The organism is Jannaschia donghaensis (assembly GCF_001403795.1).
Taxonomy (GTDB): Bacteria; Pseudomonadota; Alphaproteobacteria; order Rhodobacterales; family Rhodobacteraceae; genus Jannaschia; species Jannaschia donghaensis.
Genome location: NZ_CXSU01000011.1, coordinates 271,258 through 327,713, shown reverse-complemented (window position 1 = coordinate 327,713; position 56,456 = coordinate 271,258). Strand labels below are relative to the sequence as shown.

The window sequence follows — 56,456 nt, the reverse complement described above, 5'->3', positions numbered from 1 at the left end:
GCGCATCCGCAATCGCACCGGGGCGACACACCCCGACTGACACGAAACCCGCCGCCCGCGCCTCCGCGTCCAATCTGTCGCGCAGGCTCAAAAATCCAGGTCGGCGTAATGCTTGGCCGGGCGGAACCCCGGCACCACATCCGCCAGAATCGACCGGAACGCAGGCCGCGATTTGATCTTGGCGTACCAGTCGCGCACGGCCGCGTTGCGGTTCCAATCGACGTCAGACGAATAATCCAGGCACGACAGATGCGCGGCAGCCGCGAAATCCGCGACCGTCAGATCCGTCCCCGCCAGCCAGCGGTTCCGGTCCAGCAGCCAGCCCATGTAATCCAGGTGGAACTTGATCGCCTTGACCCCGTTCTTCACGTTCGCCCCGTCCGGATAGCCCGCGCGCGTCAGCTTTTTGTTGACCCGCTCATAGACCAGCTTGGACGTCACCTCCTGATGGAACTTGTCGTCGAACCACGCCACCAGACGCCGCACTTCGGCGCGGGCAGCCGGATCGCGGGGCATCATCGGGTTGTCCGGGTTGGTTTCTTCCAGGTATTCGCAAATCGCCCCCGAATCCGACAGGGTCAGCCCGTCGATCCGCAGGACCGGCACCTTGCCGGCGGCGTTGCGGCGCAGAAACTCGGACGACGCCTCCCAATAGCGTTCGTCGATCAGCTCCACCTCCAGCTTCTTTTCGGCCAGCACGAGGCGGACCTTCCGGCAGAACGGCGACAGGGCGAAGTGATAGAGCTGGATCATGCTTCGGGAATGCCCGCTCCGCAGATGCTTTTCAACTCTCGAAGCACGCCGAACGGCCGTCGGATCGGATCGTGGCGGCCCCATCGCGCACACGGGCGGCTTTCCGCTGCAACGCCTGGGTCAGACTGGCCGCATTGCGGTCCTTGGGGTTGGGCAACACCGACGCCAGCGCCGCCGCCTGCCGATCCGACAGATCCGCCGCATCGACACCGAAATACGTGCGCGCCGCGGCCTGCACGCCAAACACGCCTTGGCCGAACTCGGCCACGTTCAGATAGACTTCGATGATCCGCCGTTTGGGCCACAGCGTCTCCATCAAGGGGGTGAGCCCCGCTTCCAGTGCCTTGCGGAACCAGCTGCGCCCCTGCCACAGAAACGCGTTCTTCACGACTTGTTGGCTGATGGTCGACGCGCCGCGGGTCGCCCCCGCTTCGATCGCTTCGCGGATGGCGGCGACGTCGAACCCCCAGTGGTTGCAGAAATTCGCATCCTCCGCCGCGACGGCCGACCGCGCCATCACCGGCGCGATGTCGTCGATATCGACCCACACCCGTTCCACCCCGCCCAGACGCCCCGATTCAGACCAGATATACGGCGTCGTCGGCGGATCGATCCAGCGATACGCCAGAACCCAGACCACCAAAGCCACAGCAGACCACAGAGCGGCCCGCACGGCCCACCGCAGGACGCGGCGAACCGGCCCGGTCGCGGGTTTCGCAGGGGCACGCTTGCGCGCGGGGGTCTTCTTTTTCGCAGGTGCTTTCGCCATGGCCCCTCCAACCGGGCCGGCGGGACAAGGTCAAGAAAAACCCCGCCCGCCGGGGGGCGGACGGGGCAAAGCGTCACCGATCGGGGACTATTCCGCCGGAATCGCGTCCGCATCTTCGGACAAGGGCGCGGGAATGTGGATCAGCATTTCCTTGGGACAGATCTGAAGGAAGCTGGCCTTCTCCCGCTCCCAATCCGACAGGATCTTCTGCGCCTTCTTGGACTTCGTCTCGTCCGCGTGCCGCTCGATCAGGCTGCGCAGCTGGGTTTCCCAATGGGGATGCGCAACCGGGCAGGTGACCAGCGTCTCCATGTTCATCAACTGGGCCGCCGCCCCGTCGGGATCATACAGATACGCCATCCCGCCGGTCATGCCCGCCCCGAAGTTCGCACCGATCGACCCCAGGATCACGGCGACCCCGCCGGTCATGTATTCGCAGCCGTTCGATCCGCAGCCCTCGATCACCACGGACGCGCCCGAGTTGCGCACCGCGAACCGCTCCCCGGCGCGGCCGGCGGCGAACAGGAACCCGTCGGTCGCGCCGTACAAGACGGTGTTGCCGATGATCGTATTCTCGTCCGCCTTCAGCGGGCTGGCCATGGCCGGGCGCACGACGATCGTGCCACCAGACAGACCCTTGCCGACATAATCGTTGGCATCGCCCGACACTTCCAGCTTCAGGCCCGGCGACAGGAACGCGCCAAGGCTTTGCCCCGCCGATCCCTGCAACTTGACCGTCAGGTGATCGGGTTGCAGCGAATTGCGCATCCCGAACTTGCTGACCACATGGCTGGAAATCCGCGTGCCGACGGTGCGGTGAGTGTTCTGCACCGCATATTGCAGCTGCATCTTCTCTCCATCGTTCAGGAACCGCTGGGCATCCTGCACGATCTGCGCGTCCAGCGTGTCGGGCACCGCATTGCGCGGCTTGTTCCGATCATAGGTAATCCGATCTGCCCCATCCACAGTGATCAGCAGCGGGTTGAGATCCAGATCGTCCAGATGCGCCGACCCGCGGGACACCTGCGTCAACAGATCCGCGCGCCCGATGATATCGTCCAGAGACTTGGCCCCGATCTCCGCCAGAATCTCCCGCACTTCCTGGGCATAGAAGGTGATCAAGTTGACCACCTTGTCGGCCGTGCCGGTGAACTTGGCGCGCAATTCGGGGTTCTGCGTGCAGACCCCGACGGGGCAGGTGTTCGACTGGCACTGGCGCACCATGATGCACCCCATGGAGATGAGCGCGGCCGTCCCGATGCCGTATTCTTCGGCTCCCATCATCGCCGCCATGACGATGTCGCGCCCGGTGCGCAGCCCGCCATCCGTGCGCAGCGTCACCCGCTCGCGCAGCTTATTCATGGCCAGGACCTGATGCGCCTCGGTCAGGCCCATCTCCCACGGCAGACCGGCGTATTTGATCGACGTCGCAGGGCTGGCCCCGGTGCCACCGTTGTGCCCCGAAATCAGGATCACGTCGGCCTTGGCCTTGGCGACACCGGCGGCGATGGTCCCGACGCCGCTCGACGCCACCAGCTTCACCGTCACCTTGCAGCGCGGATTGATCTGCTTGAGGTCGTAGATCAACTGCGCCAGATCCTCGATGGAGTAGATATCGTGGTGCGGCGGCGGCGAAATCAGCGTTACGCCCTTGGTCGAATGACGCAGCCGCGCGATCAGATCGGTGACCTTCATGCCGGGCAGCTGACCGCCCTCGCCGGGCTTGGCCCCCTGCGCGACCTTGATCTCAAGCTCTTCGCAGTGGTTCAGGTATTCCGCCGTCACGCCAAAGCGCCCGGACGCGACCTGCTTGATCTTGGCCGACGGGTTGTCGCCATTGGGCTCGGGCACGAAGTGGGCCGGGTCTTCCCCGCCCTCACCCGAATCCGACTTGGCCCCAATCCGGTTCATCGCGACGTTCAGCAGCTTGTGCGCCTCGGGCGACAGCGCCCCCAGCGACATGCCCGGCGTCACGAACCGCTTGCGGATCGACGTGATGCTCTCGACCTCCTCGATGGGGATCGACTTGCCCATCGGCTTGATCGCCAGCAGATCGCGCAGATGGATCGGCGGGTTCGACTGCATCGCATGGCTGAACTGCTTCCACAGCTCGAACGACCCCCGGTCGCAGGCGGCCTGCAACATGTGCATCGTCTGCGCTTCCCAGGCATGCTTCTCGCCCGACCGCCGCGCCTTGTAGAACCCGCCGATCGGCAGGACATTCGACGCCCCGTGATAGGCCGCGCCATGCACCGCCTCCAGCTTCTTCTGGATGCCGTTGGTCCCGATGCCGGAAATCCGGCTCAGCATGCCGGGGAAATATTCCGCGCACATCGCCCGTGACAGGCCCACAGCCTCGAAGTTCAGACCGCCGCGATAGGACGAGATGACCGAAATCCCCATCTTCGCCATGATCTTCAGCAGGCCCGCGTCGATCGCCTTGCGATAGCGGTTCACCGCCTCGTCCAGATCGCAATCCAGCAGGCCCTTCCCGATCCGGTCGGCCAGCGAATCCTGCGCCAGATAGGCGTTCACCGTGGTCGCGCCGCAGCCGATCAGCACGGCGAAGTAATGCGGATCGATACACTCGGCCGAACGTACGTTGATCGAACAGAAGGTCCGCAGCCCCTTACGCGTCAGCCACGAATGCACCGCGCTGGTCGCCAAGATCATCGGCATCGGCACCTTGTCGGCGTCCTGCATCCGGTCGGTCAGGACGATGTGCCCCGCGCCCGAACGCACCGCATCCTCGGCCTCGGCCCGAATCCGCTCCAACCCCTCGCGCAGCGCACCATGAGGCGTACCGGCTGGGAAGGTGCAATCGATGGTCACGACCGATTCCGCGAAATGGTCGAACATCGCCTGGAACTGCGCGTTCCCGACGAACGGGGACGGCAGCTCCAGGATCTCGGTCTGGGACGAATCCTCGTCCAGCACGTTCTTCAGGTTCCCGAACCGCGTCTTCAGGCTCATCACCCGAAACTCACGCAAACTGTCGATCGGCGGGTTGGTCACCTGGCTGAACGCCTGGCGGAAGAAGTGGCTCAGCGGGCGGTACTTCTCGGACAGCACCGCCGACGGCGTGTCGTCGCCCATCGACGCCAGCGCTTCCTTCCCGTCCTCGGCCATCGGGGCCAGGATCTGCTCCAATTCCTCGATGGAATATCCGGCCGCGACCTGACGTTCGCGCAACTCCGCACCCGAATGGACCGCCACTTCGGGCACGCCCTTGGTGATGTCGCCCAGATCGGTGATCTTCTGGACCCAATCGCCGAACGGCAGCGCGCGGGCCAGCTTGTCCTTGATCTCGGTATCGTGGAACAGGACGCCCTTCTCCATGTCGACCGCGATCATCTGGCCGGGGCCCAACGCGCCCTTCTCGACGACCGTGCTCTCATCCACGGCAACCATTCCCGCCTCTGACCCCGCGATCAGCAGGCCATCGCCGGTCAGGGTATAGCGCATGGGCCGCAATCCGTTCCGGTCCAGCCCCGCACAGACCCAGCGCCCGTCGGTCATCGCCAACGCGGCCGGCCCGTCCCACGGCTCCATCACCGCGTTGCAATAGGCGTACATATCGCGCCAGGCATCCGGCAGCTCCACCGCCGATTGCGACCACGATTCGGGCACCAGCATCGTCTTCGCCATCGGCGCCGACCGGCCCGCGCGCACCATCACCTCGAACACGGAATCCAGCGCGGCGGAATCGCTCGCCCCCTGCGGCACGATCGGCTTGATGTCCTCGGCCATGTCGCCGAACGCTGAAGACGCCATGCGGATCTCGTGGCTTTTCATCCAGTTGACGTTGCCCTTGAGGGTGTTGATCTCTCCGTTGTGCGCCAGCATCCGGAACGGCTGCGCCAGCCACCATTGCGGGAAGGTGTTGGTCGAATACCGCTGGTGATAGATCGCGAAGGCGCTCTCGAACCGCTCGTCCTGCAGGTCGGGATAGAATTCCGACACATCCTGCGCCAGCATCATCCCCTTGTAGATCACGCCCCGGCACGACAGCGACGCCAGGTACAGCCCGTTGATCTGCGCCGCGATGGCCGCCTTCTCGATCCGGCGACGGATGACGTACAGCTCCCGCTCGAACGTATCCTCGTCGACGCCTTTGACGTTGGAAATCAGGATCTGCTCGATTTCGGGGCGGGTCGCATTGGCCTTCTCGCCCAGGCAGGTGATGTCGACGGGCACGTGCCGCCAGCCATAGATGTAATACCCCATCCGCAGGACCTCGGTCTCCACGATGGTCCGGCAGCTTTCCTGCGCGCTGAAGTTGTCGCGCGGCAGGAACACCTGGCCCACGGCGATGCGCTTGCCCTCGTGCGGCTCGTGGCCGGTGCGACGGATCTGGTCGCGGAAGAACTCGACCGGGATCTGCACGTGGATGCCCGCGCCGTCACCGGTCTTCCCGTCGGCATCGACCGCGCCGCGGTGCCAGATGGCCCCCAGCGCCGAGATTGCCGCGTCGACCACCTTGCGCGACCGCTTGCCCGAAATATCGACGATCAGGCCTACACCGCAGGACGCATGCTCGCTGTCCTCGTGGTACAGGCTCGTGCCGTCGAGGTCTTGGCGGCGGGACAGCTCGGTGCGTTCCCAGTCGCTGAAATAATGGGTCATCGGGTTTCTCCTTCAACGGGGATTGCGGGGCCGCGCGGCGCATCGGCCGCTTCGGCATAGCGTTGGTACAGGGTTTCGACGCGGGCCTTTCGGCCCCGGATGATCGCACCGATCACATCGTAAAGCAGGCCGGCGTCCTTCAACCGTCCCGCGACATTGTGCCGGGCCGCCGGCAGGGTCCAGCGGTGCACGCGCTGCAGATCGGGCGCGAAATCCAGCTGATCCAGATCCTCCCGACAGGCCTTCCCGGCGGTCAGGTAATACTGCGTGCGCGTCGCGCCGAAGGTTTCGCCGACGTTGCGCGCGGGCATCCAGCCATAGCGCTTCATGACATCGGGCCAGCGTCCGTCGTCGGTCAGGTCCCGGTCCAGCGTCAGCTGCGGCGAAAACGCGATGGCGCGGCGCACCCGCATTTCCTGCGGCAGCAAAAGCGCGCCGTAGCCGCCCATCGAATTGCCCAAACTCACGACCTCTTCGATGCCTTCCGACCGGCGCAGATACCGGATCAGGCGCACCGCCTTCGACCAAAGCCCTGGCGCGGAATACCAGCTGCCGCGCCGGTCGGTCACGAACAGGACGTTGTTTTCGCCCCGGCGCGCGGCCGAACCTGCGAATTCGTCCAGCGGCGCGCCACCGAACCCGGCTCCGCGCCCCGTGAACACTACGACCATGCGCCGCGCACTACCCGGCAGCCAGCGCAGCGTCAGGTCGCGATCTTCCAGAACGGTGTCGATGGTCAGAGCCATTGCGATATCGTTAACCCGTCAGAAACGTCAGCAGCGCTGACCCGTCAATTTGAATGAGTATTCCCTGGATCACCCGTAGATCACCCGTTGGTCATACGTGGAATTCCGGCCTATTCGGCGGCGATCACGGGGGCATCGGCGACCGTCATCTTCTCCAGAATGGCCTCTGCCGCCTCCCGCCCGTCGCGGATGGCCCAGACCACCAGCGACGCGCCCCGCACGATGTCGCCCACGGCATAGACACCTTCCAGCGGCGTCTCATGCGTGCGGAAATCGGCCTTGATCGTGCCCCAGCGCGTGACTTGCAGATCGGGCTTGTCCCACAGCGTCGGAAGCTCTTCGGGCTCGAACCCAAGGGCCTTCACCACCAGGTCGGCCTTCTCGACATAATCCGCGCCTTCGATCAGTTCGGGCGCCTGGCGCCCCGTGGCATCCGGCTCGCCCAGGCGCATCTTCTGCACATTGACGCCGGACACGGCCACGCCGCCCTCCATCGCCTCCTGCAGGCCTGCCTCAAACCCAGCGGGCGCGGTCAGCCAGACAAATTCCACGCCCTCTTCTTCGGCATTCTGCACCTCGCGCTGCGATCCGGGCATGTTGGCCTTGTCGCGGCGATACAGGCACTTCACGCTGATGGCGCCCTGCCGGATCGCGGTGCGCACGCAGTCCATGGCTGTGTCGCCACCGCCGATGACGACGACGCGCTTGCCTTCGGCGTTCAGCGATCCGTCGTCGAACGCCGGCACATCGTCGCCAAAGCTCTTGCGATTGCTGACGGTCAGATAGTCGATGGCGTTCACGACACCCCGCGCATCGGCGTTCTTGCCACCTAGATCGCGGGTCTTGTACACGCCGGTCGCAACGATGACGGCGTTATGCTTCTGCCGAATCTCGTCGAAAGTGATGTCGCGCCCGACCTCGCAATTCAGCACGAACTCCACACCGCCCTCGGCCAATTGATCGTTGCGCCGCATGACCACGTCCTTCTCCAGCTTGAAGCCGGGAATCCCATAGGTCAGCAGGCCGCCCGCACGGTCGTAGCGATCATAGACCGTGACCTGAACGCCCGCCCGGCGCAGCATGTCCGCCGCCGCCAGACCGCCGGGACCGGCCCCGATGATGCCGACGCTTTCCGTACGCTCCCGGCGCGGCTTGATCGTCGGCACCCAGCCGTTCTCGAACGCGGTGTCGGTGATGTATTTCTCGACCGCGCCGATGGTGACGGTGCCGTGGCCCGACTGCTCGATGACGCAATTGCCTTCGCACAACCGGTCCTGCGGGCAGATCCGGCCGCAGATCTCGGGGAACGTATTGGTGGCCTGGCTGACCTCATAGGCCTCCTGCAGGCGCCCTTCGGCGACCAGGCGCAGCCAGTCGGGGATGTTGTTGTGCAGCGGGCAATGGGTCTGGCAATACGGCACACCGCATTGAGAGCAGCGGCCCGCTTGCTCGGCCGCGCGTTCGGCGGCAAATTCACGGTAGATCTCGCCGAAGTCTTCCGTGCGCACATCGGCCGTCCGCTTTTCGGGCGTCTTACGCTCGACGGTGACGAACTGAAGCATCTTGTTGCCGGACATTGAATTCCTCCTGCGTGATCGAAGTTACCGATTACGCGATCTTCGTGAGAATGGAAAGTCAGCATTGCTGACCTAAATGTACCTTTTTCAACCTGACCTCGCCCCGATCATGCGGCAAATCGCCAAATAAAGGTCCGATTCGGTTCTTTCTGCCGCCTTCCCCCGCCGCACCCCCTGCTCCATGCTGCGCGAAAGACCGCGAATCAGGCAATCCGCATGGCCCTCTGGCATCTCATCCTCCTGGCGCTGGTGCAGGGCGTGACGGAATTTCTTCCCGTCTCCTCCTCGGCCCATCTCATCCTCGTCCCGCGGTTGACCGGCATCGCAGATCAGGGCGTCGCCCTCGACGTCGCGCTTCATATCGGCACGCTGGGCGCGGTCGTGCTCTACTTCCGCGCCGACGTCGCCCGCGCCCTGTCGGGAACGGCGGGGCTGTTCCGCAAGCGCTGGGGTCCGGATGAAAGACTGGCCGCCGGCCTGGCCATCGCGACCGTCCCGGTCGTCCTCGCCGGATTGGTCCTGAAGGTCACCGGCACCGCCGATTTGCTGCGTTCGGTGGAGGTGATCGGCTGGGCCACGGTCCTGTTCGGGGCCCTGCTCTGGTGGTTCGACAAACGGGGAACGCAGACCCGCGACCTGGGCGACTGGACGCCCGGTCAGGCCCTGAAATTCGGGCTCTGGCAGGCCATTGCCCTGATCCCCGGCACATCCCGGTCGGGCATCTGCATCACAGGCGCGCGCGCCATGGGGTACGGGCGCGAAGACGCGGCGCGGATCGCGATGCTCATGTCGATCCCGACGATCCTGGCCTCCGGCGCGCTTCTGTCACTCGATGTGTTCGGCCAGACCGACGGGCAATTGTTACGCGATGCCGGCATCGCCGCGCTGATGGCGTTCGTCGCGGCACTTGCGGCGCTTGCGCTGATGATGCGGCTGCTGCGGTCGGTCAGCTTCACGCCCTATGTCGTCTATCGCATGATGCTGGGCGCGTTCCTGCTGGGCTGGGTCTATCTCTAGCCGGGAATGACCCGCGCCGGCACGCTGATCGGCGCCACGTCCAGCGCCAGCAGATCGGTCGCCCGCGCGGCCACCAGAATCGCCCAGGCCCCAAAGACGTTGGCGACGACCGCCGCGCCCAGAATGCCGGAATACCCGAACAGCGTCACGCCCAGCCAGGCCAGGGGCACATAAATCGCCAACACCCGCGCCACCGACAGCGTCATCGAATGGCTGGCCTTCGAAATCGCGTTGAGTGCCGCGTTCCCCGTCACCAGCATCCCGAACCCGAACAGCGACCAGCCCACGACGCGCAAATAGGATGCGGCCGCCTGTGTGCTGTCTTCGCTGGCCCCGAACGCGCTGGCGATGGGGTCCGCGAAAAGCGTCAGCATCACCGCGATGAACAGGCCATAGCCGACCGAGAACATCAGGCACAGGCGCAACGCCTCGCGCGCGCGGTCCCGTTTGTCCGCACCCCAGTTCTGGCCCACGACGGGGCCGATCCCGGCCGAAAGGGCCAGCATGGGAACGGACACCAGCGATTCCACCCGCGTGGCGGCCCCGAACCCCCCCACGGCCGCCGATCCGACCGTTGCGACGGCAGCCGTGACAAGCGCCATACCCGCCGGATTGATCGCGTTCGACGTGGCCGCCGGACCGCCGATGGACGCGATGGTCCGGGCGTTGCGCCACAGGTCCGCCATGGGGTTCGAACAGGGCTGCAACAGGCCCGACCGCAGGGCCAGCGCTGCGGCCAGAATGCTGGCCGACACCATCGCCACCAGCGTGCCCATCGCGGCCCCGGCGATCCCCATTTCCGGCACCGGGCCCCACCCCAGGATGAACAGCGGCGTCGTCGCAACGTTCACCACCGCCGAAAAGACCATGATCCCGGCCGAGGCGATACCGCTGCCGTGAGCGCGAAACACCGAGTTGATCAGCATCATCGAAACGAGGAACGGGAATGACAGGCACCAAAGCGGGGTATAGCGCAGCGCCGCCTCCAGCACGTCCGGATCGGCACCCAAAACGCTGAAAAGCGGCCCGTCGAGCAGAAAGAAGAGCAACGCCGCGATCGCGGCGAGGATCATCCCGATGCCCAGCGAATGCAGACCCCGTCGCGTCACGTCGTCATCGGATTCCTTGCGTCCCAAAGCCTGACTGATGATCGCACCCGCCCCGGCCGACAGCCCGATCGACAAGGAGGAGATCGCGGTCGTTACCGGATAGACGAAGCCCACGGCGGCCAACGCCTCGGGCGATACCTTGGCCAGGAAATAGGCGTCCACCAACCCGGTGGAAATGACCGCCAGGATACCCAGCATCATCGGACCCGACAGAATGGCAATGCCCTTCCAGACAGGCCCTTCGGTAAGATCGCGCGTGTTCTTGGCCATGGTCGTCCCCTTGCACCGATGCCGGGACGTAGGACGATCGCGCGGCCCGTCAGGTCTTCATGTTCTTGGCGCTGTCCTTGATGTCGGAATACTGCCCCGACGGACGGAACCGCCACAGATATTCGGGCAGCACCGTCTCCATCGTGGAGGGCACGATGCCCAGCACGTCAAAACCGGGGTATTGACCGGTGACCACGTTGTCGCGCGCAAGGTTGCGCACCTGATCGCGGGTCAATGTGCCGTTGTGCACGATGCCGAACGACAGCTTTTGCACCCAGTCCAGCACGAAGGCCATGGTGCGCGCCACGAAGAACGGCACTGTCACGATTAACGCGCGACGGCGGATGACCCGCAGCATCGTCTGCATCAACTCACGGAAGGTATCGACGTCCGGTCCGCCCAATTCGTGGATGCCGGGCTGCGCCTGGCCGATCACGGCCTTTTCGGCGGCAGCGGCGACATCGTCGACATAGACCGGCTGAAACTTGGTGTTCGGTCCCACCACCGGCAGGACCGGGGCCAGACGCGCCATGCCGGCGAAGCGGTTGAAGAACTGGTCCTCCGGCCCGAAAACCAGCGAGGGTCGCAGGATCACCGCGTTGGGCTGATGCTCCATCACGCCCGCCTCGCCCTCGGCCTTGGTGCGGGCATAATCGCTGCGGCTTTCGGCATCGGCACCGATGGCACTGATCTGGACCATGTTCGCGATACCTTCGGCGGCGGCAAGACGGGCGATGCGCGTGGCCCCCTCGGCTTGCAGCGTGTCGAAGGTGTTCTTGCCCGATTGTGCCAGCACACCGACGCAGTTGACCACGGCATCGGCCCCCGACAGGGCGGCGGCCACGCTGGCGTCGTCGCGGATATTGGCGAACACAGGCTCTACCTGCCCGACGGCCCCGTACATGCGCACGAACACCGCCTCATTCGGGCGGCGGCAGGCCACGCGGACGCGCCAACCCTGCTTGGCCATGCGGCGCGCGATATAGCGGCCGACGAAACCGGAACCGCCGAAAATGGTGACGAGCTTCTGCATGGAAGGCACTCCTGCTTTTCAGGGCTGCGATACCGCCCGTGACCCGCGCGGGCAAGACTTGTGATTTTATGAAGCGGGGCGATTGACACCGTTCCGAGCCGGAGATACCCACCGCGCACCGTGGATGCCCAGGTGGCGGAATTGGTAGACGCGCTGGCTTCAGGTGCCAGTTCTCGCAAGGGAGTGGAGGTTCGAGTCCTCTCCTGGGCACCACGGTCTACCAACAAGAAACGCCCGGCGCGCCTGTCTCAGGGCCGCCGGGCGTTCTTGTTACAAAGGCTCGATTCCGGGGACACCGCATGACCATCGCCATGGATAAGATCACGTTGCACAAGGGCGATCTGCCCGACGGGCTGGACCTGGGGCCGACGGTCGCCATCGACTGCGAGACGATGGGCCTGAACCCGCACCGCGACCGTCTGTGTCTGGTCCAGCTGTCGTCGGGCGACGGCACCGCGCATCTGGTGCAGATCGCCAAGGGTCAGACGGACGCGCCGAACCTGTGTCGGATGGTGAACGACGCTGCGGTCCTGAAACTGTTCCATTACGGGCGCTTCGACATCGCGGCGATGTATCACACGTTCGGCGCGCTGGCGCAGCCGGTCTGGTGCTCCAAGATCGCGTCTCGCCTGATCCGCACCTATACCGACCGGCATGGTTTGAAAGCGCTGCTGCACGAATTGCTGCAGGAGGATATCTCCAAGATGCAGCAGACCTCCGATTGGGGGGCCGCCGAGCTGACGCCCGCGCAGCAGCAGTACGCCGCCTCCGACGTGTTCTACCTGCACCGCCTGAAAGAGGTCATGGACGGACTGCTGGCGCGCGAGGACCGGACCGAGATCGCGCAGGCCTGTTTCGACTTCCTGCCGACCCGCGCCAAACTGGACCTGATCGGCTATCCGGAAACCGACATCTTCGCCCATTCCTAAACACAGGCGAGACGCTTAGGTGTTTGCCATGGCGACACGCGGTCCGATCAATCCCCTGCGCACCCGGATCGTCCGGTTGGCGACGCTGGTTTTGCCGGTGCTTGCGCTGATGCTTCTGTCGACGCTGTTCCTGGTGGCGCGCAAGGTGAACCCGGACGACGCCATCCCCTATGCCGAAGTCGACGTGTCGATGCGCGCCCGCGATCAGCAGCTAACGATGCCGCGCTTCGCCGGCGTCTCGCAGGGGCGTACGTCGTTCGATCTGTCGGCGCGCATGGCGCGGCCCGATGCGACCGATCCCCGGCGCATGTCGGCCGAGGCGCTGCGCCTCGTGCTCGACGACATGGACGGTGGGCGCGCGACCATCGTGTCGGATGCGGGCGACGTCGACACGGCCGATCGGGCGATCGTCCTGACGGGCGACGTCCGCATCGAAACCTCCACGGGGTACGAATTGCGGACTGAACGCCTTGAAGGGTCGCTTGCTGTGCTGTCGATCACGTCGCCGGGCGAAGTGACCGGCGACGGGCCGCTGGGCACCCTGCGCGCCGGATCCATGGCGTTGACGGAGGACGGCGACGGCGCGGCGCGGCTGCTGTTCACGAATGGCGTCGACCTGCTATACACCCCTCCAAGCTGATCTGGATGTGACGATGTTTCTGCGTGCCCTTGCCCTCGTTTTTCTTGCCGTCCCGGCAGTCGCGCAGACGTCCGACGTCGGCTTCGGCCAAGGCGATTTCGACAGCTCCGCCCCGGTGGAGGTCGCCGCCGACAATCTGGAGATCGATCAGGCCACCGGCCGTGCCGTCCTGACCGGCAACGTCGTGATCGCCCAGGGGGAGCTTCGGCTGTCAGCCGGACGCGTCACCGTCGAATATGCCACCTCGGACGGGGCGCGGTCGATCGAACGGCTGAACGCCAGCGGCGACGTCCTGATCGTGGCGGGCGATGACGCCGCCGAGGGGCAGGAGGCCGTCTATACGCTCGGGTCGTCCGACATCTTGCTGACCGGCGATGTCGTCGTCACGCAAGACGGCAATACGCTGGCGGGGGATCGGTTGGTGGTAAACCTCGACTCCGGGGCCGGCACCGTCACGGGCCGCGTGCGGACCACGCTGCAACCGTGAGCACGCTGTCCGTCACCGAAGGCGAAGGGGGGCTGCGCATCCGCAATCTGCGCAAATCCTATAAGAAGCGGCCCGTCATCCGCGATGTGTCGATGGATTTGGCCCGCGGAGAGGTCGTCGCCCTTCTGGGGCCGAACGGATCGGGCAAGACCACCACCTTCTACTGCATCGCAGGCCTGGTCACGCCCGACGGCGGGTCGGTCAGCCTGGACGGGACGGATGTGACCTGGCTGCCGATGTACCGCCGCGCCAAGGCCGGGATCGGCTATCTGCCGCAAGAGATGTCGATCTTCCGGGGCATGACGGTGGAGCAGAACATCCTCGCCATTCTGGAAGTGGCCGAACCCAAGCGCCACCGCCGGCGGGAACGGTTGGAGGAACTGCTGGGCGATTTCAACATCGAGCATCTGCGCCGCGCTTCGGCCCTGGCGCTTTCCGGCGGAGAGCGGCGGCGCGTGGAGATCGCGCGCTGCCTGGCGGCAAATCCCCGCTACCTGCTGCTGGACGAACCCTTTGCCGGTGTCGATCCGATCGCCGTGGGCGACATCCGCGGCCTTGTCGTGGAACTGAAATCGCGCGGGATCGGCGTGCTCATCACCGACCACAACGTCCGCGAAACGCTGGAGATCGTCGACCGCGCATACATCCTGCACGACGGCGGCGTCCTGATGTCGGGCAGCCCGGACGAAGTGGTCGCCAACGACAATGTCCGGCGCGTCTATCTGGGCGAGGGGTTTTCGCGCTAACATCGCGTTCGGCGCGCGCCCTTGGGGCAAAAGCCATGTGTTTTCAAGATTGACAGACGTCGCGCCAAAGCGCCCACTCGGATGACGGAGCCCTGCCTTGCGACCCCGCCCGACCTGTCGGACCGGGCCGCGGCCCCAGACTCCGAAACGCAGAGATGGAGGAATCATGCGCTACCAGATCACGGGAAAACAGATCGACATCGGCGAAGCCCTGCAGACACACGTGAAGACGGAACTCGGTGCCGTCATCGACAAGTACGCCCAGCGGCCGACGGACGCGAACATCGTATTTTCCAAATCCGCGCATGAATTCACCTGCGAATCCACGGTTCACCTGTCGACCGGTCTGACGGCGCAGGCCAAGGCGAAAGCCACTGAAATCTATGCCGCTTTCGACGCCTGCGGCGAAAAAATGGACAAGCAGCTGCGCCGTTACAAGCGCCGATTGAAGAACCACCACCAGGAGCGGAGCCAGCCGGTTGAACTTTCCGGAGGCTCCTCTTATATCCTCGCCGCAGAAGCGACCGAAGACGAACCCGACAGCTTGGCTCCCGTCATCGTGGCCGAGATGGAAACCAAGATCCCATCCCTGTCCGTGGGCGAAGCGGTCATGCAGATGGAGTTGGCCAGCGCCCCCGTGCTGGTCTTCAAGAACGAAAAGGGCGGCGGCGTGAACGTGGTCTACAGACGCGAAGACGGAAACGTCGGCTGGATAGACCCCGCCATCAGTACCTGAAGCCGCAACGACGGCATCAACGAGGACGAGCAATGCAGTTGAGCGAAATCCTGGCCCCCGGGGCCGTTAAGGTATTGCCGAAGGCGTCCAGCAAGAAGCGGCTGTTCTGCGACCTCGCGGACGTCGCGCAGAAGCTGCATGGCCTCGACTACGATGCCGCTTTCGCCGCCCTGCAGGAGCGGGAGGCGTTGGGCACAACGGGGGTGGGCGGCGGCGTCGCCCTGCCCCATTCCCGTCTGCCCGGTCTGGACAAGGTGCATGGCGTGTTCATGCGCCTGGAAACGCCGCTGGATTTCGATTCGAGCGATCGCAAGCCCGTCGATCTCGTGTTCGGCTTGTTCGCGCCCGAAGGTGCCGGCGTCGCGCATCTCAAGGCGCTGGCGCTGGTGTCCCGAACGCTGCGCGATGCGTCTGTCTGCGCCAAGCTGCGCGCCAATGGCGACCCCGCGATCCTTTACACCATTCTGACCGAAGCGCCGTCGTCCGTCGCCGCCTGACGTCAGCTGTTTCTCCACTTCCTGAACCCGAAAGCGAGGTAGTCGCGGCGGTATGCCTGCATGCAGGCGTCGTCGATTTCTTCGCTCAGAATCGCATCCAAAGCGGCGCGCCCCGGCAATCGCAGGGTCGGCGCGTCCTTGCCCGCCAATGCGGCAAGCCGGTCCAGCTCCGCCTGCGCCTCCCCTTCCCTAATCAGGCGCTGGGGCAGGACGGCCTGCGCCATGCCAGCCAACACCGCCGATTGCGTCGCCCATTCGGGGGCGACAGGCAGGGATGACTGGCCATTGAGGTTGGCCCTGAGGAAATTCAGGAACCCCAGAAATGCCAGGCCAGCATCGCCTTCCAGATCGACGGCGTGCTGGTTCGCCAGAATGCGGCGCAAAGTGTTCGCCTGGGCCCCCGTGCCGGTCATCATCACCTGAAAGGCATCGTGCGCCCGCGCCAATGGGTGTCGCACAATCGCGAAGCTGATGAAGCCCTTCGCCTTGCGCATCCAGGGCCGCAGCTCCTTTTGCGTCATCCCGTCCGACGGGGCGGCATCATCCAGTTCGGTCAGCCAATCACGCAGCGCGCCGTCCAGCCCGCCGGGGATCGGAAGCGCCAGAAGGGGGCTGGCGGCGGCGGCCAGAAATGTCGGCACGGCGGGGCCGCGCAGGGGTTCTGAATTGACCGACCGGGACACCACGAACGGGTCGAGCGTGGCCAGATGCGCCCGCATATCCTCGGGGTTCTCCAGCTTCTCCTCGACCTCGCCGGGGTTCTGGCGCTTGAGTTTGTCAGGAACCTCGGTCAACCGATCCTCGGACCCAAGGAACGCCGCCAGACCGTTGAGCACATCGAGGTCGGCGATATCGTCGTAGGCGATCCAGAACGCCGATTGGCCCGACATCTGCATCTGCCGCTGCACCCGGTCGCGAAATATCCGCTGACGCTCCAGCAGCGCGTCGAAATCCGCGCCCACGAACGTCGCCTTCGCCGCCTTCGCCATCTTGGGATTGGTCAGCCGCCATTGCCCCGTCAGCGACGCGATCGCCAGCGAGACATAGCTGTCGAGGGGATTGCGGGTCAGGATCACCTTGCCGATGCGCGGATCGTCCAGCACCGCATCCAGAACGCGCGGGTCGTGATCGTGAAAGAACCGAAAGCCGCTCAGACCCGGCTGCGCGACGATCGCGCGCAACAACGGCATCGGATCCGCCTCCCGCATGGACATGTCGATACCGAACAATTCGGTCCGGTTGTGCGCGCCCAGAAAGACGGGGTTGAACACTTCCCCGTGGCTGCTGACGTCCGCCAGGGTGTTGAGCGATTCCTCCAGATGGTTGGAGCCTGTCCGCATTTCGGCGAAGACGACGAAGGCATCGAACCTATCGGCCATCGAAGTCCCCCATCACCTGCGGTTTCATGCCGGCATTGCGCAGTTTCTGCAGGAATGCCGGAAATCCGCTCAGGTCGCGCATGGGGGGCAGTTCGGTCAAACGCTGCGGACTGGGGCCGGTGATTTCCTGCATGAAATTCTGGATTTTCTCCACCGGCTGCGCGATGAAATCGGCCAGGTTCCAAAGATGCAGTCGGGCCGCCGTCCCCGGCAGCCGCAGTTCGCGCAGAAATGCCAGCTCCGCGCGCTGCAACCGCGCGGCCTCGGCCTTTACCTCTTCGAATTCGGCGTTCGATGTATGCAGCGGAACGGCCCAGGCCCCAGTAACGATGACCAGCGTCGCGTTGGGATCGCGCGCCATGAAAGGACCGATTTCCGGGCGGTCGTTCGGCCCGAAGAAAAAGCTCTGACGCTCCCCACGGGTCGACCACATCAGGTTGGTGAGGAATTGTTCAGGTCGATAATCGCGCAGGCTGGCACTGTCGGAGATGCAGCCGTTCATCACCGTTTCCCCGCCCGCGAACTGCGCCCGGTCGGGATGGTAGAGGTGACCGTGAACCCGGCCACCCAACCGTCTGGCAAGCCAGGGTTGAAAATCCTCGAACAGATCCTCCAGGCCACTGAACACGTTGTAACGTGCGCAGGTCAGACCGTTTTCCAAGCCCGGCGCCGGGAACCGCGCTTGGGAGTATAGGCCGCGCCGGCCCTGCCCCCGTCGTTCATTCGCCTTGGAGAAGACGCGGTCGATCTTGCCCGGATTGGGCTCCGAACGCCGCGCTTGGGGGCGCGTGTCGTCGAGAAACGTCTGATAAAGACGGTCGGCCCGCGGCCAGATCTTGCGCGCGACGAAGCAATCCGACCGTTCCAGCAAGGGCTGATGATCGTCGTAGAAGATGTGCGGTTTGCCTTGGATATCGAACTTGGACAGGGTCAGGGACCGACTCTCGATCGTGGTCGAAAAGCGCCGCGCGAGGGACTGGAAATAGCTTTCGTCCGGGATCCACACGCGGGAGAAATACGCGTCGATCTGAACCCGGTCAGGGGCCTGCAGGATCGACTCGAGCGTGCGCCGGGTCAGGCACCACCACTGGCTTCCAAGGTGGGGCGACACGCCCTCGGGGATGCGCCGTGTCAGGCCGATACGGCGCTGGAACCGAACGTAAAAATCGAAAAGGCGCCGGTTCTTGCGCCACGAAAACGGGAACCGCAGAGTAAAGCGCTCCGCCTCCAACCCGTCGACTGTCCATGTCACCTGATCGGTCGTGACGCTTTCGATGAAATCGGTTTCGGAATGGGTCGACAGGTAATCGCGCAATTCGGCCACGGGCCGCAGCGGCAGACAGGATCCGGAGGCCAGAAAGACGTGGCGCACGTCGGGAAACAGCGATAGCAGCCGCTCGGACGCGACCTGTGTTGCGCGCACCAGGGACCATTTTCCCCATTCCACGCGACTGCGCCGACAAAACCGGATCTTGGGCTCGTCCTTGAAGCGTGCCCGAAAGTCGCGGAACGTGCGTTGCCTGACCTTGCCATCGACATGGATCACCACCGGACAGTCGTTGAGCGCGAAGTAGCGCGCCACCTGCTCGGCCCGGTCGAAGGCGGTGTGCACCAGCAGCACGAAGCCCAGCGTCATGCCCAGTTCCCCTTTGAAATCAGGCCCAAAATCTCCAGCTGTCGCCAGTTGATGTAGCGTTCGGACCATTTGCACCAAAGGTCCGCGTTGACGTCGATTCCGCCGGCATAGGTCCTGTATTCGTCACCGTCGCGGTAATGTTCGGAGCGCGTCGCCTCCTCGGCCGCGCGATCGACGAAAAGGCTTAGGAATTTCGCATGGAGCAGGACGCCGGTCGTCTTCTCCCCGCCTTCTGCATCGTAGGTCAGGTTCAAACCGCGGGGCAGCAGCGCATGCGTGGAACTGACATAGACGAATTCCTTGCGCCATTTGACGAGGGGCACCTTGTTGAGCGCCGGTGCCTTCTTCGGAGTATCGCCGAAAAAAGCGCGCGCGCGGACCCCGCCTTGGATCCAGAGGTTTCCATAGGTCGGATTAAGCTGAAACATGTAATTTGCGCTGTCGAACCAGGCGGCGATGTCGAAGGGGTTCTGCCCCTCGTGATAAGGCTGCGCGCCCAATGGTCCCTTGGGATACATGTCGAGCAGCATGGACCCGAAGCTGCGAATCTGCGATGCGTCCAGCCAGTCGGTCAATGCGCGCAGGGGCCTTGTGTCGCAAAACGGATAGACGAGGAATTCATCGACATCGACCGTCAGGCACCAGTGGCGATGGGCGTGCTGCCGCATCAGCCAATTGAGCCAGTCGACGCCGAATGCCGACTTGGCGTAGCTGCCATTGGTCGTCCAGACCGAGACGTCGGGCTGATCAGCGAGATAGTCGCGGGTGCCGTCGTCGCTGCCGTTGTCGACGATCAGAAATTGCTCCACCCCCATCTTGCGATAGTAGTCGAGGAAATAGGGAAGGCGGGTCCGTTCGTTTCGCATGGTGGAAAACGACAGGATCGCACCGGGCCGAATATCGCGCGTGCGATCGCGCACGACTGACAATTGCCGGCGCCGACGGAACGCGCGAACCCGCCAGTACCGGCGGCGCAAACGCATCCTATAGGACGATATCAGTCCCATCCCGCTACGCTTGCCCTCTTGGTATCAACATACAAAACCGTGCCGCCTTTCAGCATTGTTTCCGGTAACGATGCAATCATCGACCGAGCGACCGATTGCAGCCTGCCACCATTGGGCAACGGTCCGACCATCAGTCCCACCCTCCGCGCGACATCAGGCCCAGCGCCTCCAACTGCCGCCAGCCGTGATACCTCGTCGACCGGTCGCACCACAGAATCGGGTCGTCGATGAGAGCGTCATAGTAGCCTTCATACAAATCAGAGTTTTCGAAATGCTGACGACGGCGCTTTTCTTCCACCGATTTGGAAACGATTTCGGGAAGAAACTTGGTGTGCAGCAGAACACCCGTCGGCGCTTCGACCCCGTCGGTGCGATAGACATGGTTGAGGCCGCGCGGCAGCAGCGAATGGGTGGAACTGACATAGGCATAGCGCCGGTTCCAGCGGACCAGCGGTACCTTCGACAAGGTCGGTGCGCGGCGCGGGTCGGCGTGGAAGAACGTGCGCGCCCGCGGTCCCCCCTGAACCCACAGGTTTTCCAGACGGGGCTGCCGGATCATCACGTAATTGCCCGCATCGAAGTACGGTATCGTCGATATAGGGTCTGTTTCGGTCTTTGATCCGGTCCGGCCAAGCGGCCCACGCGGATACAGATCCAGCATCAACGCGCCCATCGACGGCCGATCCGTAATATCCAGCCAATCGGTCAGCGCATGCAGGTCGCGCAGGTCGTGGTGAGCATAGACGAAAAGCTCGTCCGCATCGAGGGTCAGGCACCAGCGGCCATGGCCATGGCGCATCATCAGGGCCGTCAACCAATCGACGCCGAAGCGCGACGCCTTGTAGCTGTGGGATGTCGACCAGACCGAGACGTCGCGCTGCGCCGTCAGGAAATCCATCGTGCCGTCGTCACTGGCGTTGTCGACCATCAGGAAGTGATCGACCCCCAGCGCGCGATGGTGATCGAGGAAGTGCGGCAGGCGACCCATCTCGTTGCGGATCGTCGAAAAGCACAGGATCGCATCTTTCGCCACATCGGCCATGCGGTCGAAGATGGGTGTCAGGTGCCGGTGCCTGGCAAACGATCGCGCCAGAAGACCCCTTCGTCTCCACCGCAGGCTGTAGGCGGCCCAGAGGTCCGAGGCCGCCGCCATCCGGCCCTAGGTCTTACTCAGGCCGAGCGTCGAGATGAACGCCATCAGCTCGTCTCGCAGATCGGGCCGGTCCAGACCGAAGGCGACCGTCGCCTGCAGGAACCCGGCCTTCGACCCGCAGTCGAACCGCTGCCCTTCGAACCGGAAGCCGTGCACGCCGTCGCCGCCCACTTCGCGGGCGATCGCGTCGGTCAACTGAATCTCGCCCCCGGCTCCGGCGGCCAGACCGCCCAGATGCTTCATCACGCGGGGGCTGAGGATGTAACGGCCGATCACGGCCAGGTTGGACGGCGCGGTCCCCGCTTCGGGCTTTTCGACCATGCCGCGCACCTTGAGGGCCTGACCGTCGGTCGTTTCGACATCGAGGATGCCATAGGACGATGTGCGATCCGGCGCGACTTCCATCGCGGCGACCATGCTGCCGCCGGTTTCCGCATAAGCTTCGACCATCTGGGCCAGGCAGGGTTTGTCGGCGGCGATCACGTCGTCGGGCAGGATCACGGCAAAGGGCTCGTCGTGGATCAAACGGCGCGCACAGGCGACGGCATGGCCAAGTCCGCGGGGGCGATGCTGTCGGACATAGGCGATCTGACCGGAATCCATCGTCGTGCTGCGAAGCACTTCCAGAAGCTCGGTCTTGTTCTTCTTGAGCAGTTCCTGCTCCAGCACGGGGGCATCGTCGAAGTAATCCTCGAGCGCGGACTTGCCGCGCGAGGTCACGAAGATGAACTCCTTGATACCGGCGGCGCGCGCTTCGTCGATCGCGTATTGGATCAGCGGGCGGTCGACCAGCGTCATGATCTCCTTGGGGACCGACTTCGTCGCCGGCAGGAACCGGGTGCCCATGCCCGCGACCGGAAAGATCGCCTTGGTGACTGTTCTGTTCATAATCTTGCCCTTCAAACGTCCATTCCGGCGTTCGCCGGCCTCCCTGCCACCTAATTGCGACAGGAGTTTGGCGGTCAGCCCGCCTTGAGCGTCACGCCTGGTGCCAGCGCGATGAAAAACGGGTTTTCAAAGATCGGCTTGCCATAGGCCAGCGGCGCGTGATCGTCGAAGCGCACGACCTGTCCACCCGCCCCCGACAGCACCGCATGTCCGGCGGCGGTATCCCATTCCATCGTCCGGCCCAGCCGGGGATAAAGATCGGCCTCGCCGGTGGCGACCAGGCAGAACTTGAGCGACGACCCGGCGGACTTCATGTCCGACACGTCGTACTTGTTGATATAGGCGTCCGTCGCCGCATCGCGGTGCGACTTGCTGGCCACCACCAGAAGTGCGGAATTGTCGGGCGTGGACACTTTGATCGGGGTAAGCTTGCCGGGGGTGTCCTTGTCGAAGGGGCCCGCTTCTTCGACTGTGGTGCCATCGGCCTGCGTCCAGAACAGACGCTCCTTGGCGGGGGCATAGACCACACCACGCACCGGAACGCCGTCTTCGACCCAGGCGATGTTGACGGTGAAATCGCCGCGTCGCTGGACGAATTCCTTGGTACCATCCAGCGGATCGACGATGAAGAACGTGCTGACGTCCAGATCGTGGGTGTCGGACTGCTCCTCCGTGACGATGGCGGCGTCCGGGAAAGCGGCACGCAATCCGTCTGAAATCAACGCATCGGCAGCTTCGTCGGCTTCGGTCACGGGGCTTTGATCGGACTTCGATTTCACTTCGAAATCGGGTGAGGCATAGATTTCCATGATCTTGTCGCCCGCTTCGAGAGACAATCTGCGGAGGATCACCATCATTTTGTCGAAATCCATACCTATTATCCCTTGATAGAAGCCCTCGGTTCGGGGGCACGCTTATGGTATCAGTTGCCTTTGAGGCAAGCGTCCAATGGAGAAACAAGCGCATGTTCAGGGTAGAGCGACGCGACACCGGACTGACCCGCGCCTTCACCCTGGCGGAGCTGGTCTTCCATTCGACCGTCCGAAACATCCGCAAGGGGCATTCGACGGGTCTTCAGGCCCTGCTGATGAACGTCCTGCAATCGGTCATTTTCATCGGGGCCTTCGTCGTGATGTTTTCGGTTCTGGGCCTGCGCGGTGCCGCGATCCGGGGGGATTTCATCCTCTACATCATGTCGGGCATCTTCCTTTTCATGACGCATATCAAGGCGATGGGTGCCCTGGTTGGGGCCGAAGGCCCGGCGTCACCGATGATGAAGCACGCGCCGATGAACACCGCCATCGCTATCCTGTCGGCGGCGCTCGGCTCGCTCTACATCCAGTTCCTGTCGGTCGTGCTGATCCTGTTCGGCGTCCACGTCGCCTGGCATCCGATCGAGATTCAGAACCCCGGCGCGGCTTTTGCGATGTTCATGATCGCCTGGTTCACCGGCGCAGCCATCGGCATGGTTTTGCTTGCGCTGAAGCCCTGGGCCCCAAATTTTGTGCAGATCGTGAACTCGATCTACAGCCGGGTGAACATGATCGCCTCCGGCAAGATGTTCGTCGCCAACACGATGCCCTCCACGATGATCGCTTTCTTCGACTGGAATCCGCTGTTTCATGCGATCGATCAGTCGCGCGGCTATGCCTTTGTGAATTACAATCCGCATTACACGAACTGGCAATATCCGCTGATGATCGGAATCGTCGCGTTGATGATCGGGATGATGGGCGAATTCTATACCCGCAAGAACACCTCCGCGTCGTGGTTCGCCGGACGATGAGAAGGGGTGTCGCCTGGGTCTTCGTGCTGTCGTGCCTGTCGGGGGCCGTGATGGCGCAGGACGATCCCCTGCCCGCGCTCTACGATGTGGTGGGTGTCGCGGCGAATGACGCCCTGAACCTGCGCGCGTCGCCCCGTGCGACGGCCCGCGTCTTGGGCGAGTTGCGCCACGATGCGACCGGCGTGGAGATTGTTCGCCTGAGCGAGAGTGGCGATTGGGGCCTGACGAACATCGACGAAGGCACGGGTTGGACCGCAATGCGCTTTCTGACCCGGCAGGACGGGCAGGGCTGGGACGTGCCGCCGGCCCTCTCCGTCTGTTATGGGGCCGAACCGTTCTGGTCGCTCGACCCGGTCCAGGCTTTGTCGCTCAGCACCCCGGACGAGGTGATCGGCATCACCCCCCTGACGATGACGCGCGCGGCGGGCCGTCGCGACCCTTGGGGCATCGTGGCGCAAAGCGACAATGGTCCGATCCACGGCATCCTGTCGCGCCAGACCTGTTCGGATGGAATGTCGGATCGGGAGGCCGGGTTCAGGATCGACCTGATCAACGGCGATCGCGGGGTCTATACCGGGTGCTGCACGCTGACCCGGTGATCCACGCTCAGGTTACGACCCGTAGCGTCAGGTTGATCCGCCCCGGCGCGTCCAGCAAAGTCGACGTGCCCGGCGCGATCCGATCGACACCGTGGTGCAGAAGACGCGCCGTCCCACTCAGCATCAGAACGTCGCCGGATCGCAGCCAAAGGCTTTCGGTCGTGCCGCCGCGTGCCGCATTGCCGATGCGGAACAGCGCGTCGTCCCCCAGGGAAATCGAGATGACGGGCTGCGACGGATCGGCCTCGTCCCGGTCGACATGCATCCCCATCCGCGCAGCCGGCCCGTACCAATTCACCAGACAGCTTTCGGGTGCACGGGCCTGCGGGGCGACCGCGGCCCAGACCGCGCGGATGCTTTCGGGGATCGGGGGCCAAGCGGCACCCGACGGATGGGCCGGCGCATAACGGTACCCCTGCCGATCCGTGATCCAGCCATGCGATCCGGCAGATGTCATCCGCACCGAAAGCGGCTGCCCGCGCGGCGTGACGGGCTGTATAAGCGGCGCGGCGCGGACGATGGCACGGACGTCGGTCACCATGTCCGCCTGCTGCGCAGAGGTCAGGAATCCGTCGAAGACTCGCACGCCCCGAACGTCCCGCCACGGCAGTTCAGTCAAATTCGTCCCCTTCACGTCCTTGCGACCCCAAAACCCCCTCCTTATATACCCCGTGATCCGCGGAACGGCACGTCCGGCCCGCATCGTTTTGAACCTGGGATGAGGACCGGGGCGCCGATATGGGCCCCTGTTCGAGCATATCGCCTAGAAAGGACCATTCGAAATGGCAAAAGTCATTGGTATCGACCTCGGAACCACCAACTCCTGCGTTGCCATCATGGACGGGTCGCAGCCCCGCGTGATCGAGAACGCGGAAGGTGCCCGCACTACCCCCTCCATCGTCGGCTACACCGAAGATGAAAAACTCGTCGGACAGGCCGCCAAGCGGCAGGCCGTCACGAACCCGGAAAACACGGTCTTCGGCGTCAAGCGCCTGATCGGTCGCCGGTTCGATGACGAACATCTGAACAAGGATAAAAAGAATCTCCCCTTCAACATCGTCTCCGGCAACGGCGACGCTTGGGTCGAGGTGCGCGGCGAGAAGTATTCGCCCAGCCAGGTCTCCGCCCTGATCCTGCAGAAGATGAAGGAAACCGCCGAGAGCTATCTGGGTGAAGAAGTCACGCAGGCCGTCATCACGGTCCCGGCGTATTTCAACGACGCCCAGCGTCAGGCCACCAAGGACGCCGGCAAGATCGCCGGTCTGGAAGTGCTGCGCATCATCAACGAGCCGACGGCAGCCGCCCTGGCCTACGGTCTCGACAAGAAAGAGACGCGCACCATCGCCGTCTATGACCTTGGCGGCGGTACCTTCGACGTCACGATCCTGGAAATCGACGACGGCCTGTTCGAGGTGAAGTCGACCAACGGCGACACCTTCCTGGGTGGCGAAGACTTCGACATGCGCATCGTGAACTACCTCGCCGAGGAGTTCAAAAAGGAGCACGGGGCCGACCTGACGCAGGACAAGATGGCCCTTCAGCGCCTGAAAGAGGCGGCGGAGAAGGCCAAGATCGAACTGTCCTCGGCTAACCAGACCGAAATCAACCAGCCCTTCATCTCGATGGGCACCAATGGTCAGCCGCTGCACCTGGTCACGAAACTGACCCGTGCCAAGCTGGAGTCGCTGGTCAATGACCTGATCAAAGCCTCGATCAAGCCCTGCAAGGACGCGCTCAAGGACGCCGGCATCACCGCGAACGAGATCGACGAAGTCGTTCTGGTCGGCGGCATGACCCGGATGCCCAAGGTCGTGGAAGAAGTGACCAAGTTCTTCGGGAAAGAGCCCCACAAAGGCGTGAACCCCGATGAGGTCGTGGCGCTGGGTGCGGCCATTCAGGCCGGCGTTCTGCAAGGCGACGTCAAGGACGTGGTCCTGCTCGACGTGACGCCCCTGTCCCTGGGCATCGAGACGCTGGGCGGCGTGTTCACCCGCCTGATCGATCGCAACACGACGATCCCGACGAAGAAGGCGCAGGTCTTCTCCACCGCCGAGGACAATCAGAACGCCGTGACGATCCGCGTGTTCCAGGGCGAGCGGGAAATGGCATCCGACAACAAGATGCTCGGTCAGTTCAACCTCGAAGACATCCCGCCCAGCCCGCGCGGCATGCCCCAGATCGAAGTGACCTTCGACATCGACGCCAACGGCATCGTGTCGGTGGGTGCTAAGGACAAGGGCACCGGCAAGGAACAGCAGATCACGATCCAGGCGTCGGGCGGCCTGTCGGACGAGGATATCGAACAAATGGTCAAGGACGCCGAGGCGAATGCCGAAGCCGACAAGGGCCGTCGCGAGCTGGTGGAAGCCAAGAACCAAGCCGAGAGCCTTGTCCATTCGACCAAGAAGTCGCTGGAAGAGCATGGCGAGAAAGTCGACCCGTCAACCGTCGAAGCCATCGAGTTCGCCGTCACCGCGCTGGAAGAGGCGATGGAGACGGAGGACGCGGGCAAGATCAAGTCCGGCATCCAGAACGTTCAGGAAGCCGCGATGCGTTTGGGCGAGGCGATCTACAAGGCCTCCGCTGAAGCCGAGGGCGGCGCGAACGATGTCGATCCGACGGATGGACCTGCGAAGGAAGGCGACGACGACGGTATCGTCGATGCCGACTTCGAAGATCTGGACGACGAGAAGCGGGCCTGAGCCTAGCGTTGAACAACGGGACCGGCCCCCTGTGGGCCGGTCTTTGCGTTGGAGTGTGAATAATGGCGAAACGTGATTACTACGAGACGCTCGGCGTCGCGAAGGGTGCCAGCGCGGACGAGATAAAGAAGGCCTTTCGCGGAAAGGCGAAGGAGTTGCACCCCGACCGCAACTCCGACAACCCGAATGCCGAAGCCCAGTTCAAAGAGGCCAACGAGGCCTACGACGTCCTGAAGGACGCCGAGAAAAAGGCGGCGTACGACCGCTTCGGCCATGCCGCCTTCGAGGGCGGAATGGGCGGCGGCGGTGGGCCGCGGCGACCACAGGGCGGGCAGGGCGATTTCGCCAGTGCCTTCTCGGACGTGTTCGAGGATCTGTTCGGCGACTTCATGGGCGGTCAGCCCGGCGGCGGGCGCAGCGGTGGACGCCGTGCGACGCGCGGATCCGACCTGCGCTATAACATGCGCATCACGCTGGAAGAGGCTTATGCCGGTCAGCAGAAATCCATAACCGTGCCGACGGCCGTTCAATGCGGCACCTGCGAGGGGAAGGGCACCGAAGGCGCATCCGAACCCGCGACCTGCCCGACCTGTTCTGGTATGGGTAAGGTGCGCGCGCAGCAAGGTTTCTTCACCGTCGAACGCGCCTGTCCGACCTGTTCGGGGGCAGGGCAGATCATCAAGAACCCGTGCCAGACCTGTGGCGGCGGCGGTCGCGTCGAAAAGGAACGGCAACTGTCGGTCAACATCCCGGCAGGCGTCGAAACCGGCACGCGAATTCGTCTGTCAGGCGAAGGCGAGGCGGGGCTGCGCGGTGGTCCGACCGGCGATCTGTACATCTTCATCGAAGTGGAGACCCATCCGATCTTCGAGCGTGACTCGATCAACCTCTATTGCGCGGTGCCCGTGTCCATGACGACGGCCGCCTTGGGCGGAGAAGTCGAGGTGCCGACCATCGACGGCGGACGGTCGCGGGTGAAAGTGCCCGGCGGATCTCAGACCGGTCGCCAGATGCGTCTGCGGGGCAAGGGGATGCCCGCCCTGCGCGGTGGGGCGACCGGCGACATGATGATCGAATTGGCTATCGAGACGCCGGTGAACCTGACCAGTCGCCAGAAAGAGCTGTTGCGGGAGTTCGACAAGATCGATGCCGACAACAACCCGCAGGGCGACACTTTCTTTCGAAAGGTCAAAGGTTTCTGGGACGGCATGACCCAGTGACGTGATTAAAGGGCACCCAGACCGGGTGCCCTTTTCGTTTCAGGCGGTTAAAGTTCGGTGAAGAACCGCAGCATTTCCGCCGATGCGTCCGGGCCTTTCGGATCGGCGAAACTGCCACGCGCATCGCCGCCCGACCATGCATGGCCCAGGCCATCAACCTCCCAAACCTCCGCGCCGGGGGCGCGGATAACGGTGCAGCGACGCCCCCCCGACATGACCTCCGTCCGCACCGCCGCAGGGTCGCGCGGCACAAACGGCAGGGCATTGCGCGGATCGACCGTGCGGTCCGCCATTCCGTGAAATGCGATCAGCGGTGTCTGCACGTCCGCAGTGCCTTGACCGCCCGACCGCATCGCCCCGAATGCACTTGTCACGTCGCGGGCGGACCCGACAGGCAGGCCGGAATGAATGCCCACGGCAGCGAATACATCTGGATACCGCGCGCCCAAAATCGCGGACATCGCCCCTCCGGCGGACAAACCCGCGACGCACACGCGCCGCCCGCCACCGATCCGCGAAAGGGTGTCGGCGACGGTTGCGACAATGGCTGCGGCCTCTCCGGATCGACCTTGATGGCTGGGTTCGAACCAATTCCAGCAGCCGTTCATGTTGGCCGCACGCACCTGTTCCGGCCACAGAACGTGTGCTCCGATCGCATCGGCGGCGACGTTCATCCGTGTGCCGGCTGCGAAGTCTTCGGGGGTCTGCGTGCAGCCATGAAGCATCACGATCAGCGGGGTGTCCGTCGCCGGCGTGTGCGGCGTGAAGATCCGATAGGGGACCGCGCCGTCATGGCGGGTCATCGCCGCGCCAGCCGCCCGGTTGCGTTTGGGGCGGGTCGCCTTGCCAGCTTTTCCGGTGCCCGGACCGGGCAGGGCACGGGCAGTCGGTGTGACGTCGCGCATCGGACGATCGGCGGGGTCGGGTGCATCACCGCGCAGGTTGCGCTGAATGCTCTCGGTCGCCTCGGTCAGTTTGCCGGACCGGACGAGGTCCAAGATTCGAGTCATCTCTGTCATCGGTCTGCCTCCTGCCGCGCCGATGTCGGCGGGCTTTCCTCGAAGCTATGCTGCACTGCAGAAGAAAACAATGCAGTTGCAGCATTTTCAGAATTTGACGATTAACCGCCGATCCGGCACGCCGCCAGAAGCGCCATGTTCATCACGTCCGACGAGGTGGAGCTGGTCGAGGCGATCTGAACCGGATGGTCGATTCCGGTCAGAATTGGCCCAATCACGGTCGCCCCGGCCATTTCCTGCATCAATTTGACAGAGATCGAGGCGGAGTGGCGGGCCGGCACGACCAGTACATTTGCAGGGCCGCTCAACCGCGAGAACGGGTATTGCGCCGCCGCTTCGGAGTTGAGCGCGACATCGACCGTCATTTCGCCCTCGTATTCGAAATCAACGCCGCGCGCCTTCAGAGCATCCGGAGCGTGGCGCATCTTCTCGGCCCGTTCGGACACCGGATATCCAAACGTCGAAAAGCTGACGAAAGCCACGCGCGGCTCCATCCCCAGACCACGGGCGACACGCGCGCCGGCCTCCGCGATGGTCGCCAGATCCTCTTCCTCGGGCCATTCGTGAACCAGCGTGTCGCCGATCAGGACGATACGACCGCGGTGCAGCAAGGCCGTGATCCCGACGGCATCCTTGTTGGTCTGAATGTCGAACACATGGTCCAGAAGGCGCATGGCATGGGCCGACTTCCGCGTCGCCCCGGTGACCAATCCGTCGCCGTGCTCGTGCGCCAGCATCAGGGCCGCGAAAACATGCCGGTCCCGCGATGCCAGGCGGTGCACGTCCTGCTGGTCATACCCCTGCCGCTGCAACCGATTGTAGAGGTAGGATTTATACTGGTCCAGATGGCGCGTATTGGCGGCATTGACGACCTCCAACTCCCGCGTGGCGTCAGCCAGTCCCGCCGCCTCCAGCTTGGCCTTCACATCATCGTCGCGCCCGACGACCAATGCCTTGCCGTACCCGCCCCGCTGATAGGCGACGGCGGCGCGCAACACGCGCGGGTCATCGCCTTCCGCGAAAATCATGCGGGCCTGCGCCTGACGCGCACGGGCGGAAATGCCCTGCACGATGCTTGCCGTCGGGTCCATGCGCGCGGCCAAGCCGTTGGCGTAACCTTGCATATCGACGATCGGTCGACGCGCGACGCCGGTGTCCATGCCCGCTTTGGCGACGGCCGGCGGGATCACGTGGATCAAACGGGGGTCGAACGGCGTGGGGATGATATAATCCCTGCCAAAGGACAATTTACGCCCGTAAGCGACCGCCACCTCGTCCGGCACGTCTTCGCGCGCAAGTTCGGCCAATGCCTCGGCGCAGGCGATCTTCATTTCGTCGTTGATGGCCCGAGCATGGATGTCGAGCGCGCCGCGGAACAGATAGGGAAAGCCCAGGACGTTGTTCACCTGGTTGGGGTAATCCGAACGCCCGGTCGCGACGATGGCATCGGCCCGCACCTCATGCGCTTCCTCTGGCGTGATCTCGGGATCGGGATTCGCCATGGCGAAGATCACCGGGTTTTCAGCCATGTCAGAGACCATTTCAGGCGTCACCGCGCCCTTGGCCGACACGCCCAGAAAGACATCTGCACCCTTCATCGCGTCCGCCAGCGTGCGCAGGTCGGTCTTGACCGCATGGGCCGACTTCCATTGGTTCATCCCCTCGGTCCGGCCCTGGTAGATCACGCCTTTGGTGTCGCACATCACGCAGTTGTCGTGCCGCGCCCCCATGGTCTTGAGCAGTTCCAGGCAAGCAATCCCGGCGGCCCCGGCACCGTTCAGGACGATCTTCACATCCTCGATCTTCTTGCCGGAAATGTGCAGCGCGTTGATCAGACCGGCCGCACAGATGACGGCGGTGCCATGCTGGTCGTCGTGGAAGACGGGGATGTCCATCGCCTCCTTCAGCTGGCTTTCGATCATGAAACACTCGGGGGCCTTGATATCCTCCAGGTTGATGCCGCCGAACGACGGCCCCATCAGCTTGACGGCCGCGACGAAGGCGTCGACATCTTCGGTGTCCAGCTCGATGTCGATGGAATTCACGTCGGCGAACCGTTTGAAGAGAACGGCTTTGCCCTCCATCACCGGCTTGGATGCGAGCGCGCCCAGATTGCCGAGGCCAAGGACGGCGGTGCCGTTGGAAATGACGGCGACCAGATTGCCCTTGGTCGTGTAATCGTAGGCCAGCGCCGGGTCGGCGGCGATCGCCTCGCAGGGGACGGCGACGCCGGGGGAATAGGCCAGCGACAGGTCGCGCTGCGTCGCCATCGCGGTCGAGGCGTTGATCTCGATCTTTCCCGGTCGGGGTTCCAGATGATAGGCCAGCGCCTCTGCGTCGGTGATCTTGTTGCGTCCAGTCATGTCAGTCCTCCCCAGCGTTCAGATGGTGTAGCGGGCGGTGCCGGACGGCGATAGGGTGCCCGCGCGAACACCGGGGGGTTTCATGTCCGTCACGCCGATGATGGCCCAATATCTACAGATCAAGGCCGAAGCCCCCGAGGCTTTGCTGTTCTACCGGATGGGCGACTTCTACGAGCTGTTCTTCGACGATGCCGTGGCGGCGTCGGCGGCGCTGGACATCGCGCTGACCAAACGCGGCAAGCATCTGGACCAAGATATCGCCATGTGCGGCGTGCCGGTCCATTCGGCCGAAAACTACTTGATGACGCTGATCCGCAAGGGATTTCGCGTGGCCGTCGCCGAGCAGTTGGAAGCCCCGGAGGAGGCAAAGAAACGCGGCTCGAAATCGGTCGTCGCGCGCGGGATCGTGCGCCTGGTCACGCCCGGCACCCTGACCGAAGACACGCTGTTGGATGCGCGGGCGCATAATTACCTGGCTGCGTGGTGCGACGTTCGGGGGCAGGGCGCGCTGGCCTGGGCCGACATCTCCACCGGGGCGTTCCATGTGTCGGGGTGCCCGCGGGTACGGCTTGGTCCCGACCTTGCCCGGATCGGCGTGTCCGAGGTCATTCTGGCCGAAGGGTCGGGTGTCGAGGACATCGTGACGGAGCAGGGGGCCGCCGTATCGCCGTTGGGGCGCAGCGCCTTCGACTCAGGCTCTGCACAAGGGCGATTGCAGGATCTGTTCGGCGTCGGGTCGCTGGATGCGTTCGGGTCCTTCGACCGCGCCGAACTGGGCGCGATGGGCGCGCTGATCGAATACATCGAGATCACCCAGCGGGGGAAATTGCCGCTGATGCGCCCGCCCAAGCGGGAACCGGCATCGGCCCTCATGGCGATCGACGGGGCCACCCGGCGCAACCTGGAACTGACGCGCGGTGCCGCGGGCGGGCGCGACGGCTCGTTGCTCTGGGCGATCGACCGCACGGTGACGGCGGGCGGCGGGCGGCGTCTTGAACGGCGGCTGTCGGCCCCGTCCACGCAGATCGACGTCATCCGCGCGCGCCTGGATGCCGTGGATTGGTCGGTGTCCAACGACACGGTCTCGGGTGATATCCGGCGGGATCTGCGCCGCGCGCCCGACATGGACCGTGCCTTGTCGCGCCTGTCGCTGGAGCGGGGGGGACCGCGCGACCTAACGGCCGTTCGCGACGGCCTGACGTCCGCGAATGCGCTGTTTTCACGTCTGTCAGACACCAATCTGCCCCTCGATATCAGCGATCTGGTCGGGCAGGACGATCTGTCTGCCTTGCTGGATCGTGCGCTTGTGGCGGACCCACCGCTGATGCTGCGCGACGGGGGGGTCATCGCGGCAGGCTATGACGACGAGTTGGACGAAGCACGAACCCTTCGGGACGAGGGGCGTGGCGTGATCGCGGGGATGCAGAGGGACTACGCCGAAGCGACGGGGATCGCGTCGCTCAAAATCAAGCACAACAATGTGCTGGGATATTTCATCGAAACCACCGCGACCCACGCCGACAAGATGCGGGCGGACGACCGGTTCATCCATCGTCAAACCACTGCCAATCAGGTGCGGTTCACGACCTTGGATCTGTCGGAGTTGGAGACGAAGATCCTGAATGCCGGCGGCCGCGCGCAGGCAATCGAAGAGCGGATCTTCGGCACGCTTCGCGCGGCGGTCCTGGCTGCATCCGATCCGATCTTCGCCGCCGCGCGCGCCTTGGCCGAACTGGACGTCGCGACGGCTCTGGCCGATCTGGCGCGGGGCGAGGGGTGGGCCCGGCCCAAGGTCGACGACAGCCGCGCGTTCACCGTCACGGCGGGTCGCCATCCGGTGGTAGAGCGCGCGCTCAAGAAAGACGGCGCGCCCTTCGTGGCCAACGATACACAGCTTAGCGCGGAAGAAGGGGCTGCGATCCGCCTGCTGACGGGTCCGAACATGGCCGGTAAATCGACATGGCTGCGCCAGAACGCCCTGATCGCGGTCCTGGCCCAGATGGGCAGCTTCGTCCCGGCAGAGGCCGCGCATATCGGCATCGTCAGCCAGCTTTTCAGTCGGGTCGGCGCGTCCGACGATCTGGCCCGGGGGCGATCGACGTTCATGGTGGAAATGGTTGAAACGGCCGCGATCCTGAACCAAGCGGATGAGCGCAGCTTCGTCATCCTGGACGAGATCGGGCGCGGGACGGCCACCTATGACGGTCTCAGCATCGCCTGGGCGACCTTGGAGCACTTGCACGACGTGAACCGCTGCCGCGCGCTGTTCGCGACACATTACCACGAGATGACCGCCCTGTCGGCCAAACTGGCCGGCGTGGAAAACGCGACCGTGGCCGTGCGGGAATGGGACGGCGACGTGATCTTCCTGCACGAAGTGCGGGACGGGGCCGCGGATCGGTCCTACGGCGTGCAGGTCGCCAAACTGGCCGGCCTGCCGACGGCCGTGGTCGCCCGCGCGCGCGCCGTGCTGGAGGCATTGGAGGCGGGCGAACGGGAGGGCGGTACCAAGCCGAAGGCGATGATCGACGACCTACCGCTGTTTTCAGCCACGCCGGTTCCTGTGGCCCTGCAGCAAAAAGAAAGCGCAGCCGACGAACGACTGCGCGATATTCTTCCAGACGAACTGACGCCGAAACAGGCGTTGGAGCTGATCTATGAGCTGAAAACCCTGAGCGGGTCCTAGCGTCAGGACGCCGGCGTGGAGCTGACACCGACCTGCGCGGGACGCAGCAGCCGGTCGTGCAGCATGAACCCTTCGGCGGCGACCTGAATGATCTCGCCGGCCTTGGTGCCGGGCAGGGGGGCTTCGAACATCGCCTGATGGACCTGCGGGTCGAACTTGTCGCCCAATTCGGGTGCGATCAGCGTGACGCCGTGCTTGTTGAAGACGTTCAAAATCTCCTTGAGCGTCAGTTTGACGCCCTCGATCACGCCGTCGCTTTCCTCGCCCGCGGCATCCAGCGCGCGGCGAAGGTTGTCATAGACGGGCAGCATGTCGCGGGCCAGTTTGGATCCGCCAAACTGCTCGCCTTCGATCCGTTCGCGCGCGGCGCGCTTGCGGACGTTTTCGGCCTCGGCCAGCGACCGCATCAGGCGGTCCCGCATCTCGTCACGTTCCGCGATGATCGCGTCCATCGCGGCGCGGCCCGATTTCGGCGTCGCGTCGGGGTCTTCCTCCATTGCGGCGTCGAGGTCGAACTCCTCGTCCTCCAGCATTTCAGGATCGTCGAGAAACCCATCGTCCTTGGGGTCGGCCATATGAAACCTCTGTATTTTAGCGTTTGGGGGCGGACAGCATCCGACCCACCAACTGAGCGGTGTAGTCGACGATCGGAACGATCCGACCGTAGTTGAGACGGGTGGGGCCGATCACGCCGACCGCGCCCACGATTTTGCGATCCGCGTTCATATAGGGGGAAACCACCAGAGATGAACCGGAAAGTGAGAAGAGTTTGTTCTCCGATCCGATGAAGATGCGCACCCCCTCGCCGTCTTCGGTCAGCGACAGGAACTCCGCGATGTCGCGCTTGCGCTCCAAGTCGTCGAAAAGCGTGCGGATCCGGTCGAGTTGCGCGGCGTCGCCGCCCTGTTCCAGAAGATGAGAGCGGCCCCGAACGATCAGCCGCTCCGACCGCTCCCCCACATTTTCCCAAGCGGCCAGACCCTTTTCGATCAGGTCGTGGGCCAGGGTGTCGATTTCTTGCCGGCGCTCCGACACTTCCTTTTGCATCAGACCTTGGAGGTCTGAAATCGTTCGCCCCTCGATCAGCGCGTTCAGCAGGTTCGCCGCTTCGCGCATCGAACTCGGGGTCTGGCCGGGCGGCGGGACGAACACGCGGTTTTCCACGTGCCCGTCGGCGAAGACCAGAACGACCAGCGCACGGTCGGCGGCCAGCGATACGAATTCGATGTGCTTGATCGGCGCTTCACGCTTGGGGGCCAGCACCAGGGACGCCCCTTGGGTAATACCGGACAGCGCGCTTCCCACCCGGTCCATCATCGCGGTCACGTCATCCTCGGACGACCCGACGGTCGCCTCGATGCGGTCCCGGTCGTCGTCGCCCAGCTGCGCCTCCAGCAGACCATCGACGAACATGCGCAGCCCTGCCTGCGTCGGAATGCGGCCGGCGCTGATGTGGGGTGCGGCCAGCAGACCCATGAACTCCAGATCCTGCATGACGTTGCGGATCGTCGCCGCCGATACCTTTTCGGACATTGAACGCGTCAGCGTACGACTGCCGACCGGATCGCCCGTGCCCAGATACCCTTCCACCACCCGGCGAAACACCTCGCGGGAGCGGTCGTTCATTTCGGCCAGAATTTGGGCGTTGTCGTTCATGATACATCCGGTGGGGGCGTCTGGCATCTATGCAACCATGGGGCCGGGGTCAATCATGTCGTCCCCGCAGGCCGGGGGGTTGCACGGTCGACGGTCCGGGTTCATGTCGAAGGCGACCACGTGACAGGAGAATTCCATGCGACCTTCCGGCCGAGCGCTTGACCAAATGCGCGACATTTCCATCGAAACAGACGTAACGATGCACGCCGAAGGATCCTGTATGATCCGCTGCGGCAACACCCACGTCCTGTGCACCGCATCGCTGGAGGAGCGTGTGCCCCCCTTCCTGCGCAACACGGGCCAAGGCTGGGTCACGGCTGAATACGGCATGCTGCCCCGCGCCACGACGTCGCGGATGCGCCGCGAATCCGCCGCCGGCAAGCAATCGGGCCGCACGCAGGAGATTCAGCGTCTGATCGGGCGGTCCCTGCGCGCGGGAATCGACCGGCAGGCGATGGGCGAACGGCAGATCACCGTCGACTGCGACGTGATCCAGGCCGACGGCGGAACCCGCTGCGCGTCGATCACCGGCGGTTGGGTCGCATTGCGCCTGGCGGTCAACAAGCTGCTGAAGGCAGGCGACATCACGACCGACCCGATCCTGGATCACGTCGCGGCCGTCAGCTGCGGCATCTATGCCGGGCAATCGGTACTGGACCTGGACTACCCCGAGGATTCGGAGGCCGGAACGGACGGCAACTTCGTGATGACTGGCGCGGGCCAGATGATCGAATTGCAGGCCAGCGCAGAGGGCGCGACCTTTTCCAAGGATCAATTTGCGGAGCTGATGGCCTTGGCCGAAAAGGGCGTGGGCGAATTGGTCGCCGCGCAGAAGGCCGCGACCGCATGAGACGGTTCGAGGGGGACGAGCTGCTGATCGCGACGCACAACCTTGGCAAACTGGCCGAGTTCGAGGCGCTGCTCGGCCCCCTTGGCATCACCTGCCGGTCGAACCGCGACTTCGACCTTCCCGAGCCTGACGAAACAGAGGCCACCTTCGTCGGCAACGCCCGGATCAAGGCGCGTGCGGCGGTCGACGCGACCGGCCTGCCGGCGCTGGCCGACGATTCCGGGATCATGATCGATGGTTTGGACGGCGCGCCGGGGGTCCACACCGCCGATTGGGCCGAAACCGGGAACGGCCGCGATTTCACGATGGCGATGACGCGCGCCTGGTCGGAATTGGAGGTCCGCGACGCCGCCCAGCCCCGCACGGCATCCTTCTGCGCGACCCTTCTGCTGCTCTGGCCGGATGGCCACGAGGAGGTGTTCGAGGGACGGGTTCGGGGGCGGCTGGTGTGGCCGATGCGCGGCGAGACGGGGCATGGATACGACCCGATGTTCCAGCCCGACGGGCACGACCTGACGTTTGCTGAAATGCCCACGGACCAGAAGAACGCGATCAGTCACCGGGCCGATGCGTTGCGCAAGATGTCGGCTTGTTTCAAGGCAGCGAAATGACGCGACGATTGATCTCCACCGGGTCGCCGTTCGAAGCACAGGCGGGATATTCCCGTGCCGTGGTTCAAGGCGACTGGTGCTTCGTCTCGGGCATCACAGGCTATGATTACGCCACGATGATTCTGCCGGACGGCATCACCGCGCAGGCCGGCAATTGTTTCACCACGCTCGCCAGCGTGCTGGAGGAGGCGGGCTTCGCGATGACGGACATCGTCCGCGTGACACACCTGGTGTCGGACCGATCCCTGGTCGATGACCTGCTGCCGGTGCTTGAACGCAATCTTGGCGCGATCCGCCCTGCCGCGACCATGGTTATCGCGGGACCGATGAAAGCCGAAATGCTTTATGAGGTCGAGGTTACGGCCTTTCGGGGCATGTGATGGAAAACTGGCAGGAGGCGGGCTTCGGCCTTTATGTCCACTGGCCGTTTTGCGCCGCGAAATGTCCCTATTGCGATTTCAACAGCCATGTCTCCGATGCCGTCGATCAGGAGCGATGGAAAGCGGCGCTCCTGTCGGACATCGACCATTGGGCCGATCGAACCGGACCGCGCGTCCTGACGTCGATCTTCTTCGGCGGTGGCACACCGTCGATGATGCCACCCGATACGGTCGCCGCGATCATCGACAAGGCCCGAACGCGTTGGACGGCCGCCAACGACATGGAAGTAACGTTGGAAGCCAATCCCACTTCGGCGGATGCGGCACGGTTCGCGGGATACGTCGACGGCGGTGTGAACCGCTTCTCCGTCGGTCTTCAGGCATTGAATGATCAAGACCTGAAACGATTGGGGCGCCTGCACACCGCATCGGAGGGGCGGGCCGCGTTCGATCTTGCACGAACGCTGGTGGATCGCGTGTCCTGCGACCTGATCTATGCCCGGCAGGACCAATCGCCGGCGGATTGGGAAGCGGAGCTTCTGCACGCCCTGGACTTCGCGGGCGAGCATCTATCGCTCTACCAGTTGACGATCGAGGATGGGACTGCGTTCGGCCGGCGTCATGCCCAAGGTGGTTTGGCTGGTCTGCCAGACGAAGATCGGTCCGTCGATCTGTGGCACATAACCCAAGACCTGACCAATGCGGCCGGCTTGCCCCGTTACGAGACGTCGAACCATGCGGCCCCGGGCGCGGAATCCCGGCACAATCAGATCTATTGGTGTGGCGGCGATTGGGTTGGTGTGGGCCCTGGTGCGCACGGGCGGTTGACCTTGCCCGACGGACGGCATGCAACTGAAGCAGCGAAGTTTCCCGCAGCTTGGCTGGATCGTGTCGCAAAAGCCGGAACCGGCACGATCGGTGACACGATCCTGCCCCGGACGGAAGTGGCAGACGAGATGCTGCTGATGGGACTGCGTCTGAACAGCGGCTTGGACTTGGACCGATATTTCAGGGCCGGTGGTCATCTGGACGATGGGGGCCTGGGCCGGATGGTGGAGCAGGGCTTCGTCGAAATGGACGCCGATACGCTTCGCGCCACCGACGCCGGGAGTTTGCTGCTCAATGCCGTCCTGGTCGAACTGTCGCCGTCAACGCCCTGACGAGAGAGCCTGGCAAAGACGGTCCAGATCGTCGAGCGACTTGTAGCGCACGGACACCTGCCCACCTTCGCCGTTGGGCGCGTGATCGATCAAGACCAGCATCCCAAGCGCAGCCGTCAGGTCACCTTCCAAGGCGCGTGTGTCTGCATCCTTTTCGCCTTTGGAGCTGCGCGGCGACGCGGTCTTCGTCGACGTTGGATCGCTCGCCGACTTGGCAAGCCGCTCCGTTTCCCTGACCGAAAGGCCGGCGGACACCACGCGCTTGGCCAGCGACACCGGGTCCGGTGCGTTGATCAGGGCGCGTGCATGCCCTGCTGACAGGGTTCCCTGTCGCAACATTTCCTGCACTGCATCCGGCAGCTTTAGCAGACGCATCAGGTTAGCGACATGGCTTCGGGATTTGCCAAGAACGGTGCTGAGCTGTTCTTGCGTATGGCCGAACCGGTCCATCAACTGTCGAAAGCCCAAAGCCTCTTCTATCGCATTCAGATCGGCCCGCTGAATGTTCTCGATAATTGCGATTTCAAGGACTTCGGTATCGTCCAATTCGCGGTGCACGACCGGTACCTCATGCAGGCCGGCCCGCTGCGCAGCCCGCCACCGGCGCTCACCTGCAACAATCTGATACTGGCCCGGCATACCCGGATCGGGACGCACGATCAGCGGCTGAATGATCCCCTTCTGCGAGATCGAGGCGGCCAAATCGGAGAGGTCATCCTCGTTGAAGGTTCTGCGCGGCTGATCGGGGTTCGGCCGGATCCGTTCGATCGGGATCTGCTGATCAGGTGCGACGCTGGTACCCAGATCCGTCGGTGACACACCGACGTCTGCCATCAAGGCGGAAAGACCGCGGCGCATCGCGCGCTTCGGGGGAGCGTCAGACATGGGACACCTGCTTAAGATCATTTCGTTGAAGAAGTTCGGCCGCAAGACTGCGATAGGCAATGGCACCGCGGGATGTCGGATCGTAGTTCAAGACCGGCATCGCAAAACTGGGTGCTTCGCTAAGCCGCACGTTTCTTGGCACCTTCGTCTGGAACACGAGGTCACCCAGATTTTCGCGCGCGTCCTCCTCCACTTGCAGGCAGAGGTTGTTGCGGCGGTCGAACATCGTCAGCACCACGCCCTCCAAGCGCAGATCGGAATTCGCTGTGGTCCGCACTTCCCGGACCGTCAAAAGAAGCTGAGAGAGGCCCTCCAAGGCAAAAAATTCCGCCTGCAACGGAACAAGAACCGTATCTGATGCCACAAAAGCGTTTACCGTCAATAGGTTGAGGGACGGCGGGCAATCGATCAGAATATAGGTGTAGGGCGCTTCCCTAAGACGAAGGGCGTTGCGCAAGTGGACAACGCGCCGGGCGCTGGCCATCAGTTCGGTATCGGCCGAACTCAGGTCCATGGTCGCAGGAATGATCCAGAGATTGTCGACATCTGTTTCCTGCGCGATTTCGACCGGCGTCGCTTCCCGTAGGAGAAGGTCATACGTGCTTAGGTGGCGCGTTTCCTTGGATACACCAAGCCCGGTTGATGCGTTCCCCTGTGGATCAAGGTCGATCAAGAGAACGCGTTCGCCCCGCATGGCAAGGGCCGCACCAAGATTGATTGCCGTCGTGGTTTTGCCGACGCCACCCTTTTGGTTCGCGATGCTGATGATCTTCGCTCTCACCGTCCGGTCCGCCTTGCATTTCGAATTCTGAGAATGACGGACCCGTGATTGCCCGTTCCATCGATCACTTCCAGATCATACTCCCAAGACCGTCTCGCTTCTACATCTTCATCGCGCCAATTACGTCCCTTCAGGAAAAGAAGTTCTCCGTTATCGGCAACATGAGGGGTCGACAAAGCAAGCAATTTCGGAAGGGAGGCGAGGGCGCGCGCGCTTATAACAGACGCGTTTTGAAATTCGGCGTCTTCGATCCGCGTCTTCAGAATATTACACGTCAATCCAAGTTCTCTCCGGGCCGTCGCAAGAAAGGCACATTTTCTCCGATCGCTTTCGATCAAAGTCACGTCGCGCACGCCCCCATCCAGAGCGGCAACAACAAGGCCGGGGAATCCGCCCCCACTGCCAAGATCTAACCATTTCCCACCTGCCTGTGCGCAAGCAACGAGATCTATCGCGTCAACGATATGCTTATCGTGGAACTGGGACAGGGTGGATGGAGCCACTAGGTTTATCTTGGTGTTCCACTTTTGCACGAGTTGCAAAAGCTGGTCGGATGTTTCACGTGAAACACCGCGTACTGCATCTTCGGTCACGACGCCGCCCGACGCTTATCACGCTTGATCGCGGCGAGGAGGTTCACAACAGCAGCAGGTGTTACGCCCTCGATCCGAGCTGCTTGCGCAAGTGTTTCGGGCTGCACGGCCTCAAACTTGCTCACCAGCTCCGCCGATAACCCCCCGATCGACGAAAATTGAAGGTCACGGGGGATCGTCAAAGCTTCGTTTGCCCTGACCATATCGACCTCCCGGATCTGCCTTTCGATATAAAATTCATAAATTGCATCACACTGTAGACGTTCCACCAAACTGCGATGATCCGCCGTCAAAGATGGGACGAACGCTATTATCTTATCGACATCGCAGTCCTGTAGGCGAAGCGCGTCGTATCCCGTGCGCGTCTGAGCATCTTCTTTCACGTCAGTCCCAAGTTCCCGCAATGTCTTAGCTGGAAGATCGACAGCCTCCAGTCGCGTTTTCATCGCAGCCAGCGCATCATGCTTTTGATTGAATTCTGTAAGCCGTTCAGCGCTTACGCAACCAACCGCAGCTCCCAGCGGGGTAAGCCTCGTGTCCGCATTATCGGCCCGCAACATCAGTCGGTATTCGGCCCTTGACGTAAACATACGGTACGGCTCCGTCACGCCGCGCGTCGTCAAATCGTCGATCATCACGCCGATGTAACTTTCGGACCTGGAAAAATGGACGGCATCTTCCCCCCAGATCGACCGGACAGCGTTTACAGCAGCAACGAGGCCTTGGGCCGCCGCCTCCTCGTAGCCGGTCGTTCCATTAATCTGTCCGGCTAGATGTAAGCCCGGAACGCCTCTCACCTGCAATCCGGAGGTGAGGCCCCGAGGATCAACGTAATCGTACTCAATCGCATAGCCCAGCTGTACAATCTCAGCCTTTTCCAAGCCTTTGATAGTATTCACATAATCTTGCTGAACATCCGCCGGCAAAGACGTCGAAATGCCATTCGGATAAATAAGATCTGATGTGAGCCCCTCGGGCTCAAGAAAAATTTGGTGAGAATCTTTCTCAGCAAAACGCACGACTTTGTCTTCGATAGAAGGACAATATCTCGGGCCCGTCCCATCGATCATACCGCCATACATTGCGGACCGTTCGAGGTTGTTTCTGATGACGTCGTGAGTCGCGGCGTTTGTATGTGTAATCGAACAGGAAATTTGCGGTGCAAATGGCTTGTCGTGAAGAAAGGAAAACAACGTTGGATCGGCATCACCTGCCTGACGTTCAAGACCACTGAAGTCGATTGAATTGGCTTTCAACCGGGGTGGCGTTCCCGTTTTGAGACGACCAATTCGCAGGCCAAGATCAAGGATCCGATCAGCGAGCTTGATGGAGGCGGCTGCCCCCATTCTTCCACCAACGCTCTTTTCGCTGCCGATATGCATCAGGCTTCGCAGGAAGGTCCCCGAGGTCAATATCGTGGCACCCGCACGGATCTCTGCCCCATCGGCAAGCGCCACACCAGTGATGCGCCCGTCTGCCTCGGCAAGCAAATCAACAACCTCTCCCTCAATTACAGAAAGGTTCGGGGTGCTTTCGATTTCCGCCAGCATCGCAGCTTGGTACAAGGCGCGATCAGCCTGGACCCTTGGTCCCCGAACTGCCGGACCTTTCCGGCGATTGAGAAGCCGGAATTGTATCGCTGCTTTGTCCGCCACACGCCCCATAATGCCGTCAAGAGCATCAATTTCCCGGACCAAATGACCTTTGCCAAGACCACCTATTGCCGGGTTACAGGACATGACGCCGATATCACCATGCCGGAAGGTCACCAAGGCAACCTTAACTCCCATTCGACATGCGGCGTGAGCTGCCTCGGTGCCCGCGTGACCGGCACCGACGATGACGATATCGAAATCTCTGTGTTTCACGTGAAACATTCCTATTTTCCGATACAGAATGAAGAAAAGACTTCATCCAATATCTGTTCGACATCAACCCCACCAATGATGCCCTGCAAACTTGTAGCGGCATCCCGCAAGCGCAGCGCAATCAAATCCGGGTCATCGAAGTCGAGGTTTGCAAGAACGGTGTCCAAGTCGCTCAGTGCCGCCCTTAGTGCAATCTGATCGCGTTCCGTCGATATCAGCCCCGTGTCGGCGATGCGGCAACTAAGCCGTTCACCAATCTTCGCAAGAAGCTCGTTCAACCCGCGACCATCATGGGCACTTATAGCGTCGTGATCACCGGATAAGTCGCCCTTCGTTCGGACGATCATGTCATCGGCATGTTTATCAATTGGCCAAAGCGGCGGAATATCATCTTCATACAGCAAGATGCGCATGTCGGCCCTGGTGGCCCGTGCCAAAGCCCGTTCAACCCCAATTCTCTCGACCTTATCATCTGTTTCACGCAACCCAGCCGTGTCTAATAGTGTGACGGGTAACCCATTGATATCAAGTCTAACTTCAACAATATCGCGAGTCGTACCAGCTACATCTGTAACAATCGCAGCATCGGATTTCGTAAGCGCGTTCAGTAACGTCGATTTCCCGGCGTTTGGCGCGCCGATCAATGCTACCTCGAACCCGGACTTCAGCCGCGCAACTCCGCCAGCGGTTGTCAGTTCCTGATCGATCGCATCTCGCGTCTTCGTCACCAATGCGCGAACTTCGTGCGACACGTCCTCCGGTACGTCTTCGTCGGCAAAATCGATCGTCGCTTCCGTCAGGGCGATCGCGCGAACCAAGTCGCGACGCCATCTGCCGATCCGTTCCGCAACCTCGCCGCCCATGACGCGCATCGCATGTTTGCGCTGGCCTTCCGTCTCAGCCTCGATGACATCGCCCAGACCCTGAACCTGCGTCAGGTCCAGCTGGCCGTTCATCAGCGCCCGGCGTGTGAATTCCCCCGGCTCCGCCATCCGGGCGATGCCGCCGTTGCCCAGGGTGCGCAGCACGGCACGAACAACCGCGACACTGCCGTGCAGGTGCAACTCCACGACGTTTTCACCGGTGAAACTCGCCCCCTCTGCAAAGAACAGTGTCAGCGCGTGGTCCAGGATCTCTCCGTCAGCATCTCGCAGAAGCGTCAGGCGGCTGCCACGCGGGGGCGGCGCCTTGGCCCCGAGACTTTCAAGAACATCGAGCGCCCGCGACCCCGATATCCGGACAATCGCAACGCCTGCCTTTCCCTGTGCGGTGGCCAGGGCAAAGATCGTATCCTCCACCCTGTGATCCTCCGGGTCAGGAATTCATGGAGTCGAAGAAATCCGAATTGGTCTTCGTCTGCTTGAGCTTGCCGATCAGGAACTCGACGGCATCGGTTGTGCCCATCGGGTTCAAGATCCGCCGCAAAACGAACGTCTTCTGCAAGTTCTTGGGATCGACCAGCAGTTCCTCTTTCCGCGTCCCGGACTTCAGGATGTCCATGGCGGGGAACACGCGTTTGTCGGCAACCTTGCGGTCCAGCACTATCTCGCTGTTACCGGTGCCCTTGAACTCTTCGAAAATCACCTCGTCCATCCGGCTGCCCGTGTCGATCAGGGCCGTCGCGATAATGGTCAGCGACCCGCCTTCCTCGATATTCCGGGCGGCACCGAAAAACCGTTTTGGCCGTTGCAACGCGTTTGCGTCGACACCGCCGGTCAAAACCTTGCCGGACGAGGGGACCACGGTATTGTAGGCACGACCCAGGCGCGTGATCGAGTCCAGCAAGATCACGACGTCCCGCTTATGCTCTACCAGACGTTTGGCCTTCTCGATCACCATCTCGGCGACGGCGACGTGACGGGTGGGCGGCTCGTCAAATGTGGACGACACCACCTCTCCCTTCACCGACCGCTGCATGTCGGTCACTTCCTCGGGGCGTTCGTCGATCAGCAGGACCATCAGATAGCAATCGGGGTGGTTGTTCTCGATCGACTTGGCGATGTTCTGCAACAGCACCGTCTTACCCGTACGCGGCGGTGCCACGATCAGGGATCGCTGGCCCTTCCCGATGGGGGCAACCAGATCGATGATCCGACCAGAGCGGTCCTTCACAGTCGGATCCTGGCTTTCCATGTCGAAGCGGTCATCGGGGTACAGCGGCGTCAGGTTGTCGAAGCTGACCTTGTGCTTGGCCATCTCCGGGTCCGCGAAGTTGATCGACGTGACCTTGGTCAGGGCGAAGTAATTCTCTGTCTCTTCAGGGGCTTGGATAATTCCGTCTACCGTATCGCCAGTGCGCAGCGAATGCTGGCGAATGACCTCGGGTGAGACATAGATGTCGTCAGGCCCCGACAGATAATTCGCCTCGGGCGAGCGTAGGAATCCGAACCCGTCCTGCAGGACCTCCAGGACGCCTTCACCCGAGATTTCCCAGCCTTCGTCCGCCCGCTCGCGCAGGATGGAGAACATCATCTCCCCTTTGCGCATGGTCGAGGCATTCTCGATCTCAAGCTCTTCAGCCATATCGACGAGGGCCTTGGGCGACATCGCCTTCAAGTCACGCAGGTTCAGCTGTTCCATCGCGCCGTCGGGCTGCACATTGTCGGGTGAATTGTCGTCGGGCATGGAGCTGCTCTCTGCAGGGGACAGGCCGATCGACCCATTGGGGTGCGGCCACGTCGGAAATTTCGAAAACCGATTTTCGGACCAGGACGATCCATCGGTGGCAGGGACCTAACCAGAGGGGCCGCGCAAGTCAATCAGAAGGGCCGCACGATGACCGAAATCACGATGACGATCATCAGCACCGTCGGCACCTCGTTCATCAACCGATAAGTTCGACCCGTCTTCATCTCGCCGCATGCCAGCCGCTTGCGCTCTCCGGCGCACCACATGTGGAAGACGGTCATGGCAACGACGCAGGCCGCCTTGATCCACGGCCAGGCCGCGCCCCAGTCAATGCCGCCCATCCCCACGATGGATAGGCCAAAGACCCATGTTGCGATCATCGCCGGCGTCATGATCGCCTTGAGCAGCCGCCGCTCCATCGTCTCCAGCACCGGGACCATCTGCGGCACCGTACCCGCTTGTTCCGCGTGATAGACGAACAGCCTTGGCAGGTAGAATATTCCAGCCATCCACGCGATGACGGAGATCACGTGACCGGCTTTCAGCCAGAGATACAGATCGGCCATGTGCCCCCCTCATTTCCCTGTCTTCCTATCTTAAAGAAAGATTCAAGAAAGGATGAAGTTGATAGTAGGGGGCGTGGATATCGGGGATAGAATCTTGCTCCTGAATCCTTGCACAGCGTGCTGTCGTGATTGATGCCGCGTCCCTGGGGTCTGAGGAAAAACAGGTCAACATGAACCCGCACAGGGCCTATGCCTGTGGAACGTCTTGGGGAATATGGCGATACGACCCACCGACAACTCATACGCCCCACAGCCACGACGGCGCTTTGACCGGGCCGGAAAACTTCGACGGGACCTGCCGAAAACCGGCGACTTGTCCTCAGGTTCGGCAGGGTCCAATCCTGTCACAGGTTTTCACACCGGGTTGTTCGCCCCCTTGTCCCCAGAGTTGCCAAACCACGTGCCATGCTGATTCTCGCTTCCACCTCCCGCACCCGTCAGGATCTGCTGCGCAACGCGGCGATCCCGTTCGAGGCACGCCCCCCGCGCGTGGACGAGGCGATGGTGAAGGAGGCGTTGCTGGCCGAAGGACATCCCCCGCGTAGCATTGCCGACGCCTTGGCCGAGCTGAAGGCCCTCAGGATCCGCGACGGCGGGCTGGTCCTGGGCTGTGATCAAATATTGGATCACGATGGGACGCTGGTATCCAAACCGACGTCGCCGGAAGAGGCCATCGCACAGCTCACGGCGCTGACCGGCGGATCGCATCGTCTGCACAGTGCCGCGGTCGTGGCCGAAGACGGCAAGCCGATCTGGCGGCATGTCGCAACGGTCCGAATGACGATGCGCGCGTCGAGCCGTGCCTACATCGAGGATTACGTAGCCCGGAACTGGGACGTCATCCGGCATTCCGCAGGAAGCTACACGCTGGAGGGGGAGGGAGCGCGGTTGTTCCACCGGGTCGAGGGAGATTACTTCGCCGTGCTGGGCCTGCCCCTGCTGCCGTTGATCGATTTTCTGGCCAATCGCGGGGATCTTGCGACATGACCGTCTTGGCAGGTGTCATCGGCGATCCGATTGCGCAAAGCCGCTCGCCACGTCTGCACGGGCATTGGCTGCATCGCTACGGCATCGACGGCCATTACGTGCCTTTGCACGTGACGCCCGAAAATCTGCAGGCGACGCTCCGACTTCTGCCCGATCTTGGCTTTCGCGGTCTCAACTGTACGATTCCCCACAAAGAAGCCGTGTTTCATCTTGCCGACGATGTGACGGATCGCGCGCGTGCAGTGCAGGCCGCCAACACGCTGACCTTTGCGGATGATGGGCGCATTCTGGCCGACAATACCGACGGGTTCGGCTTCATCGCCAACCTGGATCAACAGGTTCCTGACCGGGACACCGACGCTGCCGCCCTCGTCCTGGGGGCCGGGGGCGCCGCGCGGGGGATCGTCGCTGCGCTGCTTGATGCGGGAACGCCGCAGGTTACCATCGCTAACCGCACGACGACGCGGGCCGCGGCGTTGGCCGATCTGTTCGACGGGCGCGTCACGACGATCGACTGGGATGAAGCGCCGGCAGCCCTGTCCGACCACAGGTTGTTGATCAACACGACCAGCCTTGGAATGACGGGTCAACCGCCGCTCCATTTCGACCTGGCTGGCCTGCAGCCCGATACGACGGTCACTGACATCGTCTACGCGCCGCTGACGACACCGTTGCTGCACGATGCGCAGCTGCGGGGGGCCAAGGTGGCCGACGGGCTGGGCATGCTTCTGCATCAGGCCGTTCCGGGGTTCGAACGGTGGTTCGGCCACACCCCGACAGTCGACGATGCGCTGCGACGGGCGGTTTTGGCGTGATTTTGGGCCTGACCGGGTCGATCGGGATGGGCAAGTCCACGACGGCGCAGATGTTCCGGGATCGGGGCATTGCCGTCTGGGACGCGGATGCGGTCGTCCATGCCCTCTATGCGCCCGGCGGGGCGGCGATCGCCCCCGTGGCCGCGCGATTTCCCGGTGTGCGCAAGGGTGACACGATCGACCGCGCGGCCCTGCGCGCCGCAATCAATGCGCAGCCCGACACGGCGCTGGACGATTTGAACACGATCGTGCACCCCCTCGTGGCGGCGGACCGTGCGCGCTGGATGCGGAACCGCGCGGATACCCTTGTCGTCTGGGACGTGCCGCTCTTGTTCGAGACGGGAACGGCCGACGCTTGCGACAGGATCGCCGTCGTCACGGTCGATGCCGACACCCAACGCGCGCGGATCTTGGAGCGTGGCACCATGACACCGTCAGAGGTCGATCTGATCCTATCGCGCCAGATGCCCGATGCTGACAAGCGCGCCCGCGCCGACTACATCATCGAGACGACGGACATGGAGACCGCCCGTGCCGCCGTCGACCGTATCGTGGAGGAGCTGACATGAGGGAAATTGTCCTCGACACCGAAACCACCGGGTTCGAGCCTGAGTCCGGCGACCGCATCGTGGAAATCGGTGCGATCGAACTGATCAATCATGTGCGCACCGGCAAGGAATACCACCAGTACATCAACCCCGAACGGTCCATGCCCGACGGAGCATTTCAGGTGCACGGGCTGGGCGATGACTTCCTCAAGGATTTTCCCGTCTTCAAGCAGGTCGGTCAGGCGTTCCTCGACTTTATCGGCGACGCCAAGCTGGTGATCCACAACGCCGCGTTTGACATGAAATTCCTGAATGCGGAGCTGAAGTGGATGGGCCTGCCGGTCATGCACATGGATCGGTCCATCGACACACTGGCCATCGCGCGATCGAAGTTTCCCGGCTCGCCCGCGTCCCTCGACGCGCTGTGCCGCCGGTTCGGCATCGACAACACCGCGCGGGTCAAGCACGGCGCGCTGCTCGATTCCGAGATCTTGGCAGAAGTGTATCTGGAGTTGATCGGCGGGCGGCAGCCCACGATGTCTCTGGTCAGCCAATCTGCGGGCGTTCAGTCGGCGTCGGGGGAGTGGAAGCCGCGCGCCCGCCCATCGCCGCTGCCATCGCGGGTGACCGAAGCCGAGGCTGCGGCGCATCGCGCCTTCGTGGACACACTTGGCGACGCAGCCCTTTGGAAAAGGCGCTGACACGAAAAAACCCGGCGCGTCGCACCGGGTTTTCTATGAAATGTCGTTCGTCGTCTGATCAGGACGGTGTCGTAGCCTCGCCTTCGCTTTGCGCGCGGCGGGTCAGCTCGTTGCGGTAGAGCGTCACGAAATCGATATTCTCGAGGTTCAGCGGCGGGAACCCCCCATCGCGCGATACGTCCGAGACGATGCGGCGCAGGAACGGGAACAGCAGACGCGGGCATTCGATCATCAGATAGGGGTGCATCTGGTTTTCGGGCACGTTCGAAATCGCGAAGACGCCAGCGTAATCCAGCTCCATCGCGAAGACGATGTCGTCGTTGTCTTTCATCTTGGCCGTCACGTTCAACTTCACCGCGACTTCGTATTGGCCTTCGGTGCTGCGTTTCTTGGCTTCAAGCCCGACCTGGACGTTGATGTCTGGCTGGCCTTCCATCTTCACGCCCTTTTGGATGGCGACGTTCTCGAACGACAGATCGCGGATGAACTGGCCCAGGACCTGTGTCTGCGGCATCTGCTGCGGCTGGGCGGCACCGTTCGGCGTGGGCGTGTCGGCACCGTTCTCGGTCTTGGTGGTCTGGTCCTTGTCGGCCATGTGGTCGTGTCCTCGGGTCTGAAAAAAGGTCGATTTCGCCTAACAGACGATGCACCGCGTCACAACACGGCACCAACGACGGCTAGCGCCGGGTCCAGCCCGAAGGACCGTCCTGTGGTGGAACCTCGACGTATTCCGCCTCCACGATGTCGTCATCGGGATGCGGCGGGGGGGATTGTTGCGGGCCTACGGTAAAGGATTCGACGTTTATGCGCTTTCGCACGGCCTGCATCACCTTGTCGCGGACCTGCGGGATCAGCAACAGGAACCCGACCGCGTCGGTAAAGAACCCCGGCGTCAGCAACAGCAGGCCCGAGGCAAGGATCATCGCGCCATGCGCCAAGGGTCGCGTCGGATTGTCCAGCGTATTCAGGGAGTTCTGGAGTCGCGCAATCTCCGCCAGGCCCTGACGCTTTACCAGATAGGTTCCCGCCATGGCGGTCACGATGACGATTGCCAGCGTCGGCCAAAGTCCCAAAAAGCCGCCGACTTGTATGAACAGGGCGATTTCCACGATCGGCACGATGATAAACAGGGCCAGCAGCGGCATGATGAACTCCTCGATCGGCGGTTCGCCTTTCCTTGACGCCCCCTCGGACTTACATATGTGGCTCAGGCGGGATACCAAGACCCGACCGTGCCGGAGAAAAGGATGAACGACGCCGTGATACAACTTCTCGTCCTTGCCGGGATTGCCCTGTTCCTCGTGCTAAAGCTCAAAAACGTTTTGGGAACGCGCACCGGGTTCGAAAAACCGCAGATCACGCCCGTACCCGACAGCGATGGCGTGCGCCGCGATTTCGAAGTGATCGAAGGGGGCCCCGACCGCGACATCACCGACTTCGTCGACGAAGGCAGCGACGACGCCGAAGCGCTTGCCGCAATGAAGAAGGTCGAACCGGGTTTTTCGGTCAGCGAGTTCGTCGGCGGCGCGCGCCAGGCGTACGAAATGATCTTGATGGCCTTTGAGAACGGCGACCTGGCCGAGGTTCAGCCGTTCCTGTCGGAAGACGTTTACGAGGCATTCTTGTCTGGCGTTGCCGATCGGGAAGACAAGGGCCTCAAGGTCCACGCAAGTTTCATCGGTGTCCGCGAGACGACCGTGCGCAACGCCACCTTCGACGAAGACACGCGTGACGCGCAGATCACCCTGCGGTTCGTCTGTGAACTGACCAGCGTGGTAAAGGATGCCGAAGGGACCGTCGTCGAAGGCGACGCCAACGCCATCAAGAAGCAGCGCGACATCTGGACCTTTGCGCGCAAGATGGGCACCGGCGATCCGAACTGGAAATTGGTCGCCACGGGCGAGTGACGTGACCCCGTCGGCCAAGACAGATGCCGCCCCCGCACCGGGGCGGCTTTCGTTTGCCGATCTGAACGGCTGGGACGCCGACGATCTGGATGCCGCGATGGCGGCAATGCGCCTTGGCGACGCGACCATTCCGCAGGGTGATGCGCGGTCATGGTTCGAAACGACTTTCCGGCCCGGAGCCGACCTGACGGGCCATTTCACCGGATATTATGAGCCGGAGCTGGACGCGTCACGCACGCGGACCGACCAATTTCCTTGCCCCATCCATGCTTTGCCGCCCGATGGGGTCAGCACCCCGCGTGCGCGGGTCGAGGGTGACTTGATCGGGCACGAGATTGCTTGGCTTCGCGATCCGGTTGATCGGTTCTTCCTTCAGGTTCAGGGGTCGGGTCGTCTGCGGCTGACCGATGGGTCGATGATGCGCGTGGGCTATGCCGGCCGGAACGGACAGCCCTATGTGTCGATTGGCAAGCTGCTGACCGATCGAGGGATCTTCGGGTCGGACATCACCGCTGACGCGTTGAAGGCCTGGCTGCGCGTCGACGTGGCGCGGGGCATTGCGGTGATGAACGAAAACCCGAGTTATGTGATGTTTTGCGAAACCGACGCGTCGGGCGGGCCGATGGGCACGCTGTGTCCTGTCACGGCCTTGCGCAGCCTGGCGGTCGACCCGGCGCATACGCCGCTTGGCACTCCCGTTTGGGTCGAAGTGGCGGGACACGCCCGGCTTTGCATCGCGCAAGACACCGGATCCGCGATCCGGGGATCCGGGCGGGCCGATCTGTTCTTTGGATCGGGGGAGGCGGCGGGTGCTTTGGCGGGCGCGTTGAATCAGACAGGTCGGTTCGTCCCCTTGGTGCGCCGATGAAGCGGCGGCGCGGGCTGAGTTCCGAAGACCGGGAGGTGTGGTCCCGGTATCGCCGGACCGCCGATCCCCTGCATCCGGATCGGCCCGACCCCGAACCGCCCGCCGCAGGTGCGTCGCCGATGCCGAAACCGCAACGCCCCCGCTATGTCGCGCCCTTCGAGATGGGCAGTCGGGCCAGACCGCAGACGTCCGGTCACGCGCTGATGCCGTCGATTTCCGATCAGGTGAACAAGGCACCCCTTCGGATGGATGCCAAGACGCACCAGCGGATGCGGGCGGGGAAATTGAGGCCCGAAGCCAAGCTGGACCTGCACGGCATGACGCTGGACGTCGCGCATCCCGCGTTGACCCGGTTTATCCTGTCTGCGCAGGCCGACGGTAAGCGTCTGGTGATTGTGGTGACCGGCAAGGGCAAGGTAAAGCCAGATCACGGGCCGATCCCGACCCGGCTTGGCGTGCTGAAACATCAGGTGCCGCAGTGGTTGCGGCTGGCCCCGTTGTCGTCGCTGGTTTTGCAGGTGACGGAGGCGCATCGGTCCCACGGGGGATCAGGCGCCTATTATGTCTATCTGCGGCGTTAGAGCCTTTCTGGCTCGTAAAACCGCCGCCGCCGCCAAGATCGCCGACAATAGGAAGTACGCGGCGATCGCCGGCATCTGGGCGGGAAAATCGAATCCCTTGTCGATCAGGAGTCCGGTCAGGCCCGGCCCGATGGCGGACCCCAGCACCATGATCGCCACGGCCATTGCCTTGAGCGAGCCGAGGTGCCGCGTGCCATAGTATTCGGCCCAGAACGCCGTCGGCACCGTCGCCTGTGCCCCCGTCCCGATCCCCAGCACCATCAGTCCGACCGCCGCCCCGACAAGCGATGACGCCGCGCCGATCAGGACGAAGGCCGCCGCAAAGGGCAGCAGATAGATCGCGATCAAAACGCCGGTCCCGAACCGGTCGATCAACGCGCCGGACGCGAACGTCACAGAGACGGAAACGATCGTGAAGATCGGCATCAAGGCCACGTAGTCCAGCAGATCCCACCCCTTCACGTCCGTCAGATGAACCTGGTGGAAGAACAGCGCGGTGCCGAAGGCGGGCGGCCCCAACAGTAGGGGGATCAGCATCCAGAAAAGCCAATGCCGCAGCATTGCCCCGCGGGTCCAATGCCGACCGTCCATCCCGACCGCCGATGCTTCGGTGGCCAGCGACTGCGGCGTCCGCTCGGCGCGCAAAAGGCGCAGCGTGACGGGCATCGACATCAGGACCAGACCGGCGGCGCCGACCCACAGCACGCGCCAGTCGAACACCGCCAGCAGCGCGACGAAGACGATCGGAAGGGTGGCCTGCCCCAGGGCGAACCCCATGGAGGAGATCGACAGCGCCTTGCCGCGGGTTGCGATGAACCAACGCGACATGGCGACGGCTGAAATGTGGCTCATCAGGCCCTGTCCGAACAGGCGCAGGGCCAGCACTGTCGTGGTAAGCGCGGCGGCCCCCGACACGCTGGCCATCGAGAGGCAGGCAAGGGCCAGCCCGATAGCCGCGACCATGGCCAACTGGCGGACGCGAAGCCGGTCGGTCAGGCCACCGGCAAAGACCATCAACCCGGCTGAAAGGGTCGTCGCCACCGTGTAGACAAGGCCCCAATCCCCATCCGAGAGATCGAAATCGCGCATGATGTCGGCCGCGAACAGGGAGATGAAGAACGTCTGACCATAGCTGGACGTGAAGCAGATCAGAACGCCGGCCGACAGAAACGCCGCGTTTTCGCGCAGAAAACCCAGATAGGCGGCGGGGCCCGTCAACGCCTCAGAGCACGTAGCGGGACAGGTCGGTGGACCGCGCGAGTTCACCCAGCTGCGCCTCGACGAAGGCGGCGTCGATGGTGACTTCGGTGCCCGGTTTGTCAGGGGCGTCGAAGGACAGCTCCTCGAACACACGCTCCAGCACCGTATAGAGTCTGCGCGCGCCGATGTTCTCCACGCTTTCGTTCACCTGCGCGGCGATACGCGCCAAAGCGGCAATGCCCTCGTCGGTGAAGGTGACGGTCACCTTCTCGGTCGCCATCAGCGCCGTGTACTGCCGCGTCAGCGCATTGTCGGTCTCTGTAAGGATGCGGACGAAATCCTCCTCGGTCAGGGCGCGCAGCTCCACCCGGATGGGCAGGCGGCCCTGCAATTCTGGCAGCAGATCCGACGGTTTGGCGATGTGGAACGCCCCGCTGGCGATGAACAGGATGTGATCGGTCTTGACCGTGCCATGCTTGGTGGACACCACCGTGCCTTCGATCAGCGGCAGCAGGTCGCGCTGCACGCCCTCGCGGCTGACATCGCCGCCGCGCACGTCCTTTCGGGTGGCGACCTTGTCGATCTCGTCGATGAAGACGATGCCGTTCTGCTCCACCGATCGCACCGCCTCGCGCTTGACGGCCTCATCATCCAGCAGATTGTCGGCCTCCTCGTCGATCAGCAACTCATAGGAGGCGGCGACGGTCATCCGCTTCTTGACCTTGCGCTGCATCATCTTGCCGAACAGATCGCCAAGGTTGGCCATCTGGTCCATGCCCGGCTGACCCGGGATCGCCATGCCCATGGGGTTCGAGGTATCCGCCACCTCCAGTTCGATGATCTTGTCGTCCAACTCCCCGGAGCGCAGCTTTTTGCGGAAACTTTCGCGCGTGCCTTCGCGCGCATCCGTCCCGGCCAGCGCTTCGATCACCCGGTCTTCGGCGGCGCCGTGGGCCTTGGATTTCACATCCTCGCGCATTTGTTCGCGCACCATCGCAATGGCGGCATCGACCAGATCGCGGATGATCTGTTCGACGTCACGCCCGACGTATCCGACTTCGGTGAATTTCGTCGCCTCGACCTTCAGGAACGGCGCGCGCGCCAGCTTGGCCAGACGGCGGCTGATCTCGGTCTTGCCGACGCCGGTGGGGCCGATCATCAGGATGTTCTTGGGATAGACCTCGTCGCGCAGATCGTCGCCCAGCTGCTTGCGCCGCCAACGGTTGCGCAGGGCCACCGATACGGCCCGCTTCGCATCCTTTTGCCCGATGATGAAACGGTCGAGTTCGGATACGATCTCGCGCGGGGTCAGGTCGGTCATGTGGCACTCCGGATAGGTCTCTCCCTACCTAAGCGCCGTTCACGGAAACGCAACGATGCTCACGTGCGCGTGGGGTGGGCTATGCAGATACCGCAGGCGTCGCGCAGTCTGCATCAGACGCCCACACCCGGAGAATTCCATGAACCGTCGTTCCTTTATGTCCCTGACCGCAGGCGGCCTTGTCGCAGCAAGTGCGGTTCCCATCTTCGCCGGGGGCCACGGCCGCCTTGGGACCTTTACCGGGGCCGCACGCTACGGCATTTCGGGCACCGCCGAGGTGGCGGGCGATCAGGTCAACCTGCTGGATGATTTCCGTTTCGGGAACGCGCCCGATCCCAAGGTCGCGCTGGGCCGCGACGGATACGACGCCAGCACCCTTATGGGTTTGTTGAAGAACACGTCGGGCGCGTCGAGCTACACCATTCCCGCCGGCATCGACCCCAGCCAATACAATGAGGTCTGGATCTGGTGCGAGCAGTACAACGTCCCCCTCGGCATGGCCAAGTTGGGCGGTTAACGCGACGGGGGCAGGCGGTGGCGCAACCGGGCGGGGACACCGCCCATCAGACCCGCGCGCACTGTCTGCCACCCCGCCCCCAGCCCCACGAGCCCCACGCCCAGGATCAGGATTGCAACGGCGATCGTGTCCCCCTCCGACGCAGAGGAGATGATGGCGACGGTATAACCGACGGCCGAAATCAGAAAAGAGCGTCGGTCGATGATCACCGCCACGACCGCGACCCCGATCAGAACCAGGACCAGCAGGGACAGGGCCGCGCCGCCGTCCGATTGCAGCAGGGTCAGTGCGACGGTGTTCACGATGGCGGGGGCCGCGATGACATGCAGCCAGAACCCGTTGGCGGACCGCAGCGTCATGCGGTGCGGATCGGACATGTCGAACCGCATCGCCAGTGCGAAAAGGGCCAGGCCAAAGATCAAGGTGCCCCAGGCGAACTGACCATCCGCTGACAAAAGGAAGACCTCCGACAGGGTGACCGACCTGCCGGACGCCGCCCCCAGGACGGACAGGAGCATTCCGAACGCCGCCGCTGCCATCAACGCCATGGCGAAGGGCACGTGGTAGCGCCACCAGAACACCGCGACCGTCGCGACCGTCAATCCCAGCGGCACGGTTTCGATGCCGAAGTTCACCCCGCCCAGCAGGGAAAAGCTGTCG

54 protein-coding genes, 1 tRNA gene and 1 pseudogene (1 of these 56 running past the window's edge) are annotated in these 56,456 nt (G+C 63.3%); 25 read left to right on the top strand and 31 right to left on the bottom strand.

The genetic code is table 11. The features are described from left to right. The 6 genes from queG to JDO7802_RS06055 form a co-directional block, all read right to left on the bottom strand. A protein-coding gene (gene queG, locus JDO7802_RS06080; protein ID WP_055083658.1) for a tRNA epoxyqueuosine(34) reductase QueG crosses the window boundary here: on the bottom strand, positions 1-91 show its beginning. Its footprint begins 926 nt before the window's first position; only the first 91 of its 1,017 coding nucleotides appear in the window; the start codon lies at positions 89-91; its stop codon lies beyond the left edge, outside the window. Then, positions 88-753 (bottom strand): FtsZ-binding protein FzlA, encoded by a 666-nt coding sequence (fzlA, locus tag JDO7802_RS06075; RefSeq protein WP_055083656.1) that lies wholly within the window; start codon positions 751-753, stop codon positions 88-90. Before fzlA ends, queG begins: the two co-directional genes overlap by 4 nt. Positions 754-784: 31 nt before the next feature. Continuing rightward, positions 785-1,522 carry a monofunctional biosynthetic peptidoglycan transglycosylase gene (gene mtgA, locus JDO7802_RS06070; RefSeq protein ID WP_055083654.1) on the bottom strand — a complete coding sequence of 246 codons (738 nt, stop codon included), beginning with the start codon at positions 1,520-1,522 and terminating at the stop codon, positions 785-787. Positions 1,523-1,609: 87 nt separating this feature from the next. Next, a complete protein-coding gene (gene gltB / locus JDO7802_RS06065) occupies positions 1,610-6,148 on the bottom strand; it encodes a glutamate synthase large subunit (RefSeq protein ID WP_055083652.1) in 4,539 nt (1,512 codons plus the stop codon). Continuing rightward, positions 6,145-6,894, bottom strand: coding sequence for an alpha/beta hydrolase family protein (locus JDO7802_RS06060; protein ID WP_055083650.1), 750 nt, complete (start codon positions 6,892-6,894; stop codon positions 6,145-6,147). The genes gltB and JDO7802_RS06060 overlap by 4 nt, the downstream gene beginning before the upstream one ends. A gap of 110 nt (positions 6,895-7,004) precedes the next feature. Then, positions 7,005-8,471, bottom strand: coding sequence for an NAD(P)-dependent oxidoreductase (locus JDO7802_RS06055; protein WP_055083648.1), 1,467 nt, complete (start codon positions 8,469-8,471; stop codon positions 7,005-7,007). A 216-nt stretch (positions 8,472-8,687) separates the two neighbouring features. Here JDO7802_RS06055 and JDO7802_RS06050 point away from each other — a divergent pair, with 216 nt between their 5' ends. Continuing rightward, complete coding sequence (locus tag JDO7802_RS06050; RefSeq protein WP_055083646.1) at positions 8,688-9,488, top strand: undecaprenyl-diphosphate phosphatase; 801 nt, start codon at positions 8,688-8,690, stop codon at positions 9,486-9,488. Here the strand turns inward: JDO7802_RS06050 and JDO7802_RS06045 are convergent. After that, on the bottom strand, positions 9,485-10,867 hold the full coding sequence (locus JDO7802_RS06045) for an MATE family efflux transporter (protein ID WP_055083645.1): 1,383 nt from the start codon (positions 10,865-10,867) through the stop codon (positions 9,485-9,487). The genes JDO7802_RS06050 and JDO7802_RS06045 overlap by 4 nt on opposite strands. Before the next feature lie 49 nt (positions 10,868-10,916). Continuing rightward, a complete protein-coding gene (locus JDO7802_RS06040; RefSeq protein ID WP_055083643.1) occupies positions 10,917-11,900 on the bottom strand; it encodes a complex I NDUFA9 subunit family protein in 984 nt (327 codons plus the stop codon). Between the two features lie 126 nt (positions 11,901-12,026). On the opposite strand from JDO7802_RS06040, the gene JDO7802_RS06035 reads away from it, so the two are divergent. The 7 genes from JDO7802_RS06035 (at position 12,027) to JDO7802_RS06005 (ending at position 15,935) form a co-directional block, all read left to right on the top strand. Continuing rightward, positions 12,027-12,113: transfer RNA gene (locus JDO7802_RS06035), tRNA-Leu, on the top strand. Between the two features lie 86 nt (positions 12,114-12,199). Further along, positions 12,200-12,829, top strand: a complete 630-nt coding sequence (locus tag JDO7802_RS06030; RefSeq protein WP_245624129.1) for a ribonuclease D — start codon at positions 12,200-12,202, stop codon at positions 12,827-12,829. A gap of 28 nt (positions 12,830-12,857) precedes the next feature. Next, entirely contained in the window at positions 12,858-13,469 is a 612-nt protein-coding gene (gene lptC, locus JDO7802_RS06025; RefSeq protein ID WP_055083641.1) for an LPS export ABC transporter periplasmic protein LptC, read from the top strand. Between the two features lie 13 nt (positions 13,470-13,482). Next, positions 13,483-13,956: a lipopolysaccharide transport periplasmic protein LptA gene (gene lptA / locus JDO7802_RS06020; RefSeq protein WP_055084759.1), complete on the top strand. Its 474-nt coding sequence runs from the start codon at positions 13,483-13,485 to the stop codon at positions 13,954-13,956. Continuing rightward, a complete protein-coding gene (gene lptB, locus JDO7802_RS06015) occupies positions 13,953-14,702 on the top strand; it encodes an LPS export ABC transporter ATP-binding protein (protein ID WP_055083639.1) in 750 nt (249 codons plus the stop codon). The genes lptA and lptB overlap by 4 nt, the downstream gene beginning before the upstream one ends. A gap of 166 nt (positions 14,703-14,868) precedes the next feature. Beyond that, positions 14,869-15,438: a ribosome hibernation-promoting factor, HPF/YfiA family gene (gene hpf / locus JDO7802_RS06010; protein ID WP_055083637.1), complete on the top strand. Its 570-nt coding sequence runs from the start codon at positions 14,869-14,871 to the stop codon at positions 15,436-15,438. Positions 15,439-15,470: 32 nt separating this feature from the next. Then, on the top strand, positions 15,471-15,935 hold the full coding sequence (locus tag JDO7802_RS06005; RefSeq protein WP_055083635.1) for a PTS sugar transporter subunit IIA: 465 nt from the start codon (positions 15,471-15,473) through the stop codon (positions 15,933-15,935). 2 nt (positions 15,936-15,937) lie between these two features. Here JDO7802_RS06005 and JDO7802_RS06000 read toward each other — a convergent pair whose 3' ends face one another. The 6 genes from JDO7802_RS06000 to cysQ form a co-directional block, all read right to left on the bottom strand. Further along, complete coding sequence (locus tag JDO7802_RS06000) at positions 15,938-17,314, bottom strand: hypothetical protein (RefSeq protein ID WP_055083633.1); 1,377 nt, start codon at positions 17,312-17,314, stop codon at positions 15,938-15,940. Next, the gene (locus JDO7802_RS05995) at positions 17,304-18,950 is read right to left on the bottom strand and encodes a DUF5927 domain-containing protein (protein WP_055083631.1); all 1,647 of its coding nucleotides are present in this window, start codon (positions 18,948-18,950) and stop codon (positions 17,304-17,306) included. The genes JDO7802_RS06000 and JDO7802_RS05995 overlap by 11 nt, the downstream gene beginning before the upstream one ends. Further along, positions 18,947-19,957, bottom strand: a complete 1,011-nt coding sequence (locus JDO7802_RS05990) for a glycosyltransferase family 2 protein (protein ID WP_055083629.1) — start codon at positions 19,955-19,957, stop codon at positions 18,947-18,949. Before JDO7802_RS05990 ends, JDO7802_RS05995 begins: the two co-directional genes overlap by 4 nt. 130 nt (positions 19,958-20,087) lie before the next feature. Next, positions 20,088-20,999 (bottom strand): glycosyltransferase family 2 protein, encoded by a 912-nt coding sequence (locus JDO7802_RS05985; protein WP_306455352.1) that lies wholly within the window; start codon positions 20,997-20,999, stop codon positions 20,088-20,090. A 117-nt stretch (positions 21,000-21,116) separates the two neighbouring features. Next, positions 21,117-21,998, bottom strand: coding sequence for a UTP--glucose-1-phosphate uridylyltransferase GalU (gene galU, locus JDO7802_RS05980; RefSeq protein ID WP_055083625.1), 882 nt, complete (start codon positions 21,996-21,998; stop codon positions 21,117-21,119). 74 nt (positions 21,999-22,072) lie between these two features. Further along, complete coding sequence (gene cysQ / locus JDO7802_RS05975) at positions 22,073-22,870, bottom strand: 3'(2'),5'-bisphosphate nucleotidase CysQ (protein ID WP_055083623.1); 798 nt, start codon at positions 22,868-22,870, stop codon at positions 22,073-22,075. Between the two features lie 92 nt (positions 22,871-22,962). Here cysQ and JDO7802_RS05970 point away from each other — a divergent pair, with 92 nt between their 5' ends. Next, positions 22,963-23,784, top strand: coding sequence for an ABC transporter permease (locus JDO7802_RS05970; protein ID WP_055083620.1), 822 nt, complete (start codon positions 22,963-22,965; stop codon positions 23,782-23,784). After that, on the top strand, positions 23,781-24,383 hold the full coding sequence (locus JDO7802_RS05965; protein WP_055083618.1) for a hypothetical protein: 603 nt from the start codon (positions 23,781-23,783) through the stop codon (positions 24,381-24,383). Before JDO7802_RS05970 ends, JDO7802_RS05965 begins: the two co-directional genes overlap by 4 nt. 7 nt (positions 24,384-24,390) lie before the next feature. On the opposite strand, the gene JDO7802_RS05960 is transcribed toward JDO7802_RS05965, so the two are convergent. Further along, positions 24,391-25,002 (bottom strand): alpha-ketoglutarate-dependent dioxygenase AlkB, encoded by a 612-nt coding sequence (locus tag JDO7802_RS05960; protein ID WP_055084757.1) that lies wholly within the window; start codon positions 25,000-25,002, stop codon positions 24,391-24,393. A 163-nt stretch (positions 25,003-25,165) separates the two neighbouring features. Between JDO7802_RS05960 and dnaK the strand changes: the two genes are divergently transcribed. Both dnaK and dnaJ read left to right on the top strand, forming a co-directional pair. Continuing rightward, positions 25,166-27,085, top strand: a complete 1,920-nt coding sequence (dnaK, locus tag JDO7802_RS05955) for a molecular chaperone DnaK (protein WP_055083616.1) — start codon at positions 25,166-25,168, stop codon at positions 27,083-27,085. A 62-nt stretch (positions 27,086-27,147) separates the two neighbouring features. Next, positions 27,148-28,305, top strand: a complete 1,158-nt coding sequence (gene dnaJ, locus JDO7802_RS05950; protein ID WP_055083614.1) for a molecular chaperone DnaJ — start codon at positions 27,148-27,150, stop codon at positions 28,303-28,305. Between the two features lie 47 nt (positions 28,306-28,352). Here dnaJ and JDO7802_RS05945 read toward each other — a convergent pair whose 3' ends face one another. Together JDO7802_RS05945 and JDO7802_RS05940 are read right to left on the bottom strand one after the other, a co-directional pair. After that, positions 28,353-29,324: an extracellular catalytic domain type 1 short-chain-length polyhydroxyalkanoate depolymerase gene (locus JDO7802_RS05945; protein WP_083481043.1), complete on the bottom strand. Its 972-nt coding sequence runs from the start codon at positions 29,322-29,324 to the stop codon at positions 28,353-28,355. A gap of 101 nt (positions 29,325-29,425) precedes the next feature. Further along, the gene (locus JDO7802_RS05940; RefSeq protein ID WP_055083612.1) at positions 29,426-31,687 is read right to left on the bottom strand and encodes an NADP-dependent malic enzyme; all 2,262 of its coding nucleotides are present in this window, start codon (positions 31,685-31,687) and stop codon (positions 29,426-29,428) included. A gap of 82 nt (positions 31,688-31,769) precedes the next feature. Here JDO7802_RS05940 and mutS point away from each other — a divergent pair, with 82 nt between their 5' ends. After that, positions 31,770-34,373, top strand: coding sequence for a DNA mismatch repair protein MutS (gene mutS / locus JDO7802_RS05935; RefSeq protein WP_245624128.1), 2,604 nt, complete (start codon positions 31,770-31,772; stop codon positions 34,371-34,373). Between the two features lie 2 nt (positions 34,374-34,375). On the opposite strand, the gene JDO7802_RS05930 is transcribed toward mutS, so the two are convergent. Continuing rightward, a complete protein-coding gene (locus JDO7802_RS05930) occupies positions 34,376-34,948 on the bottom strand; it encodes a nucleotide exchange factor GrpE (protein ID WP_055083611.1) in 573 nt (190 codons plus the stop codon). A gap of 16 nt (positions 34,949-34,964) precedes the next feature. Then, positions 34,965-36,029: a heat-inducible transcriptional repressor HrcA gene (hrcA, locus tag JDO7802_RS05925; RefSeq protein WP_055083609.1), complete on the bottom strand. Its 1,065-nt coding sequence runs from the start codon at positions 36,027-36,029 to the stop codon at positions 34,965-34,967. Positions 36,030-36,165: 136 nt separating this feature from the next. Between hrcA and rph the strand changes: the two genes are divergently transcribed. Genes rph through hemW form a run of 4 tightly spaced genes read left to right on the top strand, consistent with a single transcriptional unit; the run spans position 36,166 to position 39,030 of the window. Next, on the top strand, positions 36,166-36,879 hold the full coding sequence (rph, locus tag JDO7802_RS05920; RefSeq protein WP_055083607.1) for a ribonuclease PH: 714 nt from the start codon (positions 36,166-36,168) through the stop codon (positions 36,877-36,879). Continuing rightward, on the top strand, positions 36,876-37,490 hold the full coding sequence (locus JDO7802_RS05915; protein WP_055083605.1) for a non-canonical purine NTP pyrophosphatase: 615 nt from the start codon (positions 36,876-36,878) through the stop codon (positions 37,488-37,490). Before rph ends, JDO7802_RS05915 begins: the two co-directional genes overlap by 4 nt. Next, complete coding sequence (locus tag JDO7802_RS05910; RefSeq protein WP_055083603.1) at positions 37,487-37,870, top strand: RidA family protein; 384 nt, start codon at positions 37,487-37,489, stop codon at positions 37,868-37,870. Before JDO7802_RS05915 ends, JDO7802_RS05910 begins: the two co-directional genes overlap by 4 nt. Further along, positions 37,870-39,030, top strand: coding sequence for a radical SAM family heme chaperone HemW (gene hemW / locus JDO7802_RS05905; protein ID WP_055083601.1), 1,161 nt, complete (start codon positions 37,870-37,872; stop codon positions 39,028-39,030). The genes JDO7802_RS05910 and hemW overlap by 1 nt, the downstream gene beginning before the upstream one ends. Here the strand turns inward: hemW and JDO7802_RS05900 are convergent. The 7 genes from JDO7802_RS05900 to hemJ all read right to left on the bottom strand — a co-directional run bounded on the left by JDO7802_RS05900 (position 39,019) and on the right by hemJ (position 46,351). After that, positions 39,019-39,915 carry a ParB/RepB/Spo0J family partition protein gene (locus JDO7802_RS05900; RefSeq protein WP_055083599.1) on the bottom strand — a complete coding sequence of 299 codons (897 nt, stop codon included), beginning with the start codon at positions 39,913-39,915 and terminating at the stop codon, positions 39,019-39,021. The two genes, hemW and JDO7802_RS05900, sit on opposite strands and share 12 nt — an antisense overlap. Next, positions 39,908-40,696 (bottom strand): ParA family protein, encoded by a 789-nt coding sequence (locus JDO7802_RS05895; RefSeq protein WP_055083597.1) that lies wholly within the window; start codon positions 40,694-40,696, stop codon positions 39,908-39,910. Before JDO7802_RS05895 ends, JDO7802_RS05900 begins: the two co-directional genes overlap by 8 nt. Beyond that, positions 40,693-41,289 (bottom strand): 16S rRNA (guanine(527)-N(7))-methyltransferase RsmG, encoded by a 597-nt coding sequence (gene rsmG / locus JDO7802_RS17590; RefSeq protein WP_083481042.1) that lies wholly within the window; start codon positions 41,287-41,289, stop codon positions 40,693-40,695. The genes JDO7802_RS05895 and rsmG overlap by 4 nt, the downstream gene beginning before the upstream one ends. Continuing rightward, positions 41,286-43,166 (bottom strand): tRNA uridine-5-carboxymethylaminomethyl(34) synthesis enzyme MnmG, encoded by a 1,881-nt coding sequence (gene mnmG, locus JDO7802_RS05885; RefSeq protein WP_055083593.1) that lies wholly within the window; start codon positions 43,164-43,166, stop codon positions 41,286-41,288. Before mnmG ends, rsmG begins: the two co-directional genes overlap by 4 nt. 2 nt (positions 43,167-43,168) lie before the next feature. After that, complete coding sequence (gene mnmE, locus JDO7802_RS05880) at positions 43,169-44,455, bottom strand: tRNA uridine-5-carboxymethylaminomethyl(34) synthesis GTPase MnmE (RefSeq protein ID WP_055083591.1); 1,287 nt, start codon at positions 44,453-44,455, stop codon at positions 43,169-43,171. 16 nt (positions 44,456-44,471) lie between these two features. Next, positions 44,472-45,782, bottom strand: a complete 1,311-nt coding sequence (gene rho, locus JDO7802_RS05875) for a transcription termination factor Rho (RefSeq protein WP_245624127.1) — start codon at positions 45,780-45,782, stop codon at positions 44,472-44,474. A 134-nt stretch (positions 45,783-45,916) separates the two neighbouring features. After that, entirely contained in the window at positions 45,917-46,351 is a 435-nt protein-coding gene (gene hemJ, locus JDO7802_RS05870) for a protoporphyrinogen oxidase HemJ (protein ID WP_055083589.1), read from the bottom strand. A 405-nt stretch (positions 46,352-46,756) separates the two neighbouring features. Here hemJ and JDO7802_RS05865 point away from each other — a divergent pair, with 405 nt between their 5' ends. From JDO7802_RS05865 to dnaQ, 4 genes are read left to right on the top strand one after another with little or no spacing between them, the layout of a single operon-like run. Further along, entirely contained in the window at positions 46,757-47,338 is a 582-nt protein-coding gene (locus tag JDO7802_RS05865; RefSeq protein ID WP_055083587.1) for a Maf family protein, read from the top strand. Continuing rightward, the gene (locus tag JDO7802_RS05860; RefSeq protein ID WP_055083586.1) at positions 47,335-48,153 is read left to right on the top strand and encodes a shikimate dehydrogenase; all 819 of its coding nucleotides are present in this window, start codon (positions 47,335-47,337) and stop codon (positions 48,151-48,153) included. The genes JDO7802_RS05865 and JDO7802_RS05860 overlap by 4 nt, the downstream gene beginning before the upstream one ends. Continuing rightward, on the top strand, positions 48,150-48,722 hold the full coding sequence (coaE, locus tag JDO7802_RS05855; protein WP_245624126.1) for a dephospho-CoA kinase: 573 nt from the start codon (positions 48,150-48,152) through the stop codon (positions 48,720-48,722). Before JDO7802_RS05860 ends, coaE begins: the two co-directional genes overlap by 4 nt. Beyond that, positions 48,719-49,402 carry a DNA polymerase III subunit epsilon gene (dnaQ, locus tag JDO7802_RS05850; protein ID WP_055083583.1) on the top strand — a complete coding sequence of 228 codons (684 nt, stop codon included), beginning with the start codon at positions 48,719-48,721 and terminating at the stop codon, positions 49,400-49,402. Before coaE ends, dnaQ begins: the two co-directional genes overlap by 4 nt. 58 nt (positions 49,403-49,460) lie before the next feature. On the opposite strand, the gene secB is transcribed toward dnaQ, so the two are convergent. Both secB and JDO7802_RS05840 read right to left on the bottom strand, forming a co-directional pair. Further along, the gene (gene secB / locus JDO7802_RS05845; protein ID WP_083481041.1) at positions 49,461-49,997 is read right to left on the bottom strand and encodes a protein-export chaperone SecB; all 537 of its coding nucleotides are present in this window, start codon (positions 49,995-49,997) and stop codon (positions 49,461-49,463) included. Positions 49,998-50,079: 82 nt separating this feature from the next. Further along, positions 50,080-50,547, bottom strand: a complete 468-nt coding sequence (locus JDO7802_RS05840) for an FxsA family protein (RefSeq protein ID WP_055083581.1) — start codon at positions 50,545-50,547, stop codon at positions 50,080-50,082. Between the two features lie 102 nt (positions 50,548-50,649). On the opposite strand from JDO7802_RS05840, the gene JDO7802_RS05835 reads away from it, so the two are divergent. The 3 genes from JDO7802_RS05835 to JDO7802_RS05825 are packed head-to-tail and all read left to right on the top strand — an operon-like array spanning position 50,650 to position 52,758. After that, positions 50,650-51,309 (top strand): Tim44/TimA family putative adaptor protein, encoded by a 660-nt coding sequence (locus JDO7802_RS05835; RefSeq protein ID WP_055083579.1) that lies wholly within the window; start codon positions 50,650-50,652, stop codon positions 51,307-51,309. Position 51,310: 1 nt separating this feature from the next. Further along, positions 51,311-52,177 carry an MltA domain-containing protein gene (locus JDO7802_RS05830; RefSeq protein WP_055083577.1) on the top strand — a complete coding sequence of 289 codons (867 nt, stop codon included), beginning with the start codon at positions 51,311-51,313 and terminating at the stop codon, positions 52,175-52,177. Further along, positions 52,174-52,758 carry a Smr/MutS family protein gene (locus tag JDO7802_RS05825; RefSeq protein ID WP_055083575.1) on the top strand — a complete coding sequence of 195 codons (585 nt, stop codon included), beginning with the start codon at positions 52,174-52,176 and terminating at the stop codon, positions 52,756-52,758. The genes JDO7802_RS05830 and JDO7802_RS05825 overlap by 4 nt, the downstream gene beginning before the upstream one ends. Here JDO7802_RS05825 and JDO7802_RS05820 read toward each other — a convergent pair. Beyond that, on the bottom strand, positions 52,726-53,976 hold the full coding sequence (locus tag JDO7802_RS05820) for an MFS transporter (protein ID WP_055083573.1): 1,251 nt from the start codon (positions 53,974-53,976) through the stop codon (positions 52,726-52,728). The two genes, JDO7802_RS05825 and JDO7802_RS05820, sit on opposite strands and share 33 nt — an antisense overlap. Positions 53,977-53,980: 4 nt before the next feature. After that, a complete protein-coding gene (gene hslU / locus JDO7802_RS05815; protein WP_055083571.1) occupies positions 53,981-55,279 on the bottom strand; it encodes an ATP-dependent protease ATPase subunit HslU in 1,299 nt (432 codons plus the stop codon). A gap of 139 nt (positions 55,280-55,418) precedes the next feature. On the opposite strand from hslU, the gene JDO7802_RS05810 reads away from it, so the two are divergent. Continuing rightward, positions 55,419-55,796, top strand: coding sequence for a DM13 domain-containing protein (locus JDO7802_RS05810; RefSeq protein WP_187298099.1), 378 nt, complete (start codon positions 55,419-55,421; stop codon positions 55,794-55,796). Here JDO7802_RS05810 and JDO7802_RS05805 read toward each other — a convergent pair. Next, positions 55,793-56,456 (bottom strand): annotated as a pseudogene (locus JDO7802_RS05805) (hypothetical protein); the annotation flags it as partial. The gene JDO7802_RS05810 and the pseudogene JDO7802_RS05805 overlap by 4 nt on opposite strands.

Excerpts from the sequence above, each read along its gene's own strand:
- fzlA (WP_055083656.1), bottom strand. The coding sequence starts at position 753 with ATGATCCAGCTCTATCACTTCGCCCTGTCGCCGTTCTGCCGGAAGGTC.
- mtgA (WP_055083654.1), bottom strand. The coding sequence starts at position 1,522 with ATGGCGAAAGCACCTGCGAAAAAGAAGACCCCCGCGCGCAAGCGTGCC.
- gltB (WP_055083652.1), bottom strand. The coding sequence starts at position 6,148 with ATGACCCATTATTTCAGCGACTGGGAACGCACCGAGCTGTCCCGCCGC.
- JDO7802_RS06060 (WP_055083650.1), bottom strand. The coding sequence starts at position 6,894 with ATGGCTCTGACCATCGACACCGTTCTGGAAGATCGCGACCTGACGCTG.
- JDO7802_RS06055 (WP_055083648.1), bottom strand. The coding sequence starts at position 8,471 with ATGTCCGGCAACAAGATGCTTCAGTTCGTCACCGTCGAGCGTAAGACG.
- JDO7802_RS06050 (WP_055083646.1), top strand. The coding sequence starts at position 8,688 with ATGGCCCTCTGGCATCTCATCCTCCTGGCGCTGGTGCAGGGCGTGACG.
- JDO7802_RS06045 (WP_055083645.1), bottom strand. The coding sequence starts at position 10,867 with ATGGCCAAGAACACGCGCGATCTTACCGAAGGGCCTGTCTGGAAGGGC.
- JDO7802_RS06040 (WP_055083643.1), bottom strand. The coding sequence starts at position 11,900 with ATGCAGAAGCTCGTCACCATTTTCGGCGGTTCCGGTTTCGTCGGCCGC.
- JDO7802_RS06030 (WP_245624129.1), top strand. The coding sequence starts at position 12,200 with ATGACCATCGCCATGGATAAGATCACGTTGCACAAGGGCGATCTGCCC.
- lptC (WP_055083641.1), top strand. The coding sequence starts at position 12,858 with ATGGCGACACGCGGTCCGATCAATCCCCTGCGCACCCGGATCGTCCGG.
- lptA (WP_055084759.1), top strand. The coding sequence starts at position 13,483 with ATGTTTCTGCGTGCCCTTGCCCTCGTTTTTCTTGCCGTCCCGGCAGTC.
- hpf (WP_055083637.1), top strand. The coding sequence starts at position 14,869 with ATGCGCTACCAGATCACGGGAAAACAGATCGACATCGGCGAAGCCCTG.
- JDO7802_RS06005 (WP_055083635.1), top strand. The coding sequence starts at position 15,471 with ATGCAGTTGAGCGAAATCCTGGCCCCCGGGGCCGTTAAGGTATTGCCG.
- JDO7802_RS06000 (WP_055083633.1), bottom strand. The coding sequence starts at position 17,314 with ATGGCCGATAGGTTCGATGCCTTCGTCGTCTTCGCCGAAATGCGGACA.
- JDO7802_RS05995 (WP_055083631.1), bottom strand. The coding sequence starts at position 18,950 with ATGACGCTGGGCTTCGTGCTGCTGGTGCACACCGCCTTCGACCGGGCC.
- JDO7802_RS05990 (WP_055083629.1), bottom strand. The coding sequence starts at position 19,957 with ATGGGACTGATATCGTCCTATAGGATGCGTTTGCGCCGCCGGTACTGG.
- JDO7802_RS05985 (WP_306455352.1), bottom strand. The coding sequence starts at position 20,999 with ATGGCCGATGTGGCGAAAGATGCGATCCTGTGCTTTTCGACGATCCGC.
- galU (WP_055083625.1), bottom strand. The coding sequence starts at position 21,998 with ATGAACAGAACAGTCACCAAGGCGATCTTTCCGGTCGCGGGCATGGGC.
- cysQ (WP_055083623.1), bottom strand. The coding sequence starts at position 22,870 with ATGGATTTCGACAAAATGATGGTGATCCTCCGCAGATTGTCTCTCGAA.
- JDO7802_RS05970 (WP_055083620.1), top strand. The coding sequence starts at position 22,963 with ATGTTCAGGGTAGAGCGACGCGACACCGGACTGACCCGCGCCTTCACC.
- JDO7802_RS05965 (WP_055083618.1), top strand. The coding sequence starts at position 23,781 with ATGAGAAGGGGTGTCGCCTGGGTCTTCGTGCTGTCGTGCCTGTCGGGG.
- dnaK (WP_055083616.1), top strand. The coding sequence starts at position 25,166 with ATGGCAAAAGTCATTGGTATCGACCTCGGAACCACCAACTCCTGCGTT.
- dnaJ (WP_055083614.1), top strand. The coding sequence starts at position 27,148 with ATGGCGAAACGTGATTACTACGAGACGCTCGGCGTCGCGAAGGGTGCC.
- JDO7802_RS05945 (WP_083481043.1), bottom strand. The coding sequence starts at position 29,324 with ATGACAGAGATGACTCGAATCTTGGACCTCGTCCGGTCCGGCAAACTG.
- JDO7802_RS05940 (WP_055083612.1), bottom strand. The coding sequence starts at position 31,687 with ATGACTGGACGCAACAAGATCACCGACGCAGAGGCGCTGGCCTATCAT.
- mutS (WP_245624128.1), top strand. The coding sequence starts at position 31,770 with ATGTCCGTCACGCCGATGATGGCCCAATATCTACAGATCAAGGCCGAA.
- JDO7802_RS05930 (WP_055083611.1), bottom strand. The coding sequence starts at position 34,948 with ATGGCCGACCCCAAGGACGATGGGTTTCTCGACGATCCTGAAATGCTG.
- hrcA (WP_055083609.1), bottom strand. The coding sequence starts at position 36,029 with ATGAACGACAACGCCCAAATTCTGGCCGAAATGAACGACCGCTCCCGC.
- rph (WP_055083607.1), top strand. The coding sequence starts at position 36,166 with ATGCGACCTTCCGGCCGAGCGCTTGACCAAATGCGCGACATTTCCATC.
- JDO7802_RS05915 (WP_055083605.1), top strand. The coding sequence starts at position 36,876 with ATGAGACGGTTCGAGGGGGACGAGCTGCTGATCGCGACGCACAACCTT.
- JDO7802_RS05910 (WP_055083603.1), top strand. The coding sequence starts at position 37,487 with ATGACGCGACGATTGATCTCCACCGGGTCGCCGTTCGAAGCACAGGCG.
- hemW (WP_055083601.1), top strand. The coding sequence starts at position 37,870 with ATGGAAAACTGGCAGGAGGCGGGCTTCGGCCTTTATGTCCACTGGCCG.
- JDO7802_RS05900 (WP_055083599.1), bottom strand. The coding sequence starts at position 39,915 with ATGTCTGACGCTCCCCCGAAGCGCGCGATGCGCCGCGGTCTTTCCGCC.
- mnmG (WP_055083593.1), bottom strand. The coding sequence starts at position 43,166 with ATGTTTCACGTGAAACACAGAGATTTCGATATCGTCATCGTCGGTGCC.
- rho (WP_245624127.1), bottom strand. The coding sequence starts at position 45,782 with ATGCCCGACGACAATTCACCCGACAATGTGCAGCCCGACGGCGCGATG.
- hemJ (WP_055083589.1), bottom strand. The coding sequence starts at position 46,351 with ATGGCCGATCTGTATCTCTGGCTGAAAGCCGGTCACGTGATCTCCGTC.
- JDO7802_RS05865 (WP_055083587.1), top strand. The coding sequence starts at position 46,757 with ATGCTGATTCTCGCTTCCACCTCCCGCACCCGTCAGGATCTGCTGCGC.
- JDO7802_RS05860 (WP_055083586.1), top strand. The coding sequence starts at position 47,335 with ATGACCGTCTTGGCAGGTGTCATCGGCGATCCGATTGCGCAAAGCCGC.
- dnaQ (WP_055083583.1), top strand. The coding sequence starts at position 48,719 with ATGAGGGAAATTGTCCTCGACACCGAAACCACCGGGTTCGAGCCTGAG.
- secB (WP_083481041.1), bottom strand. The coding sequence starts at position 49,997 with ATGGCCGACAAGGACCAGACCACCAAGACCGAGAACGGTGCCGACACG.
- JDO7802_RS05840 (WP_055083581.1), bottom strand. The coding sequence starts at position 50,547 with ATGCCGCTGCTGGCCCTGTTTATCATCGTGCCGATCGTGGAAATCGCC.
- JDO7802_RS05835 (WP_055083579.1), top strand. The coding sequence starts at position 50,650 with ATGAACGACGCCGTGATACAACTTCTCGTCCTTGCCGGGATTGCCCTG.
- JDO7802_RS05825 (WP_055083575.1), top strand. The coding sequence starts at position 52,174 with ATGAAGCGGCGGCGCGGGCTGAGTTCCGAAGACCGGGAGGTGTGGTCC.
- hslU (WP_055083571.1), bottom strand. The coding sequence starts at position 55,279 with ATGACCGACCTGACCCCGCGCGAGATCGTATCCGAACTCGACCGTTTC.
- JDO7802_RS05810 (WP_187298099.1), top strand. The coding sequence starts at position 55,419 with ATGAACCGTCGTTCCTTTATGTCCCTGACCGCAGGCGGCCTTGTCGCA.